The sequence below is a fragment of the Phenylobacterium sp. genome (assembly GCF_019636135.1).
In the GTDB taxonomy this organism is placed as follows: domain Bacteria; phylum Pseudomonadota; class Alphaproteobacteria; order Caulobacterales; family Caulobacteraceae; genus Phenylobacterium.
The window spans coordinates 1-54,021 of record NZ_JAHBYD010000006.1; the positions used below are offsets into that span (position 1 = coordinate 1).

The 54,021-nt window shown below is 69.5% G+C and carries 63 protein-coding genes and 1 tRNA gene (1 of these 64 only partly in view); 53 read left to right on the plus strand and 11 right to left on the minus strand.

Annotated features, from left to right (window positions below; all coding sequences use genetic code 11):
- The first annotated feature begins 314 nt into the window (after positions 1–314).
- The 43 genes from KF737_RS05590 (at position 315) to KF737_RS05800 (ending at position 30,120) form a co-directional block, all read left to right on the plus strand.
- On the plus strand, positions 315–1,151 hold the full coding sequence (locus KF737_RS05590) for a DUF2807 domain-containing protein (RefSeq protein ID WP_296451274.1): 837 nt from the start codon (positions 315–317) through the stop codon (positions 1,149–1,151).
- A 337-nt stretch (positions 1,152–1,488) separates the two neighbouring features.
- On the plus strand, positions 1,489–1,794 hold the full coding sequence (gene rpsJ, locus KF737_RS05595; RefSeq protein ID WP_068876686.1) for a 30S ribosomal protein S10: 306 nt from the start codon (positions 1,489–1,491) through the stop codon (positions 1,792–1,794).
- A 13-nt stretch (positions 1,795–1,807) separates the two neighbouring features.
- On the plus strand, positions 1,808–2,602 hold the full coding sequence (gene rplC / locus KF737_RS05600) for a 50S ribosomal protein L3 (RefSeq protein ID WP_296451278.1): 795 nt from the start codon (positions 1,808–1,810) through the stop codon (positions 2,600–2,602).
- Positions 2,602–3,240, plus strand: a complete 639-nt coding sequence (rplD, locus tag KF737_RS05605; protein WP_296451281.1) for a 50S ribosomal protein L4 — start codon at positions 2,602–2,604, stop codon at positions 3,238–3,240. The genes rplC and rplD overlap by 1 nt, the downstream gene beginning before the upstream one ends.
- On the plus strand, positions 3,240–3,542 hold the full coding sequence (locus KF737_RS05610) for a 50S ribosomal protein L23 (RefSeq protein ID WP_293477088.1): 303 nt from the start codon (positions 3,240–3,242) through the stop codon (positions 3,540–3,542). The genes rplD and KF737_RS05610 overlap by 1 nt, the downstream gene beginning before the upstream one ends.
- Positions 3,543–3,546: 4 nt before the next feature.
- A complete protein-coding gene (gene rplB / locus KF737_RS05615; RefSeq protein WP_296451283.1) occupies positions 3,547–4,383 on the plus strand; it encodes a 50S ribosomal protein L2 in 837 nt (278 codons plus the stop codon).
- 3 nt (positions 4,384–4,386) lie between these two features.
- Entirely contained in the window at positions 4,387–4,665 is a 279-nt protein-coding gene (gene rpsS / locus KF737_RS05620) for a 30S ribosomal protein S19 (protein WP_293472738.1), read from the plus strand.
- A complete protein-coding gene (rplV, locus tag KF737_RS05625) occupies positions 4,666–5,046 on the plus strand; it encodes a 50S ribosomal protein L22 (RefSeq protein ID WP_296451289.1) in 381 nt (126 codons plus the stop codon). It abuts the gene before it with no gap.
- Positions 5,046–5,804, plus strand: coding sequence for a 30S ribosomal protein S3 (gene rpsC / locus KF737_RS05630; protein WP_296451292.1), 759 nt, complete (start codon positions 5,046–5,048; stop codon positions 5,802–5,804). Before rplV ends, rpsC begins: the two co-directional genes overlap by 1 nt.
- Positions 5,805–5,815: 11 nt before the next feature.
- Positions 5,816–6,244: a 50S ribosomal protein L16 gene (gene rplP / locus KF737_RS05635; protein WP_293472735.1), complete on the plus strand. Its 429-nt coding sequence runs from the start codon at positions 5,816–5,818 to the stop codon at positions 6,242–6,244.
- Positions 6,244–6,438 carry a 50S ribosomal protein L29 gene (gene rpmC / locus KF737_RS05640; RefSeq protein WP_293472734.1) on the plus strand — a complete coding sequence of 65 codons (195 nt, stop codon included), beginning with the start codon at positions 6,244–6,246 and terminating at the stop codon, positions 6,436–6,438. Before rplP ends, rpmC begins: the two co-directional genes overlap by 1 nt.
- A 13-nt stretch (positions 6,439–6,451) precedes the next feature.
- Positions 6,452–6,700 carry a 30S ribosomal protein S17 gene (gene rpsQ, locus KF737_RS05645; RefSeq protein ID WP_296451296.1) on the plus strand — a complete coding sequence of 83 codons (249 nt, stop codon included), beginning with the start codon at positions 6,452–6,454 and terminating at the stop codon, positions 6,698–6,700.
- Positions 6,701–6,712: 12 nt separating this feature from the next.
- A complete protein-coding gene (rplN, locus tag KF737_RS05650) occupies positions 6,713–7,081 on the plus strand; it encodes a 50S ribosomal protein L14 (protein ID WP_111516382.1) in 369 nt (122 codons plus the stop codon).
- A complete protein-coding gene (gene rplX, locus KF737_RS05655) occupies positions 7,081–7,395 on the plus strand; it encodes a 50S ribosomal protein L24 (RefSeq protein ID WP_296451304.1) in 315 nt (104 codons plus the stop codon). The genes rplN and rplX overlap by 1 nt, the downstream gene beginning before the upstream one ends.
- The gene (gene rplE / locus KF737_RS05660; protein WP_293472741.1) at positions 7,388–7,954 is read left to right on the plus strand and encodes a 50S ribosomal protein L5; all 567 of its coding nucleotides are present in this window, start codon (positions 7,388–7,390) and stop codon (positions 7,952–7,954) included. The genes rplX and rplE overlap by 8 nt, the downstream gene beginning before the upstream one ends.
- Positions 7,955–7,975: 21 nt before the next feature.
- Entirely contained in the window at positions 7,976–8,281 is a 306-nt protein-coding gene (gene rpsN, locus KF737_RS05665) for a 30S ribosomal protein S14 (RefSeq protein WP_293472742.1), read from the plus strand.
- Positions 8,282–8,294: 13 nt separating this feature from the next.
- Positions 8,295–8,690, plus strand: coding sequence for a 30S ribosomal protein S8 (gene rpsH, locus KF737_RS05670; protein ID WP_296451311.1), 396 nt, complete (start codon positions 8,295–8,297; stop codon positions 8,688–8,690).
- Position 8,691: 1 nt separating this feature from the next.
- Entirely contained in the window at positions 8,692–9,225 is a 534-nt protein-coding gene (rplF, locus tag KF737_RS05675) for a 50S ribosomal protein L6 (RefSeq protein ID WP_296451315.1), read from the plus strand.
- A 3-nt stretch (positions 9,226–9,228) separates the two neighbouring features.
- Positions 9,229–9,588, plus strand: a complete 360-nt coding sequence (gene rplR / locus KF737_RS05680; protein ID WP_296451319.1) for a 50S ribosomal protein L18 — start codon at positions 9,229–9,231, stop codon at positions 9,586–9,588.
- A gap of 9 nt (positions 9,589–9,597) precedes the next feature.
- Positions 9,598–10,191, plus strand: coding sequence for a 30S ribosomal protein S5 (rpsE, locus tag KF737_RS05685; RefSeq protein WP_296451321.1), 594 nt, complete (start codon positions 9,598–9,600; stop codon positions 10,189–10,191).
- 5 nt (positions 10,192–10,196) lie between these two features.
- Positions 10,197–10,388 carry a 50S ribosomal protein L30 gene (rpmD, locus tag KF737_RS05690; protein WP_296451323.1) on the plus strand — a complete coding sequence of 64 codons (192 nt, stop codon included), beginning with the start codon at positions 10,197–10,199 and terminating at the stop codon, positions 10,386–10,388.
- A gap of 197 nt (positions 10,389–10,585) precedes the next feature.
- Positions 10,586–11,071 (plus strand): 50S ribosomal protein L15, encoded by a 486-nt coding sequence (rplO, locus tag KF737_RS05695; RefSeq protein WP_296451326.1) that lies wholly within the window; start codon positions 10,586–10,588, stop codon positions 11,069–11,071.
- Between the two features lie 83 nt (positions 11,072–11,154).
- Entirely contained in the window at positions 11,155–12,507 is a 1,353-nt protein-coding gene (secY, locus tag KF737_RS05700; protein WP_296451329.1) for a preprotein translocase subunit SecY, read from the plus strand.
- Positions 12,508–12,604: 97 nt separating this feature from the next.
- Positions 12,605–13,165: an adenylate kinase gene (locus KF737_RS05705; RefSeq protein WP_296451331.1), complete on the plus strand. Its 561-nt coding sequence runs from the start codon at positions 12,605–12,607 to the stop codon at positions 13,163–13,165.
- Positions 13,166–13,486: 321 nt separating this feature from the next.
- Positions 13,487–13,855, plus strand: a complete 369-nt coding sequence (rpsM, locus tag KF737_RS05710; RefSeq protein WP_296451334.1) for a 30S ribosomal protein S13 — start codon at positions 13,487–13,489, stop codon at positions 13,853–13,855.
- A 15-nt stretch (positions 13,856–13,870) separates the two neighbouring features.
- The gene (gene rpsK, locus KF737_RS05715; protein ID WP_012521811.1) at positions 13,871–14,260 is read left to right on the plus strand and encodes a 30S ribosomal protein S11; all 390 of its coding nucleotides are present in this window, start codon (positions 13,871–13,873) and stop codon (positions 14,258–14,260) included.
- A 74-nt stretch (positions 14,261–14,334) separates the two neighbouring features.
- Complete coding sequence (locus KF737_RS05720; RefSeq protein ID WP_296451337.1) at positions 14,335–15,351, plus strand: DNA-directed RNA polymerase subunit alpha; 1,017 nt, start codon at positions 14,335–14,337, stop codon at positions 15,349–15,351.
- Between the two features lie 359 nt (positions 15,352–15,710).
- Positions 15,711–17,303: a hypothetical protein gene (locus KF737_RS05725; protein ID WP_296451340.1), complete on the plus strand. Its 1,593-nt coding sequence runs from the start codon at positions 15,711–15,713 to the stop codon at positions 17,301–17,303.
- A 123-nt stretch (positions 17,304–17,426) separates the two neighbouring features.
- Positions 17,427–17,561 (plus strand): hypothetical protein, encoded by a 135-nt coding sequence (locus tag KF737_RS05730; protein WP_296451342.1) that lies wholly within the window; start codon positions 17,427–17,429, stop codon positions 17,559–17,561.
- A 50-nt stretch (positions 17,562–17,611) separates the two neighbouring features.
- Positions 17,612–18,997: a hypothetical protein gene (locus KF737_RS05735; RefSeq protein ID WP_296451346.1), complete on the plus strand. Its 1,386-nt coding sequence runs from the start codon at positions 17,612–17,614 to the stop codon at positions 18,995–18,997.
- A 314-nt stretch (positions 18,998–19,311) separates the two neighbouring features.
- Positions 19,312–19,731, plus strand: coding sequence for a 50S ribosomal protein L17 (rplQ, locus tag KF737_RS05740; RefSeq protein ID WP_296451349.1), 420 nt, complete (start codon positions 19,312–19,314; stop codon positions 19,729–19,731).
- Positions 19,732–19,823: 92 nt separating this feature from the next.
- Positions 19,824–21,029, plus strand: coding sequence for an ectonucleotide pyrophosphatase/phosphodiesterase (locus tag KF737_RS05745; RefSeq protein WP_296451352.1), 1,206 nt, complete (start codon positions 19,824–19,826; stop codon positions 21,027–21,029).
- A gap of 81 nt (positions 21,030–21,110) precedes the next feature.
- Entirely contained in the window at positions 21,111–21,590 is a 480-nt protein-coding gene (locus KF737_RS05750) for a VOC family protein (protein WP_296451355.1), read from the plus strand.
- Between the two features lie 3 nt (positions 21,591–21,593).
- Entirely contained in the window at positions 21,594–22,049 is a 456-nt protein-coding gene (locus KF737_RS05755; protein WP_296451358.1) for a VOC family protein, read from the plus strand.
- Complete coding sequence (locus KF737_RS05760; RefSeq protein ID WP_296451360.1) at positions 22,046–22,399, plus strand: helix-turn-helix transcriptional regulator; 354 nt, start codon at positions 22,046–22,048, stop codon at positions 22,397–22,399. Before KF737_RS05755 ends, KF737_RS05760 begins: the two co-directional genes overlap by 4 nt.
- Positions 22,396–22,863 carry an SRPBCC domain-containing protein gene (locus KF737_RS05765; protein ID WP_296451363.1) on the plus strand — a complete coding sequence of 156 codons (468 nt, stop codon included), beginning with the start codon at positions 22,396–22,398 and terminating at the stop codon, positions 22,861–22,863. Before KF737_RS05760 ends, KF737_RS05765 begins: the two co-directional genes overlap by 4 nt.
- A gap of 54 nt (positions 22,864–22,917) precedes the next feature.
- Positions 22,918–24,195 carry a TCR/Tet family MFS transporter gene (locus KF737_RS05770; RefSeq protein ID WP_296451367.1) on the plus strand — a complete coding sequence of 426 codons (1,278 nt, stop codon included), beginning with the start codon at positions 22,918–22,920 and terminating at the stop codon, positions 24,193–24,195.
- A complete protein-coding gene (locus KF737_RS05775) occupies positions 24,192–25,448 on the plus strand; it encodes a TCR/Tet family MFS transporter (protein ID WP_296451370.1) in 1,257 nt (418 codons plus the stop codon). The genes KF737_RS05770 and KF737_RS05775 overlap by 4 nt, the downstream gene beginning before the upstream one ends.
- Before the next feature lie 113 nt (positions 25,449–25,561).
- Positions 25,562–26,956: a trypsin-like peptidase domain-containing protein gene (locus tag KF737_RS05780; RefSeq protein WP_296451373.1), complete on the plus strand. Its 1,395-nt coding sequence runs from the start codon at positions 25,562–25,564 to the stop codon at positions 26,954–26,956.
- Positions 26,957–26,979: 23 nt separating this feature from the next.
- A complete protein-coding gene (locus tag KF737_RS05785; protein WP_296451376.1) occupies positions 26,980–28,284 on the plus strand; it encodes a replication-associated recombination protein A in 1,305 nt (434 codons plus the stop codon).
- A gap of 72 nt (positions 28,285–28,356) precedes the next feature.
- Positions 28,357–28,803, plus strand: a complete 447-nt coding sequence (locus KF737_RS05790; protein ID WP_296451381.1) for a hypothetical protein — start codon at positions 28,357–28,359, stop codon at positions 28,801–28,803.
- A 10-nt stretch (positions 28,804–28,813) separates the two neighbouring features.
- Positions 28,814–29,545, plus strand: coding sequence for an RluA family pseudouridine synthase (locus tag KF737_RS05795; protein WP_296451384.1), 732 nt, complete (start codon positions 28,814–28,816; stop codon positions 29,543–29,545).
- Positions 29,546–29,625: 80 nt separating this feature from the next.
- The gene (locus tag KF737_RS05800; RefSeq protein WP_296451387.1) at positions 29,626–30,120 is read left to right on the plus strand and encodes a hypothetical protein; all 495 of its coding nucleotides are present in this window, start codon (positions 29,626–29,628) and stop codon (positions 30,118–30,120) included.
- 262 nt (positions 30,121–30,382) lie between these two features.
- Here KF737_RS05800 and KF737_RS05805 read toward each other — a convergent pair whose 3' ends face one another.
- Entirely contained in the window at positions 30,383–31,609 is a 1,227-nt protein-coding gene (locus KF737_RS05805) for a hypothetical protein (RefSeq protein WP_296451390.1), read from the minus strand.
- A gap of 56 nt (positions 31,610–31,665) precedes the next feature.
- Between KF737_RS05805 and crcB the strand changes: the two genes are divergently transcribed.
- Genes crcB through KF737_RS05820 form a run of 3 tightly spaced genes read left to right on the plus strand, consistent with a single transcriptional unit; the run spans position 31,666 to position 34,516 of the window.
- Entirely contained in the window at positions 31,666–32,049 is a 384-nt protein-coding gene (gene crcB / locus KF737_RS05810) for a fluoride efflux transporter CrcB (protein ID WP_296451395.1), read from the plus strand.
- On the plus strand, positions 32,046–33,023 hold the full coding sequence (locus tag KF737_RS05815; RefSeq protein ID WP_296451400.1) for an RluA family pseudouridine synthase: 978 nt from the start codon (positions 32,046–32,048) through the stop codon (positions 33,021–33,023). The genes crcB and KF737_RS05815 overlap by 4 nt, the downstream gene beginning before the upstream one ends.
- On the plus strand, positions 33,020–34,516 hold the full coding sequence (locus KF737_RS05820; protein WP_296451403.1) for a putative 2OG-Fe(II) oxygenase: 1,497 nt from the start codon (positions 33,020–33,022) through the stop codon (positions 34,514–34,516). The genes KF737_RS05815 and KF737_RS05820 overlap by 4 nt, the downstream gene beginning before the upstream one ends.
- Before the next feature lie 161 nt (positions 34,517–34,677).
- Here the strand turns inward: KF737_RS05820 and KF737_RS05825 are convergent, their stop codons facing one another.
- Positions 34,678–35,865 (minus strand): DUF1501 domain-containing protein, encoded by a 1,188-nt coding sequence (locus KF737_RS05825; RefSeq protein WP_296451406.1) that lies wholly within the window; start codon positions 35,863–35,865, stop codon positions 34,678–34,680.
- The gene (locus KF737_RS05830; RefSeq protein ID WP_296451410.1) at positions 35,862–37,307 is read right to left on the minus strand and encodes a DUF1800 domain-containing protein; all 1,446 of its coding nucleotides are present in this window, start codon (positions 37,305–37,307) and stop codon (positions 35,862–35,864) included. Before KF737_RS05830 ends, KF737_RS05825 begins: the two co-directional genes overlap by 4 nt.
- 78 nt (positions 37,308–37,385) lie before the next feature.
- On the opposite strand from KF737_RS05830, the gene KF737_RS05835 reads away from it, so the two are divergent.
- On the plus strand, positions 37,386–38,120 hold the full coding sequence (locus KF737_RS05835) for an ATP12 family chaperone protein (protein ID WP_367273213.1): 735 nt from the start codon (positions 37,386–37,388) through the stop codon (positions 38,118–38,120).
- Between the two features lie 124 nt (positions 38,121–38,244).
- Here KF737_RS05835 and KF737_RS05840 read toward each other — a convergent pair whose 3' ends face one another.
- From KF737_RS05840 to KF737_RS05860, 5 genes are all read right to left on the minus strand, one after another.
- Positions 38,245–39,642: a serine hydrolase gene (locus KF737_RS05840; protein ID WP_296451413.1), complete on the minus strand. Its 1,398-nt coding sequence runs from the start codon at positions 39,640–39,642 to the stop codon at positions 38,245–38,247.
- Positions 39,636–42,134: a TonB-dependent receptor gene (locus tag KF737_RS05845; RefSeq protein ID WP_296451415.1), complete on the minus strand. Its 2,499-nt coding sequence runs from the start codon at positions 42,132–42,134 to the stop codon at positions 39,636–39,638. The genes KF737_RS05840 and KF737_RS05845 overlap by 7 nt, the downstream gene beginning before the upstream one ends.
- Positions 42,135–42,240: 106 nt before the next feature.
- Positions 42,241–43,272 (minus strand): FecR domain-containing protein, encoded by a 1,032-nt coding sequence (locus tag KF737_RS05850; RefSeq protein WP_296451418.1) that lies wholly within the window; start codon positions 43,270–43,272, stop codon positions 42,241–42,243.
- Positions 43,273–43,274: 2 nt separating this feature from the next.
- Positions 43,275–43,820, minus strand: a complete 546-nt coding sequence (locus tag KF737_RS05855) for a sigma-70 family RNA polymerase sigma factor (protein WP_296451420.1) — start codon at positions 43,818–43,820, stop codon at positions 43,275–43,277.
- A gap of 148 nt (positions 43,821–43,968) precedes the next feature.
- Entirely contained in the window at positions 43,969–44,262 is a 294-nt protein-coding gene (locus tag KF737_RS05860) for a putative quinol monooxygenase (protein ID WP_296451423.1), read from the minus strand.
- A gap of 90 nt (positions 44,263–44,352) precedes the next feature.
- On the opposite strand from KF737_RS05860, the gene KF737_RS05865 reads away from it, so the two are divergent.
- A complete protein-coding gene (locus tag KF737_RS05865; RefSeq protein WP_296451428.1) occupies positions 44,353–45,885 on the plus strand; it encodes an acyl-CoA carboxylase subunit beta in 1,533 nt (510 codons plus the stop codon).
- A gap of 283 nt (positions 45,886–46,168) precedes the next feature.
- Positions 46,169–47,209, plus strand: coding sequence for a BON domain-containing protein (locus tag KF737_RS05870; RefSeq protein ID WP_296451431.1), 1,041 nt, complete (start codon positions 46,169–46,171; stop codon positions 47,207–47,209).
- Positions 47,210–47,324: 115 nt separating this feature from the next.
- On the opposite strand, the gene KF737_RS05875 is transcribed toward KF737_RS05870, so the two are convergent.
- Both KF737_RS05875 and msrB read right to left on the minus strand, forming a co-directional pair.
- Positions 47,325–48,140 carry a hypothetical protein gene (locus KF737_RS05875; protein ID WP_296451434.1) on the minus strand — a complete coding sequence of 272 codons (816 nt, stop codon included), beginning with the start codon at positions 48,138–48,140 and terminating at the stop codon, positions 47,325–47,327.
- Between the two features lie 272 nt (positions 48,141–48,412).
- Positions 48,413–48,901: a peptide-methionine (R)-S-oxide reductase MsrB gene (gene msrB, locus KF737_RS05880; RefSeq protein ID WP_296451437.1), complete on the minus strand. Its 489-nt coding sequence runs from the start codon at positions 48,899–48,901 to the stop codon at positions 48,413–48,415.
- Between the two features lie 53 nt (positions 48,902–48,954).
- Between msrB and KF737_RS05885 the strand changes: the two genes are divergently transcribed.
- Positions 48,955–50,931: an acetyl/propionyl/methylcrotonyl-CoA carboxylase subunit alpha gene (locus tag KF737_RS05885; RefSeq protein WP_296451440.1), complete on the plus strand. Its 1,977-nt coding sequence runs from the start codon at positions 48,955–48,957 to the stop codon at positions 50,929–50,931.
- Positions 50,932–51,115: 184 nt separating this feature from the next.
- On the opposite strand, the gene lipB is transcribed toward KF737_RS05885, so the two are convergent.
- On the minus strand, positions 51,116–51,838 hold the full coding sequence (gene lipB / locus KF737_RS05890; protein ID WP_296451445.1) for a lipoyl(octanoyl) transferase LipB: 723 nt from the start codon (positions 51,836–51,838) through the stop codon (positions 51,116–51,118).
- Between the two features lie 59 nt (positions 51,839–51,897).
- On the opposite strand from lipB, the gene KF737_RS05895 reads away from it, so the two are divergent.
- The 3 genes from KF737_RS05895 to mgtE form a co-directional block, all read left to right on the plus strand.
- Positions 51,898–52,167: a FliM/FliN family flagellar motor switch protein gene (locus tag KF737_RS05895; protein ID WP_296451448.1), complete on the plus strand. Its 270-nt coding sequence runs from the start codon at positions 51,898–51,900 to the stop codon at positions 52,165–52,167.
- A gap of 320 nt (positions 52,168–52,487) precedes the next feature.
- Positions 52,488–52,572, plus strand: a tRNA-Leu gene (locus tag KF737_RS05900).
- A gap of 97 nt (positions 52,573–52,669) precedes the next feature.
- Positions 52,670–54,021, plus strand: partial view of a magnesium transporter gene (gene mgtE, locus KF737_RS05905; protein ID WP_296451450.1) — the 5' portion only. The gene runs 64 nt beyond the window's last position; the window shows 1,352 of its 1,416 coding nt (coding positions 1–1,352); its start codon is at positions 52,670–52,672; its stop codon lies beyond the right edge, outside the window.

Below are 54,021 nucleotides of genomic sequence, written 5' to 3' on the forward strand. Positions count from 1 at the left end.
TGGGGAAAGCCTCCGCGTATCTCCGCGATCTCTGCGGTTCGACTGACGGCCTTTCGGCCGCCCGCATCCATATGCGATGGCCCTGGCTGCGCAGGGGAGGGTGGACGAGGCGGAGCCGAGGCCGGGTGGGGAAGTGTGGATCAGGCGCAAGCGCCGCGTTCCGGCCCACACTTCCCCACCCTGACCGCTGCGCGGTCTGTCCCTCCCCATGAAGGGGAGGGATGGATGACATCTGAGTCATGACCGACATTTAAGCTGTGGCCACACGCCGCCACGACTAGCTTCCGGTCAACGCTTTGACTTGGGAGAGGACGATGCGTCTCCAAACGGTTCTTCTGGCGGCGGTGGCCGCGATGTCTGCGGGCGCCGCGCAGGCGGCCTCGGTCGAGATCAAGGACGCCGTCGCCCGCGTCACCGTGGTCCCCGAGGACCGCAGCGACATCAAGGTCGAGATCGTGCGCGCCAACAGCCGCCTGCCGATCCAGGTCCGCACCCTGGGCGACAAGACGATCGTCGACGGCGACCTCGACGGCCGCAACCGGATCCGCAACTGCCGCTCGTCGGGCGACAAGTCCTCGGTCGAGGTGCGCGACATCGGCCACGTCGACTGGGCCGACTTCCCGCAGATCGTGATCCACACCCCGCGCGACGTGAACGTCGGCGCCGGCGGCGCGGTGTTCGGCTCGGTGGGCCGCTCGGCCAGCCTGAAGCTGGGCAACGCCGGCTGCGGCGACTGGACCGTCGCCAACGTCGAAGGCGAGGCGCGGGTCAGCCAGGCCGGCTCGGGCGACACCCGCATGGGCTCCAGCGGGTCGTTGAAGGCCAGCGTCGCCGGCTCGGGCGACATCGCCGCCGCCGACGTGAAGGGCGGCCTCGACATCAACATCGCCGGCTCCGGCTCGGCGGTCGTGCGCTCGGTGAACGGTCCGCTGGACGTCTCGATCGCCGGCTCGGGCGACGTCCTCGTGGGCGGCGGCCGGGCGACGACCATGAAGGTCTCGGTGGCCGGTTCGGGCGACGTCGAGTTCAAGGGCGTGGCCGACAGCCTGAAGGCGCGCATCGCCGGCTCGGGCGACGTGCATGCCGACAAGGTCAACGGCGACGTCTCCAAGATGATCATGGGCTCCGGCTCGGTCCGCGTCGGGAGCTGAGACGATCCGGCGCGGGCGGGGACCGCCAGCGGGCGTCGCCGCAGAGGAAGCCGGGCGCGCCCCTTGACGGGACCGAGTCGCATCGGTATTTACGCGCCTCCTGTTGGACCGGCTGTGTGCTTCGGCACAGACGCGGCCCGCGGAACGACACGTTGAAGTGCTGTACTAGCGTTTCGTAGGAGGGCCCTCGCGGTTGCGGCGGCCCTAAGTCGTTTTGAGCGGACTATCGCGTACGGGCGTCTCTCCCCTCGTTTTTGAGGTGGGGCGTTCGGGCTGGTCTTTGAAATGGTCAAGGTCACGCGGGCGCCCGCCGTCTGTAGGGAAACGTAAGAGCGAAATGGCTCAAAACATTCGCATCAGGCTCAAAGCCTTCGATCACCGCGTGCTGGACCATTCCACCCGCGAGATCGTGAATACGGCGAAGCGCACCGGCGCCGCCGTCCGTGGGCCCATTCCGCTGCCCACGCGCATCGAGAAGTTCACCGTCAACCGTTCGCCGCACATCGACAAGAAGTCGCGCGAGCAGTTCGAGATCCGCACGCACAAGCGCGTGCTCGACATCGTCGACCCCACCCCGCAGACCGTGGACGCGCTCATGAAGCTCGACCTGTCCGCCGGCGTGGACGTCGAGATCAAGCTCTGAGGGGATTGATCTCATGCGCACTGGCGTAATCGCTAAAAAGCTCGGGATGGCCCGCTTCTTCGACGAAGCCGGCGCCCACGTGCCCGTGACCGTGCTCAGCCTCGAGGGCTGTCAGGTCGTGGCCCACCGCACCAGCGAGAAGGACGGCTACGTCGCCCTCCAGCTCGGCGCGGGCCGGAAGAAGGCCAAGAACACCTCGAAGGGCCTCCGCGGCCACTTCGCCAAGGGCCAGGTCGAGCCGAAGGCCAAGCTGGTCGAGTTCAAGGTCTCCGAGGACAACCTCATCGACGTGGGCGCGGAGATCACCGCCGACCACTACGTCGAAGGCCAGAAGATCGACATCACCGGCACGACGGTCGGCAAGGGCTTCGCCGGCGCCATGAAGCGCTGGAACTTCGGCGGCCTGCGCGCCACCCACGGCGTCTCGGTCAGCCACCGCTCGCACGGTTCGACCGGCAACCGCCAGGACCCGGGCCGTACGTTCCCGGGCAAGAAGATGGCCGGCCACCTCGGCCAGGAAACCGTCACCACCCTCAACCTCACCGTCTGGCGCGTCGACGTCGAGCGCGGCCTGATCCTCGTGAAGGGCGCCGTGCCCGGCACGGAAGGCTCGTTCGTGAAGATCCGCGACGCGGTGAAGTCGGCCCTGCCGGCGGACGCCCCGAAGCCGGGCGCGTTCAAGGGCGCCGGCGCGGAAGCCGCTCCGGCCGCTGTCGCCGCCGAGGAAGCTCCGGTCGAAGAGACCGCGGCGGCCGCCGAGGCTCCTGCCGCTCAAGAGGCCCCGAAGTCCGAAGGGGACGAAGCCTAATGAAACTCGACGTCATCAAGCTGGACGGCGGGAAGGGCGGCTCGATCGAGCTCCCCGACGATATCTTCGGCATCGAAGAGATCCGCGCCGACATCCTGCAACGCGTGATCACCTGGCAACTGGCCAAGCGCCGCTCGGGCAATCACAAGATCCAGGTCCGCAACGAGGTCTCCCGCACCTCGAAGAAGATGTACAAGCAGAAGGGCACCGGCGGCGCCCGTCACGGCTCGCGCCGGGCGGCCCAGTTCGTCGGCGGCGCCAAGGCCCACGGCCCGGTCGTCCGCAGCCACGCGTTCGACCTGCCCAAGAAGGTCCGCGCGCTGGCCCTGAAGCACGCGCTCTCGTCGAAGGCCAAGGACGGCTCGCTGATCGTGGTCGACACGGTCGCGGTCAAGGAAGCCAAGACGGCCGCCCTGCGCGATCAGCTCGGCAAGCTGGGCGTGACCAACGCGCTGGTGATCGCCGGCGCCGAGGTCGACAAGAACTTCGGCCTCGCGGCCCGCAACATCCCGAACGTGGACGTGCTGCCGAACGCCGGCCTGAACGTCTATGACGTGCTCCGCCGCCGCACCCTGGTCCTGACCAAGGACGCGGTGGACGGCATCCGGGCGCGCCTTTCGCCTGAGGAGGCCGCGTGATGGCCGTCGAGCCCACAGTCCGCCACTACGACACCATCCTGTCGCCGATCATCACGGAGAAGGCCACGCTGCTCTCCGAGCAGAACAAGGTCGTCTTCCGCGTCGCCGGCGACGCCTCGAAGGACGAGATCGCCGCCGCGGTCGAAGCGCTGTTCAAGGTCAACGTCACGAAGGTCAACACGATCAACGTGAAGGGCAAGACCAAGCGCTTCCGCGGCATCATGGGGCGCCGGTCCGACGTCAAGAAAGCGATCGTGACGCTGGCCGAAGGCCAGTCGATCGACATCACCACGGGGCTCTAGGCCGATGGCTCTGAAGCAGTTCAATCCGACTTCGCCGGGCCGCCGCCAGCTCGTCCTGGTCGACAAGTCCGAGCTCCACAAGGGCCGGCCGGAGAAGTCGCTCGTCGAAGGCCTGACCAAGTCGGGCGGTCGGGGCGGCAACGGCCGCATCGCGGTTCGCTTCCGCGGCGGCGGCGCCAAGCGCCTCTACCGGATCATCGACTTCAAGCGCCGCAAGTTCGACGTGCCCGCCACGGTCGAGCGCCTGGAGTACGACCCGAACCGTTCGGCCTTCATCGCCCTGGTGAAGTACGCCGACGGCGAGCTCAGCTACATCCTGGCCCCCCAGCGCCTGAAGGTCGGCGACACCATCGTCGCCGCCGAGAAGGCCGACGTGAAGCCGGGCAATGCGATGCCGCTCCGTGGCATGCCGATCGGCACCATCATCCACAATGTGGAGATGAAGCCGATGAAGGGCGGGCAGATCGCCCGTTCGGCCGGCGCCTACGCCCAACTGGTCGGCCGCGACGCCGGCTACGCCCAGATCCGCCTGAACTCGGGCGAGCTGCGCATGGTGATGGACGGCTGCATCGCCACGGTGGGCGCGGTGTCGAACCCCGACCACATGAACGAGAACCTCGGCAAGGCCGGCCGCGCCCGTCACAAGGGCCGCCGTCCGCACGTCCGCGGCGTCGCCATGAACCCGATCGACCACCCGCACGGCGGCGGCGAAGGCCGCACCTCGGGCGGCCGTCACCCGGTCACCCCGTGGGGCCAACCCACGAAGGGCCGCAAGACCCGCAAGAACAAGGCGACGGACAAGTTCATCATCCGCTCGCGTCACGCTCGGAAGGCTCGCTAAGCCATGACCCGTTCCGTCTGGAAAGGCCCGTTCGTCGACGGGTATCTGCTCAAGAAGGCCGAGGCCGTTCAGTCCTCGGGCCGCAAGGACGTCATCAAGACCTGGTCGCGCCGCTCGACCATCATGCCCCAGTTCGTGGGCCTGACCTTCGGCGTGCACAATGGCCAGAAGCACGTCCCGGTGCTCATCTCGGAAGACATGGTCGGCATGAAGCTGGGCGAGTTCGCGCCCACGCGCTTCTTCCCCGGCCACGCGGCCGACAAGAAGGCCAAGAGGAAGTAAATGAGCAAGCAAGCCAAGGCTCGCCGGTATACGGCCGCCGAAGCGGTGGCGAAGGTGCGGAGCGTCCGCATCAGCCCCCGCAAGCTCAACCTCGTCGCTCAGTCCATCCGTGGCCTGAAGGTGCAGCGGGCCCTGAACGAGCTGGAGTTCAGCTCGCGCCGGATCGCCGCCGACGTGCGCAAGGCGCTCTACTCGGCGATCTCGAACGCCGAGAACAACCACAACCTCGACATCGACTCGCTGGTCGTCGCCGAGGCGTACGTGGGCAAGAACCTCGTGATGAAGCGCTTCCATGCCCGCGCCCGCGGCCGTGCGTCGCGCGTCGAGAAGCCGTTCAGCGAGATCACGATCGTGGTCCGCGAAGTGGGTGAGGCCGCCTGATGGGTCACAAAGTCAATCCGGTCGGGCTCCGCCTCGGCATCAACCGCACCTGGGACAGCCGCTGGTTCGCCGACGGCCCCGAGTACGGCAAGCTCCTGCACGAAGACATCAAGGTCCGTCGCGCGCTGAAGAAGCGCCTGAACCAGGCCGGCGTGTCGCGGATCATCATCGAGCGTCCGCACAAGAAGTGCCGCATCACCATCTATGCCGCGCGCCCGGGCGTGATCATCGGCAAGAAGGGCGCGGACATCGAGAAGCTGCGCAAGGACGTCGCCGCCATGACGGACGGCGAGATCCACCTGAACATCGTCGAGATCCGCAAGCCGGAGACCGACGCCCAGCTCGTCGCCGAGAACATCGCCCAGCAGCTCGAGCGCCGCGTCGCGTTCCGCCGCGCCATGAAGCGGTCGCTGCAGAGCGGCATGCGCCTGGGCGCGAAGGGCATGCGCATCGAGGTCGCCGGCCGCCTGGGCGGCGCGGAGATCGCCCGCGCCGAGTCCTATCAGGAAGGTCGCGTGCCGCGTCACACCCTGCGGGCCGACATCGACTACGGCGTCACCGAAGCCCGGACCACCTACGGCATCATCGGCGTGAAGGTGTGGGTCTTCAAGGGCGAGGTCCTCGACCACGACCCGATGGCCCTCGACAAGCGCCTGGCCAGCGAGAGCGGCCCTGCCGGCGAAGGCGGCGGGCGCGATCGTGACCGCCCGGACCGCGGCCCGCGCCGCGAGCGCCGCGGCGAGCCGCAGAACGCTTGAGGATCTGAGAGATGCTTTCCCCTAAGCGCACCAAGTACCGCAAGCAGTTCAAGGGCCGCATCCACGGCCTGGCGAAGGGCGGCTTCACCCTGAACTTCGGCTCGTACGGCCTGAAGTCGGTCGAGCCCGAGCGCATCACCGCGCGCCAGATCGAAGCGGCCCGCCGCGCGATCACGCGCCAGATGAAGCGCCAGGGCCGGGTGTGGATCCGCATCTACCCCGACGTCCCGGTCACCGGGAAGCCGGCCGAGGTCCGGATGGGCAAGGGCAAGGGCTCGGTCGAGTTCTGGGCCGCCCGCGTCCACCCCGGCCGGATCATGTTCGAAATCGACGGCGTGCCGGACGATGTGGCCCGTGAAGCCCTGCGCCTCGGCGCGGCGAAGCTTCCGATCAAGACCCGCATCGTGACCCGCATCGACGCGCCCGTGGAGCACGCGTGATGAAGATCGACGAAGTCCGGGGCATGACGCCCGACCAACTGAACGACACGCTCGTGAGCCTGAAGAAGGAGCAGTTCAACCTGCGCTTCCAGAAGGCGACGGGCCAGATCGAGAAGACCCACCGCGTGGACCAGGTGCGCAAGGACATCGCGCGCATCAAGACCGTCCTGCGCGGCAAGCAGGCCCAGGCCTGAGGAGATAGGACGAATGCCTAAGCGAATCCTCGAAGGCGAGGTCGTCTCCGACAAGGGCGACAAGACGGTCGTGGTGAAGGTCGAGCGGACCTTCCTGCACCCGGTGCTGAAGAAGACCGTCCGCCGGTCGAAGAAGTACCACGCCCACGACGAGGCCAACGCCTGCAAGGTCGGCGAGACCGTGCGCATCATCGAATGCGCGCCCCGCTCCAAGACGAAAACCTGGGAAGTGCTGCCTGCCGGCGGCGCGGCCCAAGCGTAAGGATCGACAGTCATGATCCAGATGCAGACTAACCTGGACGTCGCCGACAACTCGGGCGCCCGCCGGGTCATGTGCATCAAGGTGCTGGGCGGCGCGAAGCGCCGTTACGCCAGCGTCGGCGACAAGATCGTCGTCTCCGTGAAGGAGGCGATCCCGCGCGGCCGCGTGAAGAAGGGCGATGTGCTGCAGGCCATCGTCGTGCGCACCAGCCAGGCCATCAAGCGCAAGGACGGTTCGGTCATCCGCTTCGACAAGAACGCGGCCGTGATCGTGAACAAGCAATCCGAGCCGATCGGCACGCGGATCTTCGGCCCGGTTCCCCGCGAACTGCGCGCCAAGAACCACATGAAGATCATTTCGCTCGCGCCCGAGGTGCTGTGATGGCCGCGAAGATCAAGAAGGGGGACCGCGTCGTGGTCCTCACCGGCAAGGACAAGGGCCGCCAGGGCGCCGTCCTGAAGGTCCTGCCGCAGGACAACCGCGTCGTCGTGGAAGGCCTGAACATGGTTCAGCGCCACACGCGCCCGACCCAGTTCGATCCGCAGGGCGGCATCAAGAACAAGGAAGCGTCGATCCACCTGTCGAACGTGGCCGTCGTCGATTCGAAGGGCAAGCCGACCCGCGTCGGCTTCAAGGTCGAAGGCGACAAGAAGGTCCGTATCGCCAAGACGACGGGCGAGGTGATCAATGGCTGATCAAGCTTACGAACCGCGGCTCAAGACCGAGTACCGCCAGCGCATCCGCGGGAAGCTGAAGGAAAAGTTCGGCTACACCAACGAGATGCAGATCCCGAAGATCGAGAAGATCGTGATCAACATGGGCGTGGGCGAAGCTGTCGCCGACTCCAAGAAGATCAATTCGGCGATGGCGGACCTGGCGAAGATCGCCGGCCAGAAGCCGGTGGCCACGAAGGCGCGCCTGTCGATCGCGACGTTCAAGCTTCGCGAAGGCATGACGGTCGGCTGCAAGGTCACGCTGCGCAAGGATCAGATGTACGAGTTCCTCGACCGCCTGATCACCATCGCGCTGCCGCGCGTGAAGGACTTCCGGGGCCTGAAGCCCACGTCCTTCGACGGCCGCGGCAACTACGCCATGGGCCTCAAGGAGCACATCGTGTTCCCGGAGATCAACTACGACCAGATCGACCAGATCTGGGGCATGGACATCATCGTCACCACCACTGCGAAGACCGATGACGAAGCTCGCGAGCTTCTCAGGGAATTCCAGTTCCCGTTCGTCCAAGCGCAAGCGTAACGGCCGGGAAGGAACAGACACATGGCAAAGAAAAGCGCCGTCAACCGCAACGAGCGGGTCAAGAAGCTGGTGAAGACCTACGCCGCGAAGCGCGCTGCGCTGAAGGCGACGGCCAACGACGCCAAGCTCGCGCCCGAAGAGCGTTTCGAAGCCCGCCTCAAGCTGGCCGAGCTTCCGCGCAACTCGTCCAAGACCCGGATCCGCAACCGCTGCGAAGTCACCGGTCGCCCGCGTGCGTACTATCGGAAGCTGAAGATGAGCCGGATCTCGCTGCGTGAGCTCGGGTCCGCGGGCCTCATCCCCGGCCTCGTCAAGTCGAGCTGGTAAGGGAGGATCACAGATGGTCAACGACCCCATCGGCGATCTGATCGCCCGTATCAAGAACGCCGCCGCGCGCGGCCGCAACAAGCTCTCGACGCCCGCGTCGAAGATGCGTGCGCGCCTGCTCGATGTGCTGCTCGAAGAGGGTTACATCCGCGGCTACCACCTGGTGGAGAAGCCCGGCGCGTTCCCCGAGTTCGAGATCGAGCTCAAGTACTTCGACGGCGCCCCGGTGATCGTGGAGATCGCCCGCGTCTCGAAGCCGGGCCGTCGCGTCTATTCGTCGATCAAGGACCTGAAGCCGGTGAAGAACGGCCTCGGGATCTCGATCCTGTCGACGCCGAAGGGCGTCATGTCGGACACCGCGGCCCGCGAGGCCAACGTGGGCGGCGAAGTGCTCTGCAGGGTCTACTAGGATGTCCCGTATCGGAAAGAAGGCGGTCGCCATTCCGTCCGGCGTGACGGTGACCCTCGACGGCCAGACGGTCACGGTGAAGGGGCCCAAGGGCCAGCTCGCCTGGACGGTCGCCGAGGAGATCGAGGTCAGGCAGGAGGGCGCCGAGCTCGTCCTGGCCAAGCGCGAGGACACCACCCGCGCGCAGGCGATGTGGGGCCTGTCCCGCACGCTGGTGAACAACATGGTCGTGGGCGTCACCACCGGCTACGAGCGCACGCTCGAGCTGGTCGGCGTCGGCTACCGCGCCGCGATGAAGGGCTCCGCGCTCTCCATGCAGCTCGGCTTCAGCCACGACGTGGACATCCCGCCGCCCGCCGGCGTGACCTTCGCCGTGCCGAAGCAGACCGAGATCAAGATCTCGGGCATCGACAAGCAAGTGGTCGGCGAAATCGCCGCCCGGATCCGCCGCATCCGTCCGCCGGAACCCTACAAGGGCAAGGGCGTGCGCTATCAGGGCGAAACGGTCCGGCGCAAGGAAGGCAAGAAGAAGTAGGCCATGGCCCTTTCTCCCCGCAACGCAACCCTCCGCCGCGCCCAGCGCGTCCGCACCCACCTCAAGAAGGTGGCGAACGGTCGCCCGCGCCTGTCGATCTTCCGTTCGGCCAAGAACATCTACGCCCAGGTCATCGACGATGCCGCCGGCGTGACGCTCGCGGCCGCGTCCTCGCTGGAAGGCGGGAAGGGCAAGACCAAGGGCTCCGACAGGGACGCCGCCGCCAAGGTGGGCGCCCTCGTCGCCCAGCGCGCGATCGAAAAGGGCGTCAAGGACGTCGTCTTCGACCGTGGCGGCTATCTGTACCACGGCCGGGTGAAGGCCCTGGCCGACGCGGCTCGTGAAGCCGGCCTGAATTTCTAAGGAACGATCATGGCTCGCAGAGACGAACAGCGCGGCGATCGTCGCAACCGCTCGAACGAAGAAGAGCGCGACAGCGAAATCGTCGAGAAGCTGGTGCATATCAACCGCGTCGCGGCCACCGTGAAGGGCGGCCGCCGGTTCTCGTTCGCCGCCCTCATGGTGGTCGGCGATCAGAAGGGCCGCGTGGGCTACGGTCACGGCAAGGCGCGCGAAGTGCCGGAAGCCATCCGCAAGGCGACCGAGGAAGCCAAGAAGTCGATGATCCGCGTGCCCCTGCGCGAATCCCGCACGCTGCACCACGACGGCAACGGCCGTTGGGGCGCGGGCAAGGTGATGGTCCGCGCGGCGCCTCCCGGCACCGGCGTCATCGCCGGCGGCCCGATGCGCGCGGTGCTCGAAACCCTCGGCGTCCAGGACGTCGTCGGCAAGTCGGTCGGCTCGTCGAACCCCTACAACATGGTGCGCGCGACGTTCGAAGCGCTGAAGGCCCAGTCCTCGCCCCGCCAGGTTGCGGCCAAGCGCGGCAAGAAGGTCTCGGACGTGATCGGCCGCCGCGCCGACGGCGCCTCGACGGCTGCGGCCGCCGCGGACGCGGAAGGTTAAGTCTCATGGCCCCCAAATCTGAAGCCAAGGTCACCGTTCGCCAGACCGCCAGCCCGATCCGCCGCAAGAGCGACCAGCGCGCCACCCTCGTGGGCCTGGGCCTCAACCGCGTGGGCCGCACGTCGACCCTCGAGGACACCCCCTCGGTGCGCGGCATGATCGCCAAGGTCCATCACCTCGTCGAGGTGGTGGAGTAGGGCCGCCATGATCCCTCCCCTTCAGGGGAGGGTGTCTCGGGCGGAGCCCGAGACGGGTGGGGAGGTCTGAAGCTCCCTGGACGTCTCGCGGTTTCCCCACCCCGCTCGCTTCGCGAGCGACCCTCCCCTGAAGGGGAGGGATTGAAAAACCGCCGAGTCCGGCCTCCGCCGGGCGCCAGATCTCCAAGGAGAGGCACATGACGAAACTCAACGAACTCGCCCCGAAGGACGGCTCCACCAAGGGCCGCATGCGCGTCGGCCGCGGCCCGGGATCGGGCAAGGGCAAGACCGCCGGCCGCGGCGTGAAGGGCCAGAAGGCGCGCTCGGGCGTCGCCATCCAGGGCTTCGAAGGCGGCCAGATGCCGCTGCACATGCGCATGCCCAAGCGCGGCTTCAACAGCCGCAACCGCAAGGACTTCGCCGAGGTGAACCTGTGGCGCATCGAGCAGGCGATCGAAGCCGGCAAGCTCGACGCCAAGACGGCCATCGACGCCGAGGCCCTGCTGGCCGCCGGCGTCATCCGCCGCGCCAAGGACGGCGTGAAGCTGCTGGGCGAGGGCGAACTGAAGTCGAAGCTCACCCTGACCGTCTATTCGGCCACCGCCTCGGCCCGCGCGGCCGTGGAGAAGGCCGGCGGCTCCCTGACCACCACCAAGCCGGAAGCCGCCGCGGCCGAGGCCTGAGCCGGACTGTGACAACACCGCCCTCGCCATCGGGGGCGGCGCGTCCTATCTGAGCACGACCACCGAGTCAGGGGATTTGCTGCATGGCATCGGCTGCTGAACAGCTCGCCGCCAATCTGAACTTCGACGCCTTCGCCAAGGCGACGGAGCTCCACAAGCGCATCTGGTTCACCCTCTGGGCGATGGTCGTCTATCGCCTGGGGACCTACATCCCGATCCCCGGCATCGACCCGGTGGCCTTCCAGGAGGCGTTCTCGGGCCAGGCCCAGGGCATCCTGGGGATGTTCAACATGTTCTCGGGCGGCGCCGTCCAGCGGATGGCCATCTTCGCCCTGAACGTGATGCCCTACATCTCGGCGTCGATCATCGTGCAACTGCTCGGCACCGTCTATCCGCCGTGGGAGAAGTTGCGGAAGGAAGGCGGGGAGGCGGGGCGCAAGACGCTCAACCAGTACACCCGCTACCTGACCGTGGTGCTGGCCATCTTCCAGAGCCTCTCGATCGCCGTGGGCCTGTCGCAGAGCCCCGGCCTCGTCGAGCATCCCGGCCTCTTCTTCATCGTCTCCACCGTCGTGACGCTGACGGGCGGCACCATGTTCCTGATGTGGCTGGGCGAGCAGATCACCAGCCGCGGCGTGGGCAACGGCATCTCGCTGATCATCTTCGCCGGCATCGTCGCGGTCCTGCCGCAGTACGTGGTCCAGGCGCTGGAGCTCACCCGCACCGGCTCGATGACCGCCGGCGTGCTGATCGTGATCGTGGTGCTCGCCGTGGTGGTCACCATGGCCATCGTCTTCATGGAGCGCTCGCAGCGGCGCCTCCTGGTGCAGTACCCGAAGCGCCAGGTGGGCAACCGCATGTTCGGCGGCGACACCAGCTTCCTGCCGCTCAAGATCAACACCTCGGGCGTGATCCCGCCGATCTTCGCCAGCTCGCTGCTGCTGCTGCCGGCGACGGCGATGGGCTTCGCGGTCACCGCCGACCTGCCGGAATGGCTGCAATGGCTGCCGTTCGCCGTGGGCCAGCTCCAGCACGGCCAGCCGCTGTTCGTGGTGCTGTACGGCCTGCTGATCGTGTTCTTCTGCTTCTTCTACACCTCGGTCGTGTTCAACCCCGAGGACACCGCGGAGAACCTGCGCAAGTACGGCGGCTTCCTGCCCGGCATCCGCCCCGGCAAGCGCACGGCCGAGTACCTGGACTATGTGCTGACCCGGCTGACGGTGATCGGCGCGGCCTACATCGCCGCCGTCTGCCTGCTGCCCGAGATCCTGATCGGCGCGCTGGGCACCCAGCAGTTCTACCTGGGCGGCACGTCGCTGCTCATCGTGGTCAGCGTCACCATGGACACGGTGGCCCAGATCCAGTCGCACCTTCTGGCCCACCAGTACGAGGGCCTGATCAAGAAGTCGAAGCTGCGGGGCCGCGGCCGCAACTAGGGGCGGCCTTCGACCCGATCGGCTGACAAGTCTTTGCTGACGCTGGGGCACGGCGCCACCAAGAGCGCCTCGTCCGAGAGTGTGGGGGAGTGCTGATATGAACCTGATCCTGTTCGGGCCGCCGGCGGCGGGCAAGGGCACCCAGGCCAAGCGCCTGGTCGAGGGCCGCAACATGGTCCAGCTCTCCACGGGCGACATGCTGCGCGCGGCGATCGCGTCGGGCTCCGAGCTCGGCAAGCGCGTCGAAGGGATCATGCAGCGTGGCGACCTGGTCTCGGACGAGATCGTCATCGAGCTGATCGAGAGCCGGCTGCCCGAGGCCGAGGCCGCCGGCGGCGCGATCTTCGACGGCTTTCCCCGCACCCTGGCCCAGGCCGAGGCGCTGGACATCATGCTGAAGGGCCGCGGCCGCCAGATCGACCTGGTGGTCCGCCTCAAGGTCGACGACGAGGCGCTGAAGCAGCGCATCGCCGGCCGTTTCGCCGAATCGGGCCGGCCGGACGACAACCCCGACAGCTTCGCGATCCGCCTGAACGCCTACAACACCCAGACCGCGCCGCTGCTGCCGTACTACGCGGGGCAGGGCAAGCTGGTCGAAGTCGACGGCATGGGTTCGGTCGATCAGGTCGCCGCCGGCATCGACGCGGCGATGGGGTAGCCGCCACAGGCGCCGTCCTTCGACACGAAACCCGCTTCCCCCGCGCGTTGCGCGATCCGCATCCCCGTGCTTACCTTGAGTCCTCGCCGGGCGTGGCTGAGCCCCGGCGATCGACGAGCCCGGCGCGGGCAGGGGAGCCCCTGGCGCGTGCAGGATTTCGTTCACAATTCCGCGTTTCCGGCATTGACGGGCGCGCGCCGATCCATATAACGAAGCGCTTCCGCGAAAGAGCGCGAAAGACGCGCCGGCCGACGCCTGTGGGTGTTGAGGGTCGGGGCGCCGTTCGCGCTTCTCTTGCGTGATCCTAGGAGATTACCTCACGTGGCCCGTATCGCTGGCGTCAACATTCCCACGAACAAGCGCGTCGTGATCGCGCTGCAGTACATCCATGGCATCGGCGAGGCGAAGGCCCGCGAGATCGTCAGCAAGGTCGGCATCGAGGACGCGCGCCGCGTCAACCAGCTCACCGACCAGGAAGTCCTGCAGATCCGCGAGACGATCGACCGCGACTACATGGTCGAAGGCGACCTCCGCCGCGAGACCGCGGTCAACATCAAGCGCCTGATGGACCTGGCCTGCTACCGCGGCCTGCGTCACCGCAAGGGCCTGCCGGTCCGCGGCCAGCGCACGCACACCAACGCCCGCACCCGCAAGGGTCCGGCCAAGCCGATCGCCGGCAAGAAGAAGTAAGAGAGCGTCAAGCCGATGGCCAAGGAACCTGCGCGCGTCAAACGCCGCGAGCGCAAGAACATCACGTCGGGCGTGGCGCACGTGAACGCCTCGTTCAACAACACCATGGTGACCATCACCGACGCGCAGGGGAACACGATCTCCTGGTCCAGCGCCGGCCTGATGGGCTTCAAGGGTTCGCGTAAGTCGACGCCCTACGCCGCCCAGATGGCGGCGGAAGACGCCGGCCGCAAAGCCGCCGAACACGGCGTGCGCACGCTGGAAGTCAACGTCTCGGGCCCCGGCTCGGGCCGCGAGTCCGCGCTCCGCGCCCTGCAGGCGGTGGGTATGACGATCACCACTATCCGGGATGTGACGCCCATTCCGCACAACGGCTGCCGCCCGCCCAAGCGCCGGCGCGTCTAGCCGTCAGACTGCAATTCCCTGACGCCGGCCCTCGCGAATTGCGGCCGGCGATCCTGCGTTTTCGAGGGACACCCGTGATCGAACGAAACTGGAATGAACTAATCCGTCCCGAGAAGCCGCAAATCGAGACCGGCGCCGACGCCAGCCGCAAGGCGCGTCTGGTGGCCGAGCCCCTCGAGCGCGGGTTCGGCGTGACGCTCGGCAACAGCCTGCGCCGCGTGCTTCTCTCCTCCCTGCAGGGCGCGGCCGTGACCGCGGTGCAGATCGACGGCGTGGTCCACGAGTTCTCCTCGCTGGAAGGCGTGCGTGAGGACGTCGTCGACATCGTCCTCAACATCAAGCAACTGGCGCTGCGCATGCACGCCGAGGGCCCGAAGCGCATGACGCTCCGCGCCACCGGCCCGGGCCCGGTCACCGCCGGCCAGATCGAAGCGCCCTCGGACATCGAGATCCTGAACCCCGACCATGTGCTCTGCACGCTGGACGACGGCGCCAACGTGCGCATGGAGTTCACGGTCAACACCGGCAAGGGCTATGTCGCCGCCGACCTGAACCGTCCCGAGGACGCCCCGATCGGCCTCATCGCCGTCGACGCCCTCTACTCGCCGGTCAAGCGCGTCGCCTATCGGGTCGAACCGACCCGCCAGGGCCAGTCGCTCGACTACGACAAGCTGGTCATGGAAGTGGAGACCAACGGCGCGGTCAGCCCCGTCGACGCGGTGGCCTACGCCGCCCGCATCCTCCAGGACCAGCTCCAGATCTTCATCACCTTCGAAGAACCGAAGAAGAAGGTCGAGGGCGAGGCCAAGCCGGAACTGCCGTTCAACCCGGCGCTGCTGAAGAAGGTCGACGAGCTGGAGCTGTCGGTCCGCTCGGCCAACTGCCTGAAGAACGACAACATCGTCTACATCGGCGACCTGATCCAGAAGACGGAGGCGGAGATGCTCCGCACCCCGAACTTCGGCCGCAAGTCGCTGAACGAGATCAAGGAAGTGCTCGCCGGCATGGGCCTCCACCTCGGCATGGACGTGCCGAACTGGCCGCCGGAGAACATCGAAGAGCTCGCGAAGAAGTTCGAAGACCAGATGTAGGCGGGCTGCCGGGCCGCCCGATGCGGCCTCCACCGTGACGGAATGTGTTCAACCCGCGGCGTCCTCGCCGCGGGTTGTTCTTTCCGGGGCCGTGCTGGCCGAGGAGCAGACACGCCCTGACGTGGCGCGCCGCCATCCGCGCCCCGAAAGGTCCACCTGATCTCCCTGCCGCCCTACAGCGACCACAAACCCGATCGAGCAGGTCCAGCCCCGCAACGTCGAGGCCACCTGGCGAAAGGCCGTCGAACTCCTCGACCTCTTCAGCCCACAGGAATGCGCCAACTACCTCGCAAACCCAGGATATGGTTCTGTGTGATTGCGGCCCGCTTTGGCTTGGCGGAACGCTCGGGGGATAGGTGATGTCGGAGGCTGCGCAAGGGATCATGTCGGAGAGAAGCCGCGCGGCTTCTCTGGCTCTGGCTTCGGCGGCGTTCGCGTTGCCACTGCTCGCGAGCCTTGTGAACCTGCTCAAGTTCGACGACTATCCCATCGCATCCCGTGAGGTCTGGCCCATCTACGCCGGGCTCGTTGCGTTGGGCGGCGCCATCGCGCTCATCCACCTCGCCACGCCGCGTATCATACGGACATTGATTGAGGCGGCCTTTGTCGCCCTGGTGGTCGACATCAACTCCGACGGCGTACTCTGGGTCGTTCTGTCGGCCACGGCGACGCTCGTGGTCGGCCTGCTGTCCAGGCGGTCCCTGATTTCTCCGATGGCGTTCGGCGGCGGCCTCCTGCTGCTCCTCTGCGTAGTGGGCGTCGGTGATTCCGCGAAACGCGCCGTCCGACCGATCGCAAGTTCCTCCTCGCTCCGGCCCACGGTGCTGCACATCATCCTGGACGAGCACGGCGGGATCGCAGGCCTGCCGGCGGAAAACCCAGCGACGCCGGCGCGCCGCGAGACGCTCAAGGCGATCTACCTCGGGCAGGGCTTCCGGGTCTACGGCGCGGCATACAGCCAGCACATGCGGACGACCGCTGCCGTACCGCAGATCCTGAACTTCGGTCGTACCCTGCCGATCCGTGAAGACAACCGTGGCGGAGGTCTCCTGCTGCGGTCCAGCGCCTACTTCGACTTCCTGAGGAAGCAAGGGTACGCCTTGCGCGTCTACGAGTCCTCATGGGTGGACTTGTGCGCAAATGACCCCGCCGTGAGCTGTGTCCGCTACGACGAGGGCGGGCTGAGCGGGTTGCGCAAGGCCGCGATTCCGCTCGGCGAGAAGAGCATGATCATCCTCATCAAGATGTTGGCTCGCTCGGCGGCGGTCCATGAAGCCGTGTCACTCTACGACCGGCATGCTGTTCCATTCGCGAGGCGGAACGGACTGGCGTTGGATACGCTGTCACTGGCCAATATCAGCCTCACCAGTTCGTTACAGTCCCTTGAAATAACAAATAAACTCATCGAAGACCTGGCCCAAGCCAAGCCGGGCCAAGCCTATGTTGCGCACGTTCTCCTGCCCCACTATCCCTACGTGCTGCGTGGCGATTGTCGAGTGAAGCCTCGCCGGGAGTGGCTGTATCGTCACTTTGGCGGCGTCATTCGCGAGCGAGAGGACGCGGCCTATGAGCAGATGCTGTGCGTCGCGCGAAAGGTGCAGGCAGCGACCGCTGCGCTTGAGCACTCCGAAGCGGGGCGAAACAGCATCGTCGTGATCCATGGCGATCACGGGTCTCGAATTACAGTTCACGATCCTCGGGCCGGAGCGCCGCCAGCAGGCCGCGATCTGGTCGCTGGATACGCGACCTTGTTCGCCGTCAAGGCGCCGGGCGTGGATGCCGGCTATGAACCCCGCCCTGCCCGGGTGGACGACCTATTGGCCGCCTTTGCGCGCAGCAACTTCACAGCGGCGCCTGTCCCACAGCCGGCGCGTCAGGAGATTTTTCTGGAGGACGCCAAGTGGCGCCCGGCGATGCGCGCCCGCCTGCCCGAAAATTGGGCGGCGCGCTAGCCGGTCGCTCGACACGCGAATCTTGTTGAATGTTGTGTGACAGTTGGGTGAAGGTTGAGTGAATATTATCGCTCGGGGTGCGAGATGGGACGAGTAGTGAGAATTTCGGCGTCGACTGCTGGCTTGGCCTTGGCGTACACGGCGATCGCCAGTCCTGCTTTCGCCTATCTCGACGGCGCCACCGGCAGCATGATCCTCCAGGCGGTGATTGCGGGCCTGGCGACGGGCCTGATGTTCTTCCGCACGCAACTCGCCTGAGTGAAGAGCTTCTTCACCCGTGGGCGGAAGAGCAGTTCGCAGGACGGAAAATGACGGTTTCCGCTATTGACCCCGGGTCGTTCCGGGATCCCGGCGGACGCATCTTCCTTCATGGCGCGCGGGTGCTGCGGGCGGTGATGTCCGTGAGCGCCGACGCTTACGTCGCGGTGCGGGACGCAGGCCTGCTGCGCAGCCTTGCTGAGCGCGGCCTCCTGCTTGACGCGAAGGAGATCGATCCGTCCATCCTCGACGAGGTCCAGCCACCCCCGGCCTTCGTGCTGGAGCACCCGCGGATTCCGTTCATCAGCTATCCTTACGAGTGGAGCTTCTCGCTCCACCGCCGTGCGGCGCTGCACCAGCTCGACCTGCACCTGGAAGCGCTGGACGCCGGGTTCACACTGAGCGACGCCACCGCATACAATGTGCAGTTCGAGGGCACGAGGCCGGTCTTCATCGACCATCTCTCGCTGAGGCCCTATCGCGAGGGTGAGTTCTGGATCGGCCACCGGCAGTTCTGCCAGCAATTCCTCAATCCACTGCTCATGTGGACGCTGGTGAAGGTGCAGCCTAACGCGTGGTTCCGCGGCAGCCTGGAAGGGATCGATCCCGAGGCGCTGGCGCCGCTGCTGCCGTTGTCCAAGAAGCTCTCCTTCACGGTTATGACCCACGTCGTGGCGCAGGCGGCGCTTCAGAATCGGTCGGTCAGGTCAGGTCAATCCGCGGCGCCCACGGGCAAGCTTCCCCTGAACGGGTTCAAGGCGCTGCTGTCTGGCCTGCGCGACTACATCGCCAAAATGAAGGTCGGCGACGACCGGACCGTCTGGAGCGACTACGCGACCCACAACAGCTACGCCGCCTCCGAAGCGCAGGCGAAGCGGGCCTTTGTCGGCGAGTCGGTCGCGGCCATCGAACCGAAGCTGATGTTCGACTTCGGCTGTAACACCGGCGACTATTCGGAGGTGGGCCTCGACGCGGGCGCGAAGTACGTCGTCGGCTTCGACTACGATCATGGCGCTCTCGAGCAGGCCTTTCGGCGGTTCGAGGCCAGCAAGCGGCCCATGCTGCCGCTGTGGCTCGACGCGGCCAATCCCAGCCCTTCACAGGGCTGGGCGGAGCAGGAGCGCAAGGGTCTGTCCGAACGGGCCCGGGGCGATTTCCTGGTGGCGCTCGCGTTCATCCATCACATCGTGATCGGCCGGAACGTCCCGTTGCCCATGGCGCTGGATTGGCTGGTCGGCATGGCGCCGGCCGGCGTAATCGAGTTCCCGCCGAAGAGCGATCCGATGGTGCAGCGACTGCTGGCGACGCGGGAGGACATCTTCCCCGACTACAGCGTCGAAGCTTTCACCGCACTGCTCGGCGAACGCGCGCGCGTCGTCCGCTCGCAGCAGCTCGCGGAGAACGGCCGCGTGCTCGTCGCCTACGACCGAACCTGACGGCCGGCTCGAAAGTCGAGCCGTGACCGCGACGCAGATGGAACCAGAGGCTTGCTCTTCCGAGCGTAAGGCCGTAGAGAGCGCGCCTCGCGCGACCGAGGGGACGACCATCCTGGCGTCATCCGAAGAGCTCGCTAAGACGTTCGAAGACCAGATGTAACAAGCCTACCGCGCCGACTCCGGGCCGCAACCTGCGGCCTGGGCCTGATGAAGCCGCAATCGCGGTGGAGGACCCCGGCGCCTCGTGATGACCCAGGCGGGAGCAGGCTGGGATTGGTCAGGTTCAGCGGGCCGGAGAGCCCAGGAGATACGAGATGCGTCACGGTAAAGCCCACCGCAAACTGGGTCGTACGACCGCCCACCGCACCGCCATGTTCGCGAACATGTCGGCCAGCCTGATCAAGCACGAGCAGATCGTCACGACCCTGCCGAAGGCGAAGGAACTGCGCCCGGTCGTCGAGAAGCTGGTCACGCTCGCCAAGCGCGGCGACCTGCACGCCCGTCGCCAGGCGATCAGCCAGGTCCGCGACGTCGAGCAGGTCGGCAAGCTCTTCAGCGTGCTCGGCCCGCGCTACAAGGACCGCAACGGCGGCTACATCCGCGTGCTAAAGGCGGGCTACCGCCACGGCGACAACGCGGCCATGGCCGTGATCGAGTTCGTCGACCGCGACCCGGCCGAAAAGGGCAAGGACTCCGGTCCGACCGCCGAGCAAGGCTTCGGCGCCGAAGACTAAGCTTCGGTCCACGACCGACTGAGAAGCCCCGGAAGCCTGCTTCCGGGGCTTTTCGTTTGCGCGGGTGTCACGCGCGGCGGTTAGCTAAGGCCATGCTCCGCGCCCTGGCCCTCGTCCTGACGCTCCTGGCTGTGGCCCTCGCCGCACCGTCCGCCGCGGCGGACCGGCCGCTCACCCTGCTGATCTCCATCGACGGCTTCCGCGCGGACTACCTGGACCGCGGCGTGACGCCGGTGCTCTCGCGGCTCGCGGAGGCGGGCGCGCGGGGCGCGATGCGGCCGTCGTTCCCGTCGAAGACCTTCCCGAACCACTACACCCTGGTCACCGGGCTGCGGCCCGACCGCAACGGGATCGTCGAGAACAACATGGAAGATCCCGCCATTCCGGGCGTGACCTTCAGGATGTCGAACCGCGACGCGGTGCGGGACCGCCGCTGGTGGGACGGGGCCGAGCCGATCTGGGTGACGGCCGAGAAGGCGGGCATCCCGACCGCGCCCTACTTCTGGCCGGGCGCGGAGGCGGCGATCCATGGCGTGCGGCCGCGCTACTGGGTCAAGTTCGACATGGACACGCCCAATGCGGCGCGGGTGGACCAGGTGCTGGCCTGGCTGGACCTGCCGCCGGCGAAGCGGCCGCGGTTCGCGACCCTCTACTTCGACACCGTGGACACCGCCGGTCACGACTATGGCCCGGAGTCCGCCGAGGTGAACGCGGCCGTCGCCGGCGTGGACGCCCAGATCGGGCGGCTGATCGAGGCGCTGGAGGCGAGGGGGCTTGCGGCCAACCTCGTCGTGGTCGCCGACCATGGGATGGCCGCGCTCTCCGAGGCGCGGAAGGCCTACATGGACGACATCCTGCCGAAGGCGGCGTACCGGTCGCTGGCGGGCGGGGCGTTCATGACGATCTATCCTGCGAAGGGGCGCGAGGCCGAGGTCGATCGGGCGCTCATCGCGGCGCACGAGCACTTCCAGTGCTGGCGGAAGGCCGAGATGCCGGGGCGGTTCCGCTACGGCCGCAATCCAAGGGTCGCGCCGTACTTCTGCCTGGCGCAGACCGGCTGGGCGCTGACGACCCGGAACTACCGCCCATCGAACCCGGAGCGGGGCGCCCACGGGTTCGATCCGGCCAGCGCCGAGATGGCGGCGGTCTTCATCGCGCAGGGGCCGGCGTTCCGGGCGGGCGTGCGGCTGGCGGACTTCAACAACGTCAGCGTCTATCCGCTGCTGGCGCGGCTGGTGGGGGTGGCGGCCAGGCCGAACGACGGGGAACTGGCGGACGTCGCGCCGGCGCTGAAGTGAGGCCGGCCCGCAAGGCGGCGCCCCTTGACCATATAGTTGCGGTATGAGTTAAATATTGGCGTTGAACGCAAGGAGATCGCCATGAGCGAACGCCCCGCCGTCGTGCCGTGTGTCTTCTACAAGGACCCCATCGCCGCCCTGAAGTGGCTGGAGCAGGCGTTCGGGTTCGAGCTGACGGTGCTGCTGACCGACGCGGAGGGCAATGTCGGCCATTCCGAGATGGCGTTCCTGAACTCGGCGATCAGCGTGGGCGGCGAGTGGGCCGGGCCGCAACTGGGCGGCGCGTCGATGAAGTCGCCGGCGAGCCTGGGCGGAGCGGGGACGCAGTTCCTGCGCATCGCGCTGCCCGACGGGCTCGATGCCCACTGCGAGCGGGCGCGGGCGGCGGGCGCGCGGATCACCGCCGAGCCGGAGGACCAGTTCTACGGCGACCGCACCTACCGCGCGATGGACCCCGAGGGGCACATCTGGAACTTCAGCCAGGCGGTGCGCGTGGTCTCGGGCGCGGAGATGGAGCAGGCGTCGGGTCTGAAGATCCGCACCTCGCTGGAAGGGGCCTGAGCCATGGCCGATTGGCGCGGACCCCTGATCCCGGCGATCTGCTATCGCGATCCCAAGGCGGCCCTGAGGTTCCTGGAGGCGGCCTTCGGCTTCGAGCTCTTCATGCTGATCGAGGACGCCGAGGGGAACCTCGTCCACTCCGAGATGCGATACGGCGCCGGCGCGGTGATGATCGGCCACGAGTGGAGCGACGACCACAAGAGCCCGGCTTCGGTCGGCGGCAAGAACACCCAGACCGTGCATATCGGCGTCGACGCCGACATCGACGGCCACTGCGAGCGCGCGCGGGCGGCGGGCTTCGAGATCCTGATGGAGCCCGAGACGCAGTTCTACGGCGACCGCACCTATCGCTGCCGCGATCCCGAGGGGCACATCTGGACGGTCGGCCAGACCGTGCGGGAGGTCAGCCGCGAGGAGGCCGAGGACGCCAGCGGCCTGAAGATCACGGGGTGGGTGTGAGCGCGCCGGCCCGCCGGATCGACGACACCCTGGCGGCCCTGGCCGATCCGACCCGGCGGCGCGTGGTCGACCTCTTGGCGGAGCGGCCGCGTGCGGCGGGCGAACTGGCGCGCGAGACCGGCATGTCGGCCCCGGCCATGAGCCGCCACCTGAAGACCCTGCGCGCCAGCGGGCTCGTGGAGGAATCGCATCCCGAGTTCGACGCGCGCGTGCGCATCTATGCCCTGAGGCCCGAACCGATGGTCCACCTGCTGCGCTGGCTGGAGGAGAGCGAGCGGCTCTGGAGCGCCCAGCTCCTGGCGTTCAAGGCCCATCTCGAGAAGGGCGCCGAAGGCGTGCGCGGGGAATGACCTCGAAGGTCTACGTCGCGCTCCGCGTGAAGGCGACGCCCGAGCGGGCGTTCGCCGCCTTCACCGGGGAGATCGGCCAGTGGTGGCAGGCGAGCCCGCTGTTCGAGACGACGCCGCGGCCGGGAACGCTCTCGTTCGAGCCGGGGCCGGAGGGCCGGCTCATCGAGACGCGGGCCGGCGGCAAGGTGTTCGAGATCGGCCGCGTCCGCGCCTGGGAGCCACCGGATCGACTGGTTTTCTCCTGGCGGCAGGCGAACTTCCCGCCCGATCTTCACACCGAGGTCGAGGTGCGCTTCGAGGCGGTCGGCGAGGAGACCCGCGTCAGCATCGAGCATCGCGGTTTCGACCAGGTCCCGGCGGACAGCGCCGCGCGGCACCGCTTCCCCGACGCCGTCCTGCTGGCCCGGCTGGCCGAATACTGGCAGGCGCAGATCCGGTCGCTGGGCGGGCGCGCGACCAGATAACGCAGTTGCGCCAGTTCTTGCTTTGTTTCATCCTGCGCGCCGAGGGGAGAGATGATGTCCGAAGGTCGTCCGGCAGGCGCGGGTGAGCGCGGTCGCCGCTCGCTCGTGGGCGGGCGCGCGGCCGTCGGCTTCGTGCTGGTCAGCGTCTGGCTCGACGTGCTGTCGCTGGGCGTGATCATCCCGGTCTACGCGCCGCTGGTGCAGCAGTTCGAGGGCGGCGACCCCAGCGCCGCGGCGCGCTGGAACGGCGTCCTTTCCACGCTCTGGGCGGCGTCGCAGTTCATCGCCGCGCCGGTGCTGGGCGCGCTGTCCGACCGGTTCGGGCGGCGGCCCGTGCTGCTGATCTCGCTGTTCGGCCTGGCGCTGGACTACCTCGTCATGGTGGTCGCGCCGAACCTCTGGTGGCTGGTGGTCACCCGGATCGTCGCGGGGCTGACGGCGGGCGGCATGGGCGCGGCCAACGCCTACATCGCCGACGTGACGCCGCCCGAGAAGCGCGCGCAGACCTTCGGGCTGATCGGCGCGGCCTGGGGCGTCGGCTTCATCGTGGGGCCGGCCATCGGCGGCTTCCTGGCGCACAACTGGGGCCTGCGCGCGCCCTTCGTCGGCGCCGGCGCGCTGACCCTGCTGGGCGTGGTCTACGGTTTCTTCGTGCTGCCCGAGTCGCTCAAGCCCGAGAACCGGGCCGCCTTCGACTGGAGGAAGGCCAACCCCGTCGGCTCGCTGACCTTCCTGGCGCGGCATCGCGAGGTGCTGCCGCTCTCGATGATGAACCTGCTGCTGCAGACGGCGCACTATGTGCTGCCGACGATCTTCGTGCTCTACGCTTCCAACCGCTACGGCTGGACGCCGGACATGACCGGCTACGCCCTGGCGCTGACGGGGATCTGCAACGTCGTCGTGCAGGGGGTGCTGGTGAAGCCGGTGGTGGCGAAGATCGGCGAGTGGGGCGCGGTGCTCGCGGGCCTGGCCTTCGGCGGCCTGGGCTTCGCGATCTACGGCATGGCGCCGACCGGCTGGCTGTTCCTGGCGGGGACGCCCGTGTTCGGGCTGATCGGCCTCTTCGGCCCCGGCTTCCAGGGCCTCGTCACCCGTCGCGTGGCCGCGTCCGAGCAGGGCCGCCTGCAGGGCGCGAACGCCAGCGCCGCGGGGCTGGCCGGGATCGTCGCGCCCACGCTGTTCGGCTTCACCTACGCCTGGTACGTCACGCCCGGTCACCCGCAGGTCCCGGGCTCGGCCTTCTTCCTGGCGGCGGGCCTGCACGCCATCGCCGTCTGCATCGCGATCACGGTCATGGTCCGTGCGCCCCGTTCGACCGGAGCCCCGGCATGACCGACGCCGCCACACCGTCCACGACGCCCTCCGGAGGCCGGCAGGCCGGCTTCGGCTTCATCTTCGCGCTCGCGCTGATGAACGCGGTGTCGTTCGGGATCATGATCCCGATCCTGCCGCAGCTCGTGCGCGAGCTGGCGGGCGGCGACACCGCCGCAGCCTCGGAGTGGACGGTGGTGTTCGCCGTCACCTGGGGGATCATGCAGTTCTTCTGCGGCCCGTTGCTGGGCATGCTGTCCGACCGGATCGGGCGGCGGCCGGTGCTTTTGCTGTCGCTGTTCGGCCTGGCGCTCGACTTCCTGTTCATGGCGTTTGCGCCGACGCTCTGGTGGCTCCTGCTGGGGCGCATCCTGAACGGCGCGACGGCGGCCAGCTTCTCGACCGCCAGCGCCTACCTCGCCGACGTCACCCCGCCCGAGCGGCGCGCCAAGGTGTTCGGCTGGATGGGCTCGGCCTTCTCGTTCGGCTTCATCATGGGACCGACCATCGGCGGCTTCCTGGGGCAGGGCGACCTGCGCGTGCCCTTCCTGGCGGCGGCCGGCCTGACGGCGGTCAACTGGCTCTACGGCTTCTTCGTGCTGCCGGAATCGCTGCCGCCCGAGAAGCGCGCGACGTCGTTCGACTGGGGCCGGGCCAACCCGGTGGGCTCGCTGCGCCTGCTGCGCTCGCGGATGGGGCTGCTGCCGCTGGCGGGCGTGGGCTTCCTCTTCCAGTTCGCCCACACGGTGCTGCCCACCGTCTTCGTGCTCTACACGACCTACCGCTACCACTGGGACTCGCGCACGCTGGGCCTGACCTTCCTGCTGACGGGCGTGCTGGGGGTGATCGTCTCGATGTTCCTGGTGGGTCCGACCGTCGCGCGGATCGGCGAGCGGCGGACGCTGCTGCTCGGGCTCGCGGCGACGGCGTTCGGCTTCGCCTGGTACGGCTGGGCCGACACCGGCTGGCTCTACCTGCTGGGCGCGCCGGTCTTCGCGCTGTCGGGCTTCATCATGCCGGGGCTGCAGGGGTTGATGACGCGCCGCGTGCAGCCGCACGAGCAGGGCCAGCTCCAGGGCGCGAACCAGAGCCTGATGGGCATCGGCTCGATCCTCGGCCCGGCGCTGTTCGGCGAGGCCTTCGCCCGGGCGCTCCGGGGCGGCCACCCGCCGGGCCTGCCGATCTACCTGGCCTCGGGCCTGCTGGTCGCCGCGCTCTCCCTGGCCTTCGCCGCCGCCCGCGCGCCGGCGTCGGCCCCCCAGCCGGCGGAGTAGGGGACCGGCCGTCCGCCGCGCGCCAGAAGCCACCTGACGAACCGCATCGGGTCCGCCATCATTGCGCCGGAAACGTCCTTAGCTTCAGCCGTCCTCGTCGGAGACAGACTCTCTTGCCCGCGTCACGCCTGCTGATCCCCGCTCTCGCGCTTTCGCTGCTCGCCTCGGCCGGCCACGCCCAGCCGTTCGACGGCCGTGTCCCGCCGGAAAGCGCGGTGGCCATGAAGTCGTCGTTCGCGCCGATCGTGCGGCGCACGGCGCCCGCGGTGGTGAACATCTCGGCCAAGCGGATGGTGCGCCAGCAGACCGACCCGTTCTGGCAGCTCTTCGGCCTGGGCGTGCCGCAGAACCGGGTGGCCCAGTCGCTGGGCTCGGGCGTGATCGTGCGGCCCGACGGCATCGTCGTCACCAACAACCACGTGGTCGAGGGCGGGCAGGAGATCACCGTCGCGCTGAACGACCGCCGCGAGTTCCCCGCCCGCGTGCTGCTGGCCGACCCGCGCACCGACCTGGCGATCCTGAAGATCGACGTGGGGACCGAGCGCCTGCCGACCCTGCAACTGAACGAGACTGCCGACACCCAGGTGGGCGACCTGGTACTGGCCATCGGCGACCCCTTCGGCGTCGGCCAGACCGTCACGAACGGCATCGTCTCGGCGCTCAACCGCACCACCGACCCGTCCGGCGAGGCCGGCAGCGCCTACATCCAGACCGACGCGGCCATCAACCCGGGCAACTCCGGCGGCGCGCTGGTCGACATGGACGGCGAGCTGATCGGGGTGAACAGCTTCATCCTCTCGCGCTCCGGCACCTCGTCGGGCGTGGGCTTCGCGATCCCGGCGGCGGTGGTGCGGCGCGTGGTCGACACCGCAGTCGGCGGCGGCCAGCGGGTGGTGCGGCCCTGGTTCGGCGCGCGGACCCAGAGCGTGAACTCCGAGATGGCCCGGAGCCTGGGCCTGGCCCTGCCGCAGGGCGCGATGGTGGCCGACCTCTGGCCCGGCGGCGCGGCGTCGCGCGCGGGCCTGCGCCAGGGCGACGTGGTGCTGCAGGCCGACGGCCAGCGGATCGTCGACGCGCCGGCGCTGAGCTACCTGATCAACACCCACAAGCCGGGCGACTCCATCCCGCTGCTGGTCCGCCGCGCCAACGGCAAGGACGAGACCCTGACCCTGCGCGCCGAGCCGCCGCCGGCCACGCCCGCCCGCGACGAGCGCACCCTGAGCGGCCGCAACCCGTTCGACAGCGCCACGGTGGTGAACCTGAGCCCCGCCGTGGCCACCGAGCTCGGCATCGACGCCTTCACCGGCCCGGGCGTGCTGGTCACGGGGATCGGCGGCGGCCTGGCCCGCGGCGCGGGCCTCAGGCCCGGCGACATCGTGCGCGAGGTGAACGGCCAGAAGATCGGCGCGGTGCGGGACCTCGCCGCGGCGCTGTCGCAGGCCTCGCCCGTCTGGCGCATCACGCTGGAGCGGAACGGGCAGACGATCACGGGCACGTTCCGGAGCTGAGCGGCATCTGGTAAGCCCGCGGCATGGCCGACCTCTTCGAAGCCGCGGGCCTGACCCCGTCGCAGCCGTCGCCGCTGGCCGACCGCCTGCGGCCGCAGAAGCTCGACGAGGTGGTGGGCCAGGACCACCTGCTGGGCCCGGAGGGGCCGATCCGGCGGATGGCCGAGGCGCGCAGGCTGTCGTCGATGATCCTCTGGGGGCCGCCCGGCACCGGCAAGACCACCATCGCGCGCCTGCTGGCCAAGGAGGCCGGCTACGAGTTCCAGCAGCTTTCGGCGGTGTTCTCCGGCGTGGCCGACCTGAAGAAGGCGTTCGAGCAGGCGCGCGTGCGCCGTTCGGCCGGCCAGGCGACGCTGCTGTTCGTGGACGAGATCCACCGCTTCAACCGCGCCCAGCAGGACGGCTTCCTGCCGTTCGTCGAGGAGGGGATCGTCACCCTCGTCGGCGCCACGACCGAGAACCCGAGCTTCGAGCTGAACGGGGCGCTGCTGTCGCGCAGCCAGGTCTATGTGCTGAAGCGCCTGGACGGCGAGGCGCTGGAGGCGCTGCTCGGCAAGGCCGAGGCGCATGAGGGCCGGGCGCTGCCGCTGGAGCCGGAGGCGCGGGCCGCGCTGATGGCCATGGCCGACGGCGACGGGCGCTACCTGCTGACCCTGGCCGAGACGCTGTTCAACATCGGCTCGGCGAAGCCGCTGGACACCAAGGCGCTGGGCCAGATCCTGCAGAAGCGCAGCCCCGCCTACGACAAGGACCGCGAGGAGCACTACAACCTCATCTCGGCGCTGCATAAGTCGATCCGCGGCTCGGACCCGGACGCGGCGCTCTACTGGCTGGCGCGCATGCTGGCCGGCGGCGAGGACCCGCTGTTCGTGGCGCGCCGCCTGATCCGCGCGGCGGCGGAGGACATCGGCGAGGCCGACCCGACGGCGCTCATCCTCGCCAACGCCGCCAAGGACACCTACGACTTCCTGGGCAGCCCCGAGGGCGAGATCGCGCTCGCGCAGCTCACCGTCCACCTGGCGTGCGCGCCGAAGTCCAACGCGGTCTACATGGCCTACAGCGCCGCGATGAAGGCGGCGAAGGAGACCGGCTCGCTGATGCCGCCGGCCCACATCCGCAACGCGCCGACGAAGCTCATGAAGGACCTGGGCTACGGCAAGGGCTATCAGTACGACCACGACGCGCCCGAGGGCTTCTCCGGCCAGGACTACTTCCCCGACGAGATGCCGCGCCGCCAGTTCTACAAGCCCCGCGGCGAGGGGAACGAGGCGCGGGTCAAGGAGCGGCTCGAACGCTGGGCGGCGCTGCGCCGCGGCAAGGACGGTTGATTTCGTCGGACGTTGTTCGCCGGGCCGCCGCGGCCTAGGCTCGCCCGGAGACATCCTCGGTGAGGGACGACGATGACGACGGTCGAGACGGCGGCGGCCGTGAAGGCGCCGTGGTGGTTCTGGCTCGTGGCGGCGGTGGGGCTGCTGTGGAACGGCTTCGGCGCGTTCGACTACACCATGAGCCACGTGCAGGGCGAGGCGTACTACCGCGCGTCGGGCATGACCGACGCCCAGATCGCGTTCATGGCGACCTATCCGGCCTGGATGCACGGGGTCTGGGCGGTCGGGGTCTGGGGTTCGGCGCTGGGGGCGGTGCTCCTGCTGCTGCGCTCGCGCTGGGCGTTCCACGCCTTCGCCGTCTCGATGCTGGGCGCCATCGGCAACTGCGCGCACACCCTGGCCACGCCCGGCGCCGCCGAGGCGATGGGCGGACCGGTCTTCCCGGTCGTGATCGTCGTGATCTGCGGGGTCTTCATCTGGCTTTCGTGGGCGATGACGAAGCGGGGCGTCCTCCGCTAGAGGAGGGCCTGTGAAGCCGCCTGTCCCGATAGAGCTCAGCGCCGAGGAGGCCGCGTTCGTGCGCGGCCTCGTGCTCTACGAGGACGCCGAGGTGCTGGCGCTGGCCAAGCCGGCGGGGCTGTCGAGCCAGGGCGGGCGCGGGCAGGTCCATACGCTGGACGAACTGCTCTGGGCGTTCGCCAGGCCGGGGAAGGCGCGGCCGCGGCTGATCCACCGGCTGGACCGCGACACCTCGGGCGTCATCCTCACGGCCAAGACCAGGCCGGCCGCAGGTTTCCTCGGCAAGGCCTTGATGGCGCGGAAGTTCTCCAAGACCTACCACGCGATCGTCACCCCCGGCGCACCTGAGCCCAGGGGCGGGCGGATCGACCTGCCGCTGCGGCGCGTGGAGGAGGGGCGCGAGGCCTACATGCGCGTCTGCGAGCCGGGCCACCCGGACGCGGAGACGGCGGCCTCGCGGTACCGGACGCTGGGCGTCGGGCCGGGCGCGGCGCTGGTCGAGCTCGATCCGGAGACGGGGCGCATGCACCAGCTCCGCGTCCACATGGCCGCCGTCGGCCGCCCGATCGCCGGGGATCCGCGCTACGGCGGCGCGCTGGTGGTGGGCGGCCACGCCGTGCCGCGGCTGATGCTGCACGCCGCCGCGCTGACGTTCCCGCATCCGGCGGGGGGGCGCAAGCGCGTCGAGGCGCCTCGCCCGGCCGACATGGCGGCGCTGGCCGCCGCCCTTGACCTCGGCTGAGCGGAACGGGGGGCCATCTTGCCCGTTGTCGCGTATAAGCGTCGGAAGGGACTTATATTTCCGTTTGGGACGCCCTGACCATGAAGCGCCTTGTCCTGATCAGCCTCGCCGCCGCCGCGCTGGGCGCCTGCGAGACCGTGCCCACGACCTATCGACCCGCGCCGCCCGGCGCGCGCGACGCGGTCGGCTACAGCGAGTACCGGATCGAGCCCGGCCGCTACCGCATCACCTTCCGCGGCGGGCCGGGCGCGCCGCCCGAGCAGGTGTCGGACTATGCGCTGCTGCGCGCCGCCGACCTGGCGCTGAGCGAGGGCTACGACTGGTTCCGCGTCTCGGACCGCTTCATGGAGGGCCGGCCCGACAACGGCCCGCGGGTCAGCTTCGGCTTCGGCGGGGCCAGCATCGGGCGCCACACGGGCGTCGGCGTGGGCGTGGGCACGTCCAGCATGAGCCTGGGCGGCGGCCCGGCGGTCTCCAGCACCATCGAGGTGCTGATGGGCCGGGGCGAGCGCCCGCGCGGCGCCGACACCTACGACGCCCGCGGCATCCGCCAGAGCATCGGCCCGCGCACCTAGGCGACCGGCGCGGCTCTCCTCCTCTCTCCCCCGAACGTCATGGCCGGCCTTGTGCCGGCCATCCAGCTGGGACAGGCCCGGCCATGACGTTCAGGGAAGGGACGGAACCACGAACCCACACGAAGGCCCACGAACGCGCCGTGCCAACGGCGCGATCCGCGGCCCTCCCTGAAGCCTCGCAGAACGGACGCTTCAGCCCCACAGACGCGTTCGTGGGTCTTCGTGTTCGTTCGTGGTTCGAATCGGACGGGCTTCGCCCGCTCTAAGCCACCTGGCGCTGGCTCACGGTGTTGGGGGCGGCGCGCAGGCCGGCGTGGGTGAAGCCCGCGTCGTCGGCCATCTCGTAGTGCAGGCGCTCGGCGAGGCCCTGGGCGATCAGGGCCGGCGCCTTGCCGCGGATCTGGTGCGCCATCGCCCGCAGGACGGCGCCCAGGCGCGTGTCGGGCAGGCCGAGGTCGGCGAAGTCCACCGTCAGGCCGTTGAATCGCGCCCCGGCGATCGGCTCCAGCGCGTTGGCGCCGGGCTGCAGGCGGGCCACCACGCCGCGGGTCAGGCGCGCCACGAGGCTGACCACCTCGACGACGCGGCCGTTCGGGGCGCCGCGGTCGATGTCCACGAACTCCAGCATGACGCCCTGCCGCACGCGCTCGGGGGTCAGGCCCTCGATGTTGAGGAGCAGGTCGCGGCCCTTGCGCACGCCCATGGTGCGGAACGAGCAGGGGACGATCACCGGCGGCTGGGTGCGGGCGTCCTTGGGCGTGAAGAGCGCGGCGAAGGCCAGGCTCGCCCGGTCGATGGCGATCATGTCCTCGTCGGAGAGCTTGCGGAACTTCCGGGCCTGGATCGTCTCGCCGGTGGCGACGAAGGCGACGGTGGGCTCGACGCGCAGCACGGCGGTGACGCCGTGGCGCAGGTTCACGATGTGCTCCAGGGCGAAGGCGACTTCCAGGCGCTGGCCGTTGTGGGCGACGAAGCTGACGGGGTTGCGCGCCTTCTCGGCCTCGGGGCTGACCTGGCGCTGGTAGGGGTGGGCCGCCTCCTTCTCGCGGGCCACGGCGATGATCTCGGGGTCGAGGTCGGCGCAGACCAGTTCCTCGCCGTCGATGCGGCTGACGGCCTTGATGCGGATGTCCTTGCGCTCGGCCGCGCCCAGGAAGAACTCCAGCACCTCCTCCAGCACCTTCATGCCGACCGCCTGGGCGGCGATGCCGTCCTCGGTGGTCATGGCGACCAGCACGTCGGTGTCGTTGATGCGCTGATGGACGTCCTGGTAGCTCAGGTATTCGTTCAGCTTGCGGCCCAGGTAGCCCCAGACGTCGTCGCGCTTGCGCGCCCAGCGCTCGCCGGAAAGATCGCGGATCGCCTCGACGCTGAGGACGAAAACCGCGCCCCGCTCCAGCCGGTCCGAGCCCGACAGCCGTTCGAGCAGCGCCGTGGCGTCGGCGGCGGCGATGCGCGTCAGGGTCATGCCGGGGAGGGCGGCGCTCATGGCCGTCACCATCGCCGAAGGTGGCAAACGAAGTCTTGCCGGAGCATAAGCGCAGGATGTCGAATCTCCTCCTTGTGGCAGTGGGCGGCGCGTTTGGCGCGACGCTCCGCTATCTCCTGGGCGTCCAGGCGTTCCGGTCGCTCGGCTCCGGCTGGCCTTACGGAACTCTGATGGCCAACGTCCTCGGCGGCTTCGCGATGGGTGTGCTGGCCGGGGTGCTCGCCCTGCGCGGCGGCGCGGACCAGGAGCGCTGGCGGCTGTTGCTGGGCGTGGGCGTGCTCGGCGGCTTCACCACCTTCTCCGCCTACTCGCTGGAGGTGGCGCTGATGATCGAGCGGCGGGAGTGGGCTTCGGCCTTCGTCTACAGCCTGGGCTCGGTGGTCTTGTCCGTGAGCGCGCTTTTCCTCGGCCTCCTGCTCATGCGCAAGCTGCTGGCGTGAGGGAGGTCCGCACCCTCTACGTGGACAAGGGCGAGGAGGGCGTGCGCCTGGACCGCTGGTTCAAGCGCCGCTGGCCGCACCTGAACCACATCCAGATCCAGAAGCTGGCCCGCTCGGGCCAGATCCGCGTCGACGGCGCGCGGGCCAGGCCGGACACGCGGCTCTCGGCCGGATCGCAGGTGCGCGTGCCGCCGCTGCCCGACGCGCCGCGGCCCGAGGAGAAGGGCAGGCTGGCGCCCCGCGACATCGCCTATGCCAAGAGCCTGGTGATCTACGAGGACGAGGAGGTCCTGGCCCTGAACAAGCCCTCGGGCCTGGCGGTGCAGGGCGGCACGAAGACCAGCAAGCACGTCGACCGGCTGCTCTCGGCCTGGGGCGAGGGGCTGGAGCGGCCGCGGCTGGTCCACCGGCTGGACCGCGACACCTCGGGCGTGCTGGTGCTGGGCAAGACGCCGGGCGCGGCGGCGAAGCTGGCCGGCGCCTTCGCGCGGCGCCGCGCGGAGAAGATCTACTGGGCTATCGTCGCGGGCTTCCCGAAGCCGGGCGACGGCGTGCTGGACCTGCCGCTGGCCAAGAAGGGCGTCGGCGACCGCGAGATGATGGTCCCCGCCGACCCGAAGGACGAGCGCGCCGAGCAGGCCGAGACCGAGTTCGTCACCCTGGCGCGGGCCGGCCCGCGCGCCGCCTGGATGGCGCTCTGGCCGCACACCGGGCGCACGCACCAGCTCCGCGCCCACATGCTGGCCATGGGCCACCCGATCCTGGGCGACCCCAAGTACAACAGCGAGGCCTCGGCGGAGCTGTCCGAGGGGCTGAGGCTGCAACTGCACGCGCGGCGCCTGGTCCTGCCGCATCCGTCGCGCGGGACGCTCATGCTGGAGGCCCCGATCAGCCCCGAGCTGGCCGCCGGCTTCGAACGCTTCGGCTTCGACGAGCACGAGGCCGACCCCGAACCCTTCAAGAGGCGACGTTGACGACCGATCCGCTGGACCAGGCCAAGGCCCACCTCGACGCCGGACGGCTGGACGAGGCGCTGGCGATCACCGGCCCGCTGGCCGAGCGCGCCGACGCGCCGCACCGGGCGCTGGCCATGCATTCGACGGCGCTCAAGGGCGCCGGCCGGCGCGAGGAAGCGCTGGGCTTCGACATGCGCGCGGTGGCGCGCTTCGCCAACAGCGGCGTGGCCTGGCACAACCTCGCCGCCACCCTGGGCGACCTCGGCCGCGGCCGCGAGGCCGTGAAGGCGATGGGCGAGGCGTTCCTGCGCGGGATCGACGGGGCGCTGAGCTGGGGCGTGATGGCGCGCGCCCAGGCGGCGGCGGGCGACCTCGACCGGGCGGAACAGGCCTACCAGGAGACGCTGAAGCGGGCGCCGGCCCGCATCGAGACCGCCGCCGAGTACGCCGACGTGATCTGGATGCGCCGTGGCGACCTGGCGTCGGCCCAGGCGGTGCTGGACCGCGCGGCGCATGCGGGCGGCCCGCCCGCGCCGCTGCTGCTCGCCAAGGCCAAGCTCTACGCGGCGGCGGGCGAGCCGGAGAAGGGCGCGGACCTGCTGGCGCTGGCCGCCGACCGGATGCCCGACGACCCGGCGATCCAGATGGCCGCCGCCCAGGCGGCCCTGGAACGCGGCCGCCTCGCCGAGGCCGAGGCCCGCGCGCTCGCCGCCGAGACGCTGTTTCCCGACGGCCCGGGCGTGCTGAACCAGCTCGCCATCGTCTACCTGGCGCTGGGCAAGCCCGACCTGGCGCTGGCCAAGGCGCGCAAGGGCCTGGAGATCGCGCCCGAGGACCAGTCGCTGTGGGGCTGGGCCGCCACGGCCGCCCGTGCGGTGGGCGACCCGCTCTACAGCGAGCTCTACGACTACGACGCCATGGTCGGCGTCTACGACATCGCGCCGCCCGCGGGCTACGCGAGCCTGGACGCCTATCTCGCCGAGCTGACCGCCGCCCTGGACCGCATCCACCTCTACAACGAGCACCCGTCGGCCCAGTCGCTGCGCCACGGGAGCCAGACGACCTATCGCCTGACGGGCTCGGACGAGCCGGCGATCCAGGCGTTCTTCAAGGCGATCGACGCGCCGATCCGCCAACACATCGCCAGGATGGGCGAGGGGACCGACCCGGTGCGCCGCCGCCGCACCGGCGACTACCGGATCGAGGGCGCCTGGTCGGTGCGCCTGCGGCCCGGCGGCTTCCACATGGACCACTTCCACCCCGAGGGCTGGCTCAGCTCGGCCTTCTACGTGGAGACGCCGGACAGCGCGCTCGACAGCGCCGAGAAGCAGGGCTGGATCCGCTTCGGCCAGCCGCCCTTCAAGACCGTGCCCGTGCTGCCCGCCGAGCACCATGTGCGGCCGAAGCCCGGCCGGCTGGTGCTGTTCCCGTCGTACATGTGGCACGGCACCGTGCCCTTCACGACCGACGAACGCCGCCTGACGATCGCCTTCGACGCGGTTCCGGCCTGATCTTCCTCCCGCTTCGTGGGGGCGCGGAGCGCCGTCCATTCGACACCAAGCCCACCAAGCCCACCAAGGGGTCTGCGTCGACCTTGGCGCCCTTGGTGGGCTTGGTGGTTCAAATGGCGCCTGCGGCGCACTCGGCGTCGGAAGGCGAGTGAGCGCGCCGCTTACACCAGGCCCAGCAGCGGCCGCACGGCGGCGCTGTCGGGGAAGACGGTGGTGTCGAGGGCGCGGCGGTCCAGGCCCAGGTGGTCGGCCAGCAGGCCCTTCTCCAGGCTGCGCAGGTCGAGGGCGGGATAGACGTCGCGGTTCTCGAACAGGGCCTGCTGGCGCAGCGTCGGCCAGTCGCCGACGATGCCGCCGGGCTTCAGCGCGCCGCCGAGGACGAGGGCCGTCGAGCCGGTGCCATGGTCGGTGCCGCCGGTGCCGTTGACGCGGGCGGTGCGGCCGAACTCGGTGACCGCCAGGACCACCGTGTCCTTCCACATCGGACCGAGGCCGGTGTGCAGGCCGTCCACCAGGGCGTCGAGGGCGGCCAGGCGGTTGTTGAGCAGGCCGGCCTGGTTGGCGTGGGAGTCGAAGCCGTCCACCGAGACGGCCGCCAGTTGCGGGCCGCCGGGCGCCTTCAGGAAGCCGGCCAGCGCCTCGCCCATGCTGCGCGACGCCTCGCGGCCCGGGGCCGCCGCGGCGCGCATGCCCGCCATCTGCGGGCCGCCGCTGGCGCCGGTCTCCTGCGCCAGAGTCTCGGTGGCGAGGCCGCGCGCCAGGGCGGGGCCCAGCAGGGGGTCGTCGCGGTAGAGGTCCTGCAGCAGGGTGGGCAGGCGCGCGGCGGTGTCCACGGCGCGGCCGGGCGACCACGAGCCCGCCTGGGCCGGGCCGCGCAGGATCAGAGGCGCGGTGGCGCCCACCGAGATCGCCTCGACCTTGCCGGCCGCGGAAAGGGCGCCGACCGTGCGGTTCAGCCAGCCCGAGCTGGTGGTGTAGACGCCGCCGGCGCCGGTCTCCAGCACGTCCTGCGCCTCGAAGTGCGAGCGGGCGCGATCGGGGCTGGCGACGGCCGGCGCGATGCGGGCCTGGCCCGCCCTGGCCAGCGCGTGGATGGCGGTGAGCTGCGGGTGCAGCGCGAAGGTCCCGTCCAGCTTCAGGGCCTCGTCGCCCATGGCCAGCGCGCCGCGCAGCGCTCGGTAGTCGGGATCGCCGACCGGCGGCGCGACCGAGAGGCCGTCCATCCCGCCGCGGCAGATGACGACGACGAACTTCCGGTTCGCCGGCGTGGCGGCCTCGGCGACGCGGGCCAGGAAGGGGAGCGCGAGGCCGGCGGCGAAGGCGCGGCGGTTCAGGCTGAACGCGGTCATCGGCGCTGGAACTCCGGCGTCATGAGGAGGAGGGCCACCGCCTCGGGCCGCGACTCGGCGCGGCGGATGGCGGTGGCGGCGGCGGGCGAAAGGCGCGCGCCGAGGGTGGCGGCGGCCAGCGCATTGGGGTCCTGCACGTTCGGCCCGACGGCGGCGGCGAGCCCCTGCGCGAACTGCATGCGCTTCACGAGCGCGTCGGAGGCGGCCCAGGGGGCGGCCTCGTCGGGCCAGCCCTTGGGCGAGGGCGCGCCGAACGGGCGCTGGCCCAGGCCGCCCAGCGCCTGGTTCACCTGCGGGCCGAAGCGCGGCCCCTGCGGCGCGCCGCCGGTGGCGCGGTAGCTGGAGACGACGAACTCGTAGGGCGTCTTGAACTTGGCCGGCTGCGGCGCCCAGGCCTCCGGGGCGTCGACCAGGGCTTCCGCCACGCGGGCGAGGTCGCCGCCCGAGGCCAGCCAGGCCTTCTCCAGCCGTGCGACGAGGGCGGGCGGCGGGTCGTCGGCGACGAAGTGGCGGGCGATCTTCGTGCAGACGAAGCGGGCGGTCTGGGGCGCGGCGGCCAGGTCGGCGAGGATCGCGCCCGCCTGCTCCTTGCCGCCCGCGGCGTAGCGCTTGCCCATCACCGTGCGCGCGCCGGGCTCGTGCGCGGGCTGGCGGAAGACGACGAGCTCGGCCTGCGGCTCGTTCGGGCGGGCGAGGCTGAGGCCGGTCAGCGCGCGGGCGAACTCGGTGACGTCGGCCTGGGCGTAGCCGCCGTCGACGCCGACGGTGTGCAGCTCCAGGATCTCGCGGGCGAGGTTCTCGTTCAGGCCGGCGGGACGGGGCGGGGCGCCGTCGGCCTGCGGTCCGGCGCGGCGGCCGGCGAGCTGGGCGGCGCGGCTGTTCGGCCCGATCGACTGGGCCTGGTCGAGGTAGAGCAGCATGGCCGGGTGGGTCTCGACCGCGCCCAGCAGGTCGGCGAAGCGGCCGAAGACGTGCGGGCGGACGGCCTCGTTCTCGTAGGGGCCGACGAGGGTCGCGGTCTGGGCCTTGATGGCCGAGACGGTGAAGTGGTTGGCCCAGAAGAGCGCCCAGCGCTCGCGGAAGGCGGCGTCGGTGGTGGCGGCGAGGCGGGTGCGGGCGAGCACGTCCTGGCCGGCGTCCTGGCGGATGAACCGGCGGGTCGTCTCGACGGGGTCCTCGCCGGAGCCCTTGGCGTCGCCTCCTTTCGCCGCGCCGGCCCGGCGGGCCATCAGCCGCTCGCGGCGGAACTCGCGGTATTCGGCGAAGCGCTGGGCGGCGGTCTCGCCCCCGGTCGCGAAGGCCTCGGCGCCTTCGGCGCGGATCTGGGCCTTCAGCCAGCCGCGCGGATCGCCCGAGGCGGCGGCGATCTCGCCGGCCTTGGCGCCCAGGCCGAAGCGGGTGACGGCGATCGCGGCGTCGAGCTCACGTGGGTTGCCGGCCAAGCCGATCCTCCCTTGCGACGGATGGGTTTTACGCCCATTGCACGCCGCCGTGGCCGAATTCCGTCGGGAGAAAGTGGCTTGGATCTGCGCAAGGGCTTCCACGAGCCGGCCGAGAAGCCGCGGCGGTTCTACAAGGCCGTGGCCGTCACCGAGGCCGGCGACGGGTTCGGCGTGCTGCTGGACGGCCGCAGCCTGCGCACGCCCAAGGCCGAGCGGCTGGTGCTCCCCACCCGCGCGGCGGCCGAGCAGATCGCCGGGGAATGGGCCGCCCAGACCGACGTCATCGAGATGGCGACGATGCACGCCACGCGGCTCGCCAACACCGCCATCGAGACGATCGGCGCCACCCGCGAGGGCGTGGCCGACCAGGTGGCGCAGTACGCCGGCTCGGACCTGCTCTGCTACTTCGCCGAGAGCCCGGTGGAGCTGGTGCGGCGGCAGGAGGCGGCGTGGGGGCCGATCCTGGCGCGGGCCGAGGCCGAGGACGGGCTCGGGTTCGAGCGGTGCGAGGGGATCCTGCACCAGGCCCAGCCGCCCGAAACCCTGGCGCGCGTCCGCGAGATCGCGCTCGGCCTGAACGACTTCCAGCTCGCCGGACTCGCGTTCGGCGCGGCGTTGTTCGGCTCGGCCGTGCTGGCGATCGCGCTGCTGCGCGGCTGGACCAGCGGCGAGGGCGCGTTCGAGCTCTCGCGCCTGGACGAGGCGTTCCAGGAAGAGAAGTGGGGCGTCGACGACGAAGCGGCCGAGCGCACCGCGCGGCTGACCGGCGAGGCCGCGATGCTGGAGCGGTGGTTCCGGGGGCTGGAAGCCTGAGCCCAGGTCCGCGGCGGCGCGCCCTCACCCCGGTCATCCCCGCGCATGCGGGGACCCAGGCTTGCTTTTCGGCTGCTGAGCCAGGATCGAGCGAGCGGCGGTCCCACGTGGCCGAGGCCGCCCCTCAATCCCCCTTGTTGACGACGATCGCCTCCGCCGCCTTGCGCAGCACGGAGAGGTCTTCTCGCAGGCGCGGTCCGCGATCGAACACGAAGAACAGACCCCACAGGTCCTTCTCGCGGTCGATCCAGGGCAGCGTGCCCCATGCGCCGCCGGAACTGACGGCCGCGCACGACCCGTCCGGCCTCGTCGTCTCGCACCAGGCCGCAAAGCCGTAGGAGCGTCCGGCTTCTGCACCCGCACTGCGCCAGCGATGCGGCAGGCCGGCGGCATGGTCGGTTTCGATCAGCTTGATGGCGGCGGCGGGATAGACCTGCTTGCCGCCGACCTTGCCCCCCGTCGACATCATCATCAGGAACCGGGCGTAGTCGCGCGGCGTCGTCCACAGTCCCGACTGCAGGTTCGGGTTGGGCAAATCCAGACCGTCCCGGCTCTTCTGGGGATGGCCGAAGTGGCTCGAGGTCATGCGCGCCGGGCCGCCCACGGTGCGGTTCCAGAGCTTGACGAAGGGCTCGCCCGTCGCCGCCACGGCCCAGGCTGCCCCCACCTGCTGCGTCCATCCGCCATAGGCGAACTCCGTGCCCGGCGGCGCCACGAGGTCGAACTGGAGCAGGCGGTCGGCGGCCTCCTGGATGTCGATCCGCGGATCGAGGGCGATGTCCGGCGTGCCATCGCCGATCGCCGCTGCGCCGGCGGTGAACGACATCAGTTGCGTGAGGGTCAGGTTGGCCTTCGGCGTGCCGATCAGCCCGGGTCGCCAGCTCGACAGCGGGGCGTCGGGGTCGAGCTTGCCTTCCGCCACGGCCGCCGCGATCGCCGCGCCGCCCGGCCATTTGCTGGCCGAGGCCATGTTGACGAGGGAGTCCGCATTGTATGAGCCCGCATAGCCCTCGAAGATGATCTTCTCGCCTCGCCCCACCAGCAGGGCGGCGCCCTCCAGCTCGTGATGGGCCACCAGCCGGTCCAGCGCCCTGTCGACCTCCGCCCAGGTCCTGGGCGGCTTGTCGGGATCCAGCGCAGGTCCGCGGGTCAATCGCGCTTCGAGACGCTTGAACTCCGCGTCCAATTCCGTCCTGTCGATGCCGCCGGAATGGTTCGCATCCGCCCGTGAGAAGGACGAAATAAGCTGGAGCGGCAACTCGACGTCGCTGAGTTCTCCGTTCCCGTCGGTGTCCATGCGTTCGAAGGGCCGCGCCCTGAGAACTGCGAGCTCTCGTAGCGAAGGGCTCACAGCCGTGTTCTCTGCCGGCGCGGCTGGTGGCGGGGGCGCAGCCGCCCGGACCGGGGGCGCGGCGCTCATCACGACCGTGGCGGAAAGCAGGTATCCGGCCCAGCGCCGTGGCAAGGCCTGCTTTCCCTGTTCGCGCTTCGGCGGCGGCTTGGCGATGTTGGCGGCTACCATCGGTAGGTCACCTGCGCACCGTAGCTCTGCGGCGCGTTCCATCGGCGCGAGGTCGCGGCCTGGAACACGATGTAGCTCTCGTTGGCGAAGTTGTTCACGTAGATCGCGGCCTCCCAGTTGTCCGTCCGCACGCCAGTGCGCAGGTCATAGATCTCGAAGTCCTCCAGGGGAGGCGTCTGGGCTATCTCCTGCACCCCGCCCTTGCGGAGGGCGCCTTTGAGGTTGATGAAGCCGGTCAGGGTGGCGGAAACCGGCCGCCGGTAGTTCAGGTTGAAGGTCGCCGTCCAGTCGGGCCGCTGGGGCCCCTTCTTCCCCTTGTCAGGGCCCGAGACGACCTTGCCCCACTGCCGCGAGACCCCGGCGGTGAGGCGCGCCACGCCGCCGGCGATGTTCGCCCTGCCCGTGGCCTCGATCTCGATTCCCGACAGCTCGGCCTTGCCGGCGTTGTAGACGAAGAGCGTCTGCTGCACGGGGCAAACCGGGCTTCCGACGAAGCAGCCGTTGCTGGTCTGGACGAGGAGATCGTCGACCTCGGCCCAGTAGGCGGCGGCGTTGATGAAGACCTGGCGGTGAAGATTGCCCTTCGCGCCGATCTCATAGGAGGTCGTCACCTCGTCGGAGAAGACCGCCGGAAGCTGCACGGGTGCGCGCGGATCGCCCAGCCCCAGGTTGAAGCCGCCCGCGCGGTAGGCCGTGCCGACCTTGGCGTAGGCCAGCCAATCGCGGACCTTGTAGGAGGCCGTGACGGTGTAGGAGATGTTCCCGGACTTCTTTCCGTCCCTGAACGTGAAGCCGACCCCGGACGGAAGACCGGTGCCGAAGTCGAATTGGGCGGAATCGATGCCCTTGTCGTCGTGGGTGTAGCGACCCTCGGCGATCAGGTTCAGCGCCTCGGAGACATCATATCCGACAGATGCGTAGGCAGCCCATGACGTGAAGTCGATGCGGAAGGCCTGCACGGTCCCGCGCGACAGAGACGCCTGGGTCGTCCCCATGGGCGTCTTGGTGAGGATGATCTTCGCGGTGTCGTTCAGATCGTAGATTTCCGCGCCGGCGAGCCATGTCCAGCGGCCGGCCTTGGCGCCCGCGATGTGGATGTCGCTGAACATGATCCGCGAGAAGTCCAGGGCGAGGCCCTCGAGGTTGACGTCGCCTTGCGCTGCAAGGCTCGCCGCGAGGCCTTGCGCCACCGCCTGGGCCGCGAACTGAGGCGACTTGGCGTCGGCGTCGAACGCGTTCTGGGAGTGCCGCTCGCGCAACGAGCTCGTCATGGTGACGGTCGCGCCCCCGAGATCGTAGCCGCCTACGAATTCGAAGTAATTGGTCCGCATCTTCGCCGAGAAGGGAGCGTTCCATGAGATGTCATACTTGTCGTCGAAAGCGCCCTTTGGATATATCGGGCTCTGGCCTGGACGGCTGTGGAAGGAAAACCTCAGCCCTGGAAGCAGGTCGGCGCCGTGCTCGACGAGAATGTTGGCCGAGGCCGGCCCGCGTTCATAGCCGAGCTGGACGCGATATATGTCGCTACTTTCGGCATCGAAATATTCTCCCCTGGCGGGCGCGTAGAAGTAGCCCTCGGTCTGCCGCATCTCGCTCACGCCGACCCTGAGCGCCAGGGTGTCGGTGAGCGGCTGGTTGATGACCAGCGCGCCTTCCCACCGCTTGTGGTCCCCGATCTCCGCCGAGACGAAGCCCGTCTCGCGGTCATGCGCGGGACGCGCGGAAACGATGTTCACGGAGCCGCCAACGGAATTGCGGCCGTTCAGCGCGCCCTGGACGCCCCGCAGGACCTCGATGCCCTGGACATCGAAGAAGTCTGACTTGGCGAAGGTGCGGCCACCCTGGTAGCCCCCGCCGAGGTACACGCCATTGCGGTAGAGGCCGACGCCGGACTCGGCCGCCGTGGCCCGGCTGGTGCCGGAGCCCCGGATGGAGACCTCCGACGTGACGGCGTTGCTGGTGTTGGCGAAGTTCACGCCCGGGACATTGGCCAGCAGGCTCTGGGTGTTGGCGACGCCCCCGATGTCCCGTAGCTGTTCGGCGCCGAGCGCCGTCGCGGCCGTCGGAATGTCCCGCAGTCGCTCCTCGCGCTTGCGGGCGGTGACCACCAGCTCACCAACATCCACCGAAGCTTCAGCGGGGGGTTCGGCGGCCCCCGCCGGCTCCGGGCCGGCTGGGACCCGCACGATCATCACGGCGCCAGCGCGGGTCTGCTGGAAGGTCAGCCCCGAGTCCCTGAGCAGGAGCCGGAGCGCATCGTCGGCGGCAAGCCGGCCCTTCACCGCGGGCGCCGTCCTTTGCGCCACTAGGTTCTCGGTGAAGATGAGCTGACGCCCGGACGCCTGCCCGTAGTCCCGAAGCGCCTTCGAGAGACTCTCTCGCGGAATGTCGAAATCGTGGGCGGGCGACTGGGCGTGCGCTGGCGTCGCCAACACCGCCAGGCAGAAGGCGCCCGTCGCGGTCGAGGCGCTCTGGCGGATTCGCCGCGACATCCATGAGGTCGTCATCATTCCCCCCAAACCCAGGCCCGCTCGAGGGACCGTTGGAGAGGAAGACGACGCCGAAACGAAAATCCTCCGCCGCGGCGGAACTTTTGCGTCAGTTGCGGCTGCGCAACTCGACAGCGCCGTCCTCGCCGACCGACGCCGCCACCGGGAGGTAGCGGGTCACGGTGTCGACGAAGGTGGCCGCATCGCCGGACTTGAAGACGCCGCTGATCCTCAGATTTGCGGCCACGGGATCAGCCACGACGATCGGCCGGTCGGTATAGTGGCTGACCCGCGCGGCGACCGCCGAAAGCGCTTCATTGTCGAATACGAGCTGACCCGCTTCCCATGCCGTGGATTTGTCGAGGTTGACCTTCTCGACGCGCGATGGACCGCTCGCCCCGGCGACGAGTTGCTCTCCCGGCTCGAGATGGACTGCGGTTCCGGCGGGTTTCGGCCCGGCCGGAAGGCGGTGTCCGCCCGGCTGGTCCCCGACCACCACGACGTGGCCTTCGATCAGGGTCACAAGGACCCTGGGGCCGAGCAGATCGATGTTGAAGCTGGTGCCCGTCGCGATCACCGTCTGGTCGCGCGCATGGACGGAGAAGGGGCGGGTCTGGTCGCGCGCCACGTCGAACCTGGCCTGACCGCGGAGGATGTCGAGCTTTCGAGCGTCGCGCCGCCACCGGACCTCGATGAGCGTCGCCGAGTCCATCGCCAGCCGCGATCCGTCGGCGAGGACGACGATCCGTCGCTCGCCGAGCGCCGTGCGGTAGACGTCCGGCTTCGTCATGAACCAGTACGCGCCGGCCAGGGCGATCATGAGCGCCAGCGACACAGCCGTCGCCGCCAGGGCCTGAAGCCGACCCCGCGGCCACGCGAACCGCCTTTGCCCCCGCCGGCGCGCGTGCTCCAGCGCGTCACGGCGGGCGGCCATCATCTCCGGCGCGGTCGCATGGTCTCCGAAAATCGCCCACGAGGCCTGCACCCGCGCCCAGGCGTCGGCGTTTCGTGCGTCCGCGGAGAGCCAGGCCTCGAAGTCCTCGGACGTCTCGGCGTCGCCGTCCGCCAGCGCCACGCGCCAAGCGGACGCGGTCGCGAGCCGGCGCGCCCCATCGTCCTGGTCGTGGTCGACCGTCGCCATGCTCAGTCCGATCCGTACTTCCGCGCGAGGAAAAGCGTGGCCTTCAGCACGTGCTTTTCCACCGTGCTCTGGCCAATGCCATAGAACTCGGCGATCTCGCGCTGCTTCATGTTCTCGAGCCGGAACAGGATGAAGATGTCCCGGGTCTTTTCTCCCAGCTCATCGAGCGACTTCAGCACCTCCGAGAGTGTCTCTCGTCCGAGCAGGACTCGCTCCGGAGTGCGATCCTCCACCAACTCGGACATGACTTCATGCGCCAGGTCGAGGTTCGGGACCGGTGTGCGAGCCCGCGCGCCCCGCGCAGCCACGCGTCCACGGTCCTTCAGCAGGTTTGCGGCGACCGTGAAGACATAGCCTTCGACGTGCTCGATCTCGCGAAGATCGCCGATACTCATCATGCGCATGAACACGCGCTGAGTGAGGTCCTCGGCTTCCGCATGGTCGCCCACCCGGCGCAGGAAATAGCTCATGAGCGGACGCCGGAACCTCGCGTCCAGCGACGACGCCGATATGGCGGAGGGCGATGTGCCATTGCGACTGCCCGCCATCGGCCTGGACCCCTTGGCCTCCTCATGTGCGCCGCGCGCGAGGGTTCGCCGCCACGATGATGGCGTCAAGGGGCCGCGGGACGCGGCGCAAGTCGAGGCGGGGCCGCGATGCCGGAGCCGTGGTTCCGGGCCTTGGAAGGGTCGCCGCTCAGTCCCGCGGGACGATCGGCAGGATCCTGATCTTGCTGCCCGAGGCGGCGAGTTCGCGGGCGATCTTCATGTACTCCAGCGACTCCGGCACGGCGAAGTGGGCGTCCAGCGCGGCGCGGTCCTCCCACTCCTCGTAGAAGAACAGCGTCAGCGGGTCTTCGCAGTCGACGTGGACGCTGTGCTTCAGGCAGCCGGGCTCGGCGCGCGAGCGGCGGGTGTGGGCCAGCGCCGCCTCGCGCAGGGCCTCGAAGGTGTCGGGCCGGGCGGTCACCGAACCGGTCACGATCAGCATGCCTTGCCTCTCCCGGATCACGCGGCGTGAACTTGCCTAGCTCATCGGCCCCGACTACGCCTGCGCTTTCTGCGAAGTAGGACCGCGCCCGTGAAGCACATCCTGGAAGAGCTCGAGAAGCGCCGCGCCGAAGCCCGCCTGGGCGGCGGCGAGAAGCGGATCGCCAACCAGCACGCCAAGGGCAAGCTGACGGCGCGCGAGCGGATCGACCTGCTGCTGGACGAGGGCTCGTTCGAGGAGTTCGACATGTTCGTCGAGCACCGCGTGGCCGAGTTCGGCATGGACAAGCAGCGGGTGCCCGGCGACGGCGTGGTCACCGGCTGGGGCCGGATCAACGGCCGGGTCGTCTTCGTCTTCTCCAAGGATTTCACGGTCTTCGGCGGATCTCTTTCCAGCGCCCACGCCGAGAAGATCCTGAAGGTGCAGCGCCAGGCGATGAAGGTCGGCGCCCCCGTCATCGGCCTGTTCGACGCGGGCGGGGCGCGGATCCAGGAGGGCGTGGCGGCGCTGGGCGGCTATGCCGACATCTTCCTGGAGAACACCCTGGCCAGCGGCGTCATCCCGCAGATCAGCGTGATCATGGGCCCGTGCGCCGGCGGCGACGTCTATTCGCCGGCGATCACCGACTTCATCTTCATGGTGAAGGACACCTCCTACATGTACGTGACCGGCCCCGACGTGGTGAAGACGGTCACCCACGAGGACGTCAGCCACGAGGACCTGGGCGGCTATCGCGTGCATGCGCTGAAGTCGGGCGTGGCGGACGGGGCGTTCGAGAACGACCTGGAGGCGCTGACCCAGGTGCGCCGCCTGATCGACTTCCTGCCGCTGTCGAACCGCGAGAAGCCGCCGGTGCGCGAGAGCTTCGACGACCGCGAGCGCCAGGAGGCGTCGCTGGACACGCTGGTGCCGGCGAACCCCAACAAGCCCTACGACATGAAGGAACTGATCCTGAAGGTCGTGGACGAGGCCGACTTCTTCGAGATCAGCCCGGACTTCGCCAAGAACATCGTGGTGGGCTTCGCGCGCATCGACGGCCAGCCGGTGGGCATCGTGGCGAACCAGCCGCAGACGCTGGCCGGCGTGCTCGACATCGACTCGTCGCGGAAGGGCGCGCGGTTCGTGCGCTTCTGCGACTGCTTCGAGATCCCGATCATCACCTTCGTGGACGTGCCGGGCTTCATGCCGGGGACGAAGCAGGAGCAGGGCGGCCTGATCCGCCACGGCGCGAAGCTGCTGTTCGCCTTCGCCGAGGCCACGGTCCCGAAGATCACCATCATCACGCGCAAGGCCTACGGCGGCGCCTACGACGTGATGAGCTCCAAGCACATCCGCGGCGATATCAACTACGCCTGGCCGTCGGCCGAGATCGCGGTGATGGGCAGCAAGGGCGCCGTGGAGATCATCTTCCGCTCCGAGATCGGCGACCCGGACGCGATCGCGGCCCGCGAGGCCGAGTACAAGGCCCGCTTCGCCAACCCGTTCGTCGCCGCCTCGCGCGGCTACATCGACGATGTGATCATGCCCCACTCGACGCGGCGGCGGATCGCCAACGCGCTGAAGAACCTGAAGGGGAAGACGCTGACCAACCCCTGGAAGAAGCACGACAACATTCCGCTGTAGAGCGCTCCTCTCCCTTCACTCCTGAACGTCATCCCCGGCCTTGTGCCGGGGATCCATCTGTCGGCGTCTCATGGACGAGGTGCGGACCGCTGGGGCGGTCCGCCGCAAAGCGTCCGGAAAGCTGAACCATGGATCCCCGGCACAAGGCCGGGGATGACGTTCATTGGGGGAGCGGTGGCGACAGCCACACGCCGCCTGTTCCTCGGAACCACGCTCTCCACCGCTTGTTCTGCCGGGTAACGCGGGCGCTGCCCGTGAACCGATAAGAGCAAGGAGAACGACGATGACCGGTCGGTGGAGCGACGAGTGGCGGGACCGCGGGTACCGGTCCGGGCGTGACTGGCGCGGCGACGAGGCGCCGCGGCGCTGGCCGGGCGACGAGGACCGTTCGTTCGGCGGCGAGGACCGCGTGTTCGGCGAGCGTGAGAGCGGCGCTGCCTACAACCGGCCGCAGGACGACCCGGGCCACCGCCGCGCCGACCGTGGCGGCTATCGCAGCGACGGGCGCCGCGGCCGCGGCGGCGACTGGCAGGACCGCGACTACAAAGGCGTCTCGCCGGCGATGCGGCGCGGCGGGTACGACACCGGCTATCGCGCCAATCCGTTCGGCCGCCAGGACGACACGCGCCAGGACTACGGGCGCGGCGGCCGCTACTACGGCGACGACGGCCGCGCCTCGATCTACCGCGAGAACTACGGCATGGGCGGTCACGAGTACGGCGCCGTGCCGCGCGGCTACGACGAAGGCCAGCGGTTCGGCGCGCGTGAGGCCGACCAGCGCTGGCGGCGCGAAATGGGCCGCGGCGGCTACGACTACGAGCGTGGCCGCGAGGAGTTCGAGGACCGGGCCCGCGAGGCCGGCGACTTCTTCCGGCGCACCGGCGAGAAGGTGAGGTCGTGGTTCAACGACCTTGGCCGCGATGAAGGCCGCGGCTACGACGACGCCTATCGCGGCGCGCGCGGGCTGGGGCCGAAGGGCTATCAGCGCTCGGACGAGCGGATCAGCGAAGAGGTCCACCAGCGCCTGACCGACGATAGCTGGATCGACGCGTCGGCCATCAACGTCTCGGTGTCGGGCGGCGAGGTGACGCTGTCGGGCACGGTCGAGAGCCGCGAGGCCAAGCACCGGGCCGAGCGCGTGGTCGAGGACCTCTCCGGCGTGAAGCACGTGCAGAACAACCTGCGCATCGAGAGCGGCAACGTCTTCACGAGCGCCGGCCGCGGCTATGGCGACAGCGTGAACGAGGCCCGCATGCGCGGCGACAATCCCGAGGTGAAGGATGTCACCGACGGCAAGACCTCCTCGACCCGCAAGGACAGCTAAAGCGCGTTCCGAAAAGTGGGAACCGGTTTTCGGAATAAACGCGCGCCAAAACAAAAACCTAGAGCGGGTTGCCATCTGATTCTATCAGATGGCAACCCGCTCTAGACGCGGTCCTTCAGAGCGGAGGCGCTTCCCTGGCGAGGCCGGGCTTCGGCGCCACGGCCTCGCCGGGGGCGAACTGGCCGCAGCGGTCCCAGTTGAAGGCGCGGACGCCGAAGACCTGGACGCAGGCCGGGATCTCCTCCCGCCCGATGCGGCCCTGCTTCGAAAGCCAGACGCACTGGGCCGTCGCGCCGATGAGGTAGCTGGCCACGGGGCTGTCGGGGTTCACGCGGTTGGCGATCGAGCGCCGTTCGGCGTTGGTGTCGGTGAAGGCGATATGGAAGCCGACCGGCGTCAGCGAGATGGTGTGGGCATACTCGTGCGCCGCGACGTTGATCGCGCAGGAGCGGCGCACGACGTTGCCGGAGGCATAGGCAGCCAGCACCGGGCGGCTGACCTCCATCCCGGAGTAGCGGCCGGAGACGCCGCCTTCGCCGGCGGCGGCCAGCAGGGCCGGGCTCTCGTCGACGATGTCCACCTGGGCCGGCGCATAGCGCGAGCCGAAGGGCTTCAGATCGACGATGTCGGCGATGCGGGCGGGCGAGAGGTCCTGCGCCGCGTCGCGGGCGTAGACGGTCGGATAGGCGCGCTCGAACCCACGCATCGCCTCGCCGAACGCCGGCGAGCGCAGCACCGCATAGGCGTCGGTGAGCAGGCGGCCGGCGGCGGCGCGCTCGGCCTCGGAGACGACGCCGTCCAGGGTGGAATAGGCGCCGGTCCCGGTATCCTCCTCCAGGTTCCGCCAGGCCACCCAGCCCAGCATGGCGACGGCGGCCAGGAAGGCCCAGAGGCCGGACCTCCAGAGGGCGTGGCGCGGTGGTTCGTCCATGGCCTGAGCGTGCCGTGGTTGTGTGAAGAAGTTCAATGCCCCGGCGGCGTGGGCTAGCGACCGTCTCTCGGCGGCCCATCTCCTCTCCCCCTGCGAGCGTAGCGAACAGAGAGGGAGAGGGCAGGGAGAGGGCGGCTGGGTGACGTCAGCGGTGAACCGAAGACCTGCGAGGGGCCTTGATGGACCATCGACGAAGCCCTTTCGCCCGCACCGCCCTCTCCCTAGCCCTCTCCCTCTCGTCGCGCCTGCGGCGCGCGGGGGAGAGGAGACTTCTACGCCGGCTGCACGTGCGCGTTGTCGCCGCGGTCCAGCGGGTCGCGCAGGGGTTCGCCGTCCGGCACGAACTCGAGGCTGACCGAGTTGATGCAGTAGCGCAGGCGGGTGGGCGGCGGGCCGTCGGGGAAGACATGGCCCTGGTGCGAATCGCAGCGGGCGCAGCGGGTCTCGATGCGGACCATGCCCCAGGACGCATCGCGCACGCCTCTGACGTGGGCCTCGTCGATCGGCGCCCAGAACGAGGGCCAGCCGGTGCCGCTCTCGAACTTCGTCCTGTGCTGGAACAGCGGCAGCCCGCAGAGGCGGCAGCAGTAGACGCCGTCGTCCTTCTGATCGAGCAGGCCGCCGCAGAACGGCGCCTCGGTGCCGTGGTGCAGCAGGACCTCGGCCTCTTCGCGGGACAGCGACGCCTCCAGGCGCTTGCGTTCCTCAGGGTCAGGCGGCGAGAGAGAGAACCCCGAAGGGGAGACGTCTGGCGTGCTCATGTACGCCAATCTAAGGTCGCGCCCCTCCAGGTGGAAGTCATTCAAGGGCCGGAATGTTTTCGAAGATCCTGATCGCGAACCGGGGCGAGATCGCCGTCCGGATCATCAAGACCTGCCGCCGCATGGGCATCAAGACGGTGGTCGTCCATTCCGAGGCCGACGCCGACTCGATGGCGGTGGAGATGGCCGACGAGGCCGTGTTCATCGGCGGGGCCCCGGCGGCCGAGAGCTATCTCGTCGCCGACAAGATCGTGGACGCCGTGCGCCAGACCGGCGCGCAGGCCGTCCACCCGGGCTTCGGCTTCCTCAGTGAGAATGCGAGCTTCGCGCGGCGGCTGGCGGCCGAGGGCATCGTCTTCATCGGCCCGAACCCCAAGGCCATCGAGGCCATGGGCGACAAGATCGAGTCGAAGAAGTTCGCCGCCAAGGCGGGCGTCTCGACCGTACCGGGCCACGTCGGCGAGATCAGCGACACCAAGCACGCCATCCAGATCGCCGAGGAGATCGGCTATCCGGTGATGATCAAGGCCTCGGCCGGCGGGGGCGGGAAGGGCATCCGCGTCGCCTGGAGCCGCAAGGACGTCGAGGAGGGCTTCCCGGCCGTGCGCGCCGAGGCGAAGGCCAGCTTCGGCGACGACCGCATCTTCATCGAGAAGTTCATCGAGAGCCCGCGCCACGTCGAGATCCAGGTGCTGGGCGACAAGCACGGCAACGTGGTCCACCTGTTCGAGCGCGAGTGCTCGATCCAGCGGCGGAACCAGAAGGTCGTGGAGGAAGCGCCGAGCCCGCTGCTGGACGAGAAGACCCGCCGGGCGATGGGCGAGCAGGCCGTCGCGCTGGCCAAGGCGGTCAACTACGACAGCGCCGGCACGGTGGAGTTCGTGGCCGGGCAGGACCGCAGCTTCTTCTTCCTGGAGATGAACACCCGCCTGCAGGTGGAGCATCCGGTGACGGAGCTGATCACCGGGGTCGACCTGGTCGAGCAGATGATCCGCTCGGCCTATGGCGAGAAGCTGCCGTTCGCCCAGAAGGACCTGAAGATCAACGGCTGGGCCATGGAGAGCCGGATCTACGCGGAAGACCCGTACCGCGGCTTCCTGCCCTCGATCGGCCGGCTGGTGCGCTATTCGCCGCCCGCGGAGGGCGAGGGGGCCGCCGGGACCGTCGTGCGCAACGACGCGGGCGTGCGCGAAGGCGACGAGATCTCGATGTTCTACGACCCGATGATCTCGAAGCTGTCGACCTGGGGGAAGACGCGGAACGTGGCGATCGACGCCATGGGCCGCGCGCTGGAGGACTTCCACATCGAGGGCCTCGGCCAGAACATCCCGTTCCTGGCCGCGGTGATGGACCAGAAGCGGTTCCGGTCCGGCAAGCTCTCGACCAACTACATCAAGGACGAGTTCCCGGAGGGCTTCCAGGGCCTGCCGCCCACCGACTTCCAGCGCGACCTGATCGAGGCCGTCGCCGTCTACATGCAACTGCTTCAGGCCTCGCGCGCAGGGCGTGGCGAGCCGCGTGAGGACTGGGTCGTGGTGGCGGGCCTGCACCGGCGGCAGGTCAGGGCCTTGCTCACTCCGGATGGGGTGTTGGTCCGGAACGGCGGGCGGGACCTGAAGCTGGAGCGGGTGAGCTGGAGGCCGGGCCAGCCGCAGTTCCGGGCGCGCTTCGCGGGCCGCGACGTCACGGTCACGGTGAAGCCGGCGGCCGAGGGCTTCGTCATCCGCCACCGGGCGACGACGCTGAACGTCCTGGTGCTCTCGCCGCGCTCGGCCGAACTGCACGAGAAGCTGCCGCCCAAGCGGGCCGCCGACACCTCCAAGATGGTGCTGTCGCCGATGCCGGGGCTGGTCGTCTCCATCGACGTGGCCCAGGGCCAGGAGGTGAAGACCGGCGAGATCGTGGCCGTGCTGGAGGCCATGAAGATGCAGAACATCCTGCGCGCCGAGCGCGACGGCACCATCAAGGCCGTCAACGTCAAGGGCGGCGACAGCGTGGCCGCCGACGAGGTGCTGGTCGAGTTCGCGTAGGCGCCGGACTGGAGACCCATCGGGACTGACCTTCCCAATCGTCATCCTCCGGCTTGTCCGGGGGACCCATTGGGCTGTGCGTTGCAGGGCGGGCGCGGCGTCGACGCCGCTGATCGCCACGGGCTCACAGCCCAATGGGTGGCCCGGACAAGCCGGGCCATGACATTCCGGGCGGGGGTGAGAACTAGAGAGGCGCCGACGCGTCCTCCACCGGCCCGAACACGGCCTGGAAGCTGGCCTTCAGGGCGGCGTCGGCTTCGGCCATGGTGACCGGCAGGCCCAGGTCGACGAGGCTGGTGACGCCGTGGTCGGTGACGCCGCAGGGGACGATGCCGCCGAAGTGGCCGAGGTCGGGCTCGACGTTCAGCGAGACGCCGTGGAACGAGACCCAGCGGCGGAGCTTCACGCCGATGGCGGCGATCTTGTCCTCGCGGGGCGGGACGCCGGGCGCCTTGCGTTCGACCCAGACGCCCACGCGGCCGTCGCGGACCTCGCCGGCGACGTTGAAGGCGTCGAGCGCGCCGATCACCCAGGCCTCCAGGGCGGCGACGAAGGCGCGGACGTCGCGGCGGCGCCGCGTGAGGTCGAGCATCACATAGGCCACCCGCTGGCCGGGGCCGTGGTAGGTGAACTGGCCGCCACGGCCGCTCTCGAAGACCGGGAAGCGGCCGGGGTCGATGAGGTCGGCGGCCTTGGCCGAGACGCCGGCGGTGTAGAGGGGCGGGTGCTCCAGGAGCCAGACGAGTTCGCCCGCGGCCCCGTCGGCGATGGCGGCGGCGCGGGCCTCCATGGCCTCGACGGCTTCGGGGTAGGGGACGGGCGTCTGCGAGACGGCCCAGCCGACCGGCGCGGCGTCGGTGCGACCGAACAGCGCCTCTCCGGCGGAATTTAACGTGCGGTCAAGCATGTGGGGCCAAATGTGGGGCTCGGGCGTGCGTCGCGCAAAGCCCCCGGTTCTTCACGCGTATGTCGGGGTTCTCCTTCGTGAGCCAGGTCAAGGCCGTCAATGTCGAAATCCAGGTGGTGCTCGGGCGCGCCCAGCTCCCCATGGCGCAACTGCTGCGCATGGGCCGCGGCGCGGTCATTCCGCTGGACACCAGCGTGAACGACGAAGTGTGGATCCTGGCCAACAACCACCCGGTCGCCCGCGGCGAGATCCAGATCAACGACGAGCACATCGCCATCGCCGTCACCCGCGAAGCCAACGTCTACGACTACATGGCCGGCGGCAGCTAGGCCTTCGGTCCGCGCGTACCCTGCGCGCGACCCTCGACATTCCCACGATGGTCATCATTCCCACGATTGTCATCCCGGTTTGGGCGCAGCCCAAGACCGGGACCCAACCTTCCGGTGCTCTGAGCCGGCCAGCATGGCCCCGATCGTCGGGGCTGCCCCCCAACCATCCACACACCTGATGGTTGGGTCCCGGTCTTGGGCTGCGCCCAAACCGGGATGACAGCGGGAGGATGCGGAGCGCGTCGTGTCGCAGGGCCGCCAAGGCGCTCAGCCACTTGAGTATGGGGCCGGTGTTTGCTACCTGCCGCGCCTCACCACGAGCGGTCGTGGCGGAATTGGTAGACGCGCAGCGTTGAGGTCGCTGTGGGGCAACCCGTGGAAGTTCGAGTCTTCTCGACCGCACCATCCTGCTTCGCCCTGACGGGCTTCGCAGGATTCGTGAATCAGGGCCTTAGGTAGGACACGAGCAGAGCCGTCAGCACATAAGTCGAGGGAGGTCCGCATGAGCCGCGAAACGGACGACCTCGCCGACGTCGCGGAGCCGGACGAAGACCTCGAAGACCTGGCCCTCGAAGACGACTACGCCCTCAACCCGGACTTCGTGAGCGACGTGGCCGATGCGCTGGAGCGCGGCGACGCCGACCGGTTGCGCGAGCTGCTGGGCGCGCTGCATCCCGCCGACGTGGCCGACCTGATGGGCTTCCTCTCGGCCGGCGACCGCGAGGACCTGATCCCGCACCTCGACCCCGAGACCCTGGCCGAGATCCTCAGCGAACTGGACACCGAGATCCGCGAGGAGGTGCTGGAGCACGTCCCGTCCGCGACGCTGGCCAAGGCCATCGGCGAGATGGAGTCGGACGACGCCGCCGATGTCGTCGACGACCTGGAGGCCGACAAGCGCGCCGAGGTCATGGCCGCCATCCCCGAGGTGGAGCGGGCGGCCATCGAGACCACGCTCGCCTACGAGGACGAGACCGCCGGCCGGCTGATGCAGCGAGAGGTGGTGGCCGCGCCGCAGTTCTGGACCGTGGGCCAGGCCATCGACCACTTCCGCCGGGAAGCCGAGGACCTGCCCGAGCTGTTCTTCGACATCTATGTGGTCGACCCGGCCTACAAGCCCGTGGGCGCCGTGCCGGTGAGCCACCTGCTGCGCGTCGGCCGCCAGACGCCGCTGGCCCAGATCATGGAGCCGGTGAACGAGATCGACGCGACCCTCGACCAGGAAGAGGTCGCCTACATCTTCGACAAGTACCACCTGATCTCGGCGCCGGTGGTCGACAACGACGGGCGGCTGGTCGGCCAGATCACTGTCGACGACATCGTCAGCGTCATCCAGGAGGAGAGCGAGGAGGACATCCTCGCCCTGGCCGGCGTGAGCGACGCGGGCCGCGACGCCGGCGTCGGCGACATCGTACGCTCGCGCCTGCCGTGGCTGGTGCTGAACCTGGCGACCGAGGCGGTGGCGGTGCAGGCCATCAACGTCTTCCAGGACGAGATCGCCAAGCTGGTGACGCTGGCCATCCTGATGCCGATCGTGGCCTCGGTGGGCGGCAACGCGGGGACCCAGGCGCTGGCGGTCGCGGTGCGCGCGCTGGCCGCCCGCGAGCTGACCGCCGCCAACTCGCTGCGCATCGTCAGCCGCGAGGTCGTGGTGGGCGTGGCCAACGGCGCCGTGGTCGGCCTGATCATGGCGCTCGCGACGTGGTTCTTCTTCCATGACCTCAGGCTGTGCGTGACCATCGCCCTGGCGCTGGTCGTCAACGTCTTCATCGCCGCCCTGGCCGGGGTCCTGGCGCCGCTGACGCTCGATCGGTTCGGGCGCGACCCTGCCGTCAGCTCCTCGGTGTTCGTAAC

Excerpts from the sequence above, each read along its gene's own strand:
- KF737_RS05590 (WP_296451274.1), top strand. The coding sequence starts at position 315 with ATGCGTCTCCAAACGGTTCTTCTGGCGGCGGTGGCCGCGATGTCTGCG.
- rpsJ (WP_068876686.1), top strand. The coding sequence starts at position 1,489 with ATGGCTCAAAACATTCGCATCAGGCTCAAAGCCTTCGATCACCGCGTG.
- rplC (WP_296451278.1), top strand. The coding sequence starts at position 1,808 with ATGCGCACTGGCGTAATCGCTAAAAAGCTCGGGATGGCCCGCTTCTTC.
- rplD (WP_296451281.1), top strand. The coding sequence starts at position 2,602 with ATGAAACTCGACGTCATCAAGCTGGACGGCGGGAAGGGCGGCTCGATC.
- KF737_RS05610 (WP_293477088.1), top strand. The coding sequence starts at position 3,240 with ATGGCCGTCGAGCCCACAGTCCGCCACTACGACACCATCCTGTCGCCG.
- rplB (WP_296451283.1), top strand. The coding sequence starts at position 3,547 with ATGGCTCTGAAGCAGTTCAATCCGACTTCGCCGGGCCGCCGCCAGCTC.
- rpsS (WP_293472738.1), top strand. The coding sequence starts at position 4,387 with ATGACCCGTTCCGTCTGGAAAGGCCCGTTCGTCGACGGGTATCTGCTC.
- rplV (WP_296451289.1), top strand. The coding sequence starts at position 4,666 with ATGAGCAAGCAAGCCAAGGCTCGCCGGTATACGGCCGCCGAAGCGGTG.
- rpsC (WP_296451292.1), top strand. The coding sequence starts at position 5,046 with ATGGGTCACAAAGTCAATCCGGTCGGGCTCCGCCTCGGCATCAACCGC.
- rplP (WP_293472735.1), top strand. The coding sequence starts at position 5,816 with ATGCTTTCCCCTAAGCGCACCAAGTACCGCAAGCAGTTCAAGGGCCGC.
- rpmC (WP_293472734.1), top strand. The coding sequence starts at position 6,244 with ATGAAGATCGACGAAGTCCGGGGCATGACGCCCGACCAACTGAACGAC.
- rpsQ (WP_296451296.1), top strand. The coding sequence starts at position 6,452 with ATGCCTAAGCGAATCCTCGAAGGCGAGGTCGTCTCCGACAAGGGCGAC.
- rplN (WP_111516382.1), top strand. The coding sequence starts at position 6,713 with ATGATCCAGATGCAGACTAACCTGGACGTCGCCGACAACTCGGGCGCC.
- rplX (WP_296451304.1), top strand. The coding sequence starts at position 7,081 with ATGGCCGCGAAGATCAAGAAGGGGGACCGCGTCGTGGTCCTCACCGGC.
- rplE (WP_293472741.1), top strand. The coding sequence starts at position 7,388 with ATGGCTGATCAAGCTTACGAACCGCGGCTCAAGACCGAGTACCGCCAG.
- rpsN (WP_293472742.1), top strand. The coding sequence starts at position 7,976 with ATGGCAAAGAAAAGCGCCGTCAACCGCAACGAGCGGGTCAAGAAGCTG.
- rpsH (WP_296451311.1), top strand. The coding sequence starts at position 8,295 with ATGGTCAACGACCCCATCGGCGATCTGATCGCCCGTATCAAGAACGCC.
- rplF (WP_296451315.1), top strand. The coding sequence starts at position 8,692 with ATGTCCCGTATCGGAAAGAAGGCGGTCGCCATTCCGTCCGGCGTGACG.
- rplR (WP_296451319.1), top strand. The coding sequence starts at position 9,229 with ATGGCCCTTTCTCCCCGCAACGCAACCCTCCGCCGCGCCCAGCGCGTC.
- rpsE (WP_296451321.1), top strand. The coding sequence starts at position 9,598 with ATGGCTCGCAGAGACGAACAGCGCGGCGATCGTCGCAACCGCTCGAAC.
- rpmD (WP_296451323.1), top strand. The coding sequence starts at position 10,197 with ATGGCCCCCAAATCTGAAGCCAAGGTCACCGTTCGCCAGACCGCCAGC.
- rplO (WP_296451326.1), top strand. The coding sequence starts at position 10,586 with ATGACGAAACTCAACGAACTCGCCCCGAAGGACGGCTCCACCAAGGGC.
- secY (WP_296451329.1), top strand. The coding sequence starts at position 11,155 with ATGGCATCGGCTGCTGAACAGCTCGCCGCCAATCTGAACTTCGACGCC.
- KF737_RS05705 (WP_296451331.1), top strand. The coding sequence starts at position 12,605 with ATGAACCTGATCCTGTTCGGGCCGCCGGCGGCGGGCAAGGGCACCCAG.
- rpsK (WP_012521811.1), top strand. The coding sequence starts at position 13,871 with ATGGCCAAGGAACCTGCGCGCGTCAAACGCCGCGAGCGCAAGAACATC.
- KF737_RS05725 (WP_296451340.1), top strand. The coding sequence starts at position 15,711 with ATGTCGGAGGCTGCGCAAGGGATCATGTCGGAGAGAAGCCGCGCGGCT.
- KF737_RS05735 (WP_296451346.1), top strand. The coding sequence starts at position 17,612 with ATGACGGTTTCCGCTATTGACCCCGGGTCGTTCCGGGATCCCGGCGGA.
- rplQ (WP_296451349.1), top strand. The coding sequence starts at position 19,312 with ATGCGTCACGGTAAAGCCCACCGCAAACTGGGTCGTACGACCGCCCAC.
- KF737_RS05745 (WP_296451352.1), top strand. The coding sequence starts at position 19,824 with ATGCTCCGCGCCCTGGCCCTCGTCCTGACGCTCCTGGCTGTGGCCCTC.
- KF737_RS05750 (WP_296451355.1), top strand. The coding sequence starts at position 21,111 with ATGAGCGAACGCCCCGCCGTCGTGCCGTGTGTCTTCTACAAGGACCCC.
- KF737_RS05755 (WP_296451358.1), top strand. The coding sequence starts at position 21,594 with ATGGCCGATTGGCGCGGACCCCTGATCCCGGCGATCTGCTATCGCGAT.
- KF737_RS05765 (WP_296451363.1), top strand. The coding sequence starts at position 22,396 with ATGACCTCGAAGGTCTACGTCGCGCTCCGCGTGAAGGCGACGCCCGAG.
- KF737_RS05770 (WP_296451367.1), top strand. The coding sequence starts at position 22,918 with ATGTCCGAAGGTCGTCCGGCAGGCGCGGGTGAGCGCGGTCGCCGCTCG.
- KF737_RS05775 (WP_296451370.1), top strand. The coding sequence starts at position 24,192 with ATGACCGACGCCGCCACACCGTCCACGACGCCCTCCGGAGGCCGGCAG.
- KF737_RS05785 (WP_296451376.1), top strand. The coding sequence starts at position 26,980 with ATGGCCGACCTCTTCGAAGCCGCGGGCCTGACCCCGTCGCAGCCGTCG.
- KF737_RS05790 (WP_296451381.1), top strand. The coding sequence starts at position 28,357 with ATGACGACGGTCGAGACGGCGGCGGCCGTGAAGGCGCCGTGGTGGTTC.
- KF737_RS05800 (WP_296451387.1), top strand. The coding sequence starts at position 29,626 with ATGAAGCGCCTTGTCCTGATCAGCCTCGCCGCCGCCGCGCTGGGCGCC.
- KF737_RS05805 (WP_296451390.1), bottom strand. The coding sequence starts at position 31,609 with ATGAGCGCCGCCCTCCCCGGCATGACCCTGACGCGCATCGCCGCCGCC.
- crcB (WP_296451395.1), top strand. The coding sequence starts at position 31,666 with ATGTCGAATCTCCTCCTTGTGGCAGTGGGCGGCGCGTTTGGCGCGACG.
- KF737_RS05825 (WP_296451406.1), bottom strand. The coding sequence starts at position 35,865 with ATGACCGCGTTCAGCCTGAACCGCCGCGCCTTCGCCGCCGGCCTCGCG.
- KF737_RS05840 (WP_296451413.1), bottom strand. The coding sequence starts at position 39,642 with ATGGTAGCCGCCAACATCGCCAAGCCGCCGCCGAAGCGCGAACAGGGA.
- KF737_RS05845 (WP_296451415.1), bottom strand. The coding sequence starts at position 42,134 with ATGTCGCGGCGAATCCGCCAGAGCGCCTCGACCGCGACGGGCGCCTTC.
- KF737_RS05850 (WP_296451418.1), bottom strand. The coding sequence starts at position 43,272 with ATGGCGACGGTCGACCACGACCAGGACGATGGGGCGCGCCGGCTCGCG.
- KF737_RS05855 (WP_296451420.1), bottom strand. The coding sequence starts at position 43,820 with ATGGCGGGCAGTCGCAATGGCACATCGCCCTCCGCCATATCGGCGTCG.
- KF737_RS05860 (WP_296451423.1), bottom strand. The coding sequence starts at position 44,262 with ATGCTGATCGTGACCGGTTCGGTGACCGCCCGGCCCGACACCTTCGAG.
- KF737_RS05870 (WP_296451431.1), top strand. The coding sequence starts at position 46,169 with ATGACCGGTCGGTGGAGCGACGAGTGGCGGGACCGCGGGTACCGGTCC.
- KF737_RS05875 (WP_296451434.1), bottom strand. The coding sequence starts at position 48,140 with ATGGACGAACCACCGCGCCACGCCCTCTGGAGGTCCGGCCTCTGGGCC.
- msrB (WP_296451437.1), bottom strand. The coding sequence starts at position 48,901 with ATGAGCACGCCAGACGTCTCCCCTTCGGGGTTCTCTCTCTCGCCGCCT.
- KF737_RS05885 (WP_296451440.1), top strand. The coding sequence starts at position 48,955 with ATGTTTTCGAAGATCCTGATCGCGAACCGGGGCGAGATCGCCGTCCGG.
- lipB (WP_296451445.1), bottom strand. The coding sequence starts at position 51,838 with ATGCTTGACCGCACGTTAAATTCCGCCGGAGAGGCGCTGTTCGGTCGC.
- KF737_RS05895 (WP_296451448.1), top strand. The coding sequence starts at position 51,898 with ATGTCGGGGTTCTCCTTCGTGAGCCAGGTCAAGGCCGTCAATGTCGAA.